Consider the following 57,671-nt stretch of genomic DNA (forward strand, 5'->3'; position numbering starts at 1 on the left):
TTATGGCGGTATGGTGGGCAAGAAAAACGTCATCTCAACCATGCTTAAAAGTTTTATCTGCTTGGGAGTAGTAAGCTTGTTATGGGTAACCGTTGGTTTTAGCTTGTCTTTTGGCAATCCACTGGGTATTACCATCAACCATACCCACTACGGACTCATTGGCAATCCGTTGGACTTTGCTTTTTTTGATCAAGTTGAAATGCAACCCCATAAAACCATGGCGCCAACCATACCATTCGTCCTTTTTGCCCTTTTTCAAATGAAATTTGCTGTAATTACACCTGCAATCATTACCGGAGCCCTAGCCGAACGCATTCGCTTTATCTCCTTCCTTTTATTTATTTGTTTGTTTACGTTATGTATTTACGCGCCTTTGTGCCACATGATATGGCATCCTCACGGCCTGTTGGGTAGCTACTTTGGCGTAAAGGATTTCGCTGGAGGTACAGTAGTGCACATGAGTGCAGGTTTTGCAGCATTAGCCGGAGTTATTGTTTTAGGGAAACGAAAAAACAACGAACACATTCCAACTAACATTCCGTTTGTCTTATTAGGCACTGGTTTGTTATGGTTCGGTTGGTTCGGTTTCAATGCAGGTTCAGCTTTAGCCGCCAACGCAACCGCAGCAATGGCGTTTGCTACAACCACTATCGCATCAGCATCAGCCATGATGACATGGGTGTTTTTTGACCGATTAAATGGTAGAAAAGTGTCGGCTCTTGGTGCGTGTATTGGAGCCGTTGTAGGTTTGGTGGTCATCACACCATCCGCTGGATACATTACCATTCCACAGAGTATCTTTTTTGGTTTTATTGGTGCCATTGTTTCTAACAAAATGGTGTATTGGAAAAAATTAAAACAAATTGACGATACTTTAGATGTATTTGCTTGTCATGGTGTAGGCGGAATTATGGGTATGATTTTAACAGCCATCTTTGCTCAAGGAGAAAATGCAAGTTTACTTCATGGCGGTTGGCATGTGTTTGGCCATCACATGATGGCTTTAGTATTAGTATCTACATTTACATTTGGCGGCGCATTTGTACTATTCAAAGCAACCAACTTCGTCATTCCACTTCGCGTAACCGAAGAATCAGAAGATTTAGGGTTGGACATGTCGCAACATGGAGAGAAGTTCTGATTAAAACCAACAAACTTATCAATTTCAATAACAATCCTATTTTTTTGTATTTTTATAAAAATTTAAGATTATGAAAAAGTGTTTACTCCTACTCTTGTGTTGCATCGCTTCTGGTTTTGCTCAAAATAACGAAACACAAATTAACACCCTTCTCAATAATTGGCACAAAGCTGCAGCTAACGCCAACTATACCGACTATTTTAATGCTTTGAGTGACGACGCCATTTTTATTGGCACTGATGCTACTGAAAATTGGAATAAAAAACAATTTCAAGAGTTTGCCAAACCCTATTTTGACAAAGGCAAAGCATGGAACTTTACCGCCTTAGAAAGGCATATTTATTTCGCTAAAGACGGCAAAACCGCTTGGTTTGATGAATTGTTAAACACCCAAATGAAAATTTGTCGCGGTTCGGGCGTGTTGATTAAAGTTAAAAACAAATGGATGATTCAACATTATGTATTGTCCATGACTATTCCAAACGACACTACCAACGAAGTCGTAAAAACCAAGGCTCCTATAGAAGATGCTTTAATTGAAAAGCTTAAAAAGAACTAATTATACTACAAAAACTGTTAAAAGTCCCATTATTGGGGCTTTTTTTTATGTTCTAAAAAACCAACCACTTCCTTTTCTCGTAACTCCATCCATAAAACAAGAACAAACACAAGAACAAATGAAAATCCATAGAAAAGTAAAAATCGCATTATTCAGCATTTTAGGAACCTTCCTAGTGTTGTTTGTAATTTTGGTGTACCACATTGCTACAGCCAAGCCGAAAGAAAACGCCACCATTCAGGTGAGTCGTATTGACTTTGACAAACCTTTTGATTCCCTAAGCACTATCGACATTAAAGAAAAATTACATTCGATAGCTGGAGTAAAAAGTGAAATCATCGTAAAAAGAAATGTAGTGGTTTATTTTCATGACAATCGAATTGCCGATTCCAAAAAGGTATATAATGAATTAATGACTAAAGGCAACTACAAAGCACAACGTTTCATACTTCCTGCTAATATGATGAACCAACCGGTTTGTCCTGTAATGAAAAAAGACAGTTGGAAATATAAATTTACCAAATTGGTACAAAACACATTTAATTAATCTTTTAAATATTTAAATTATGACTAAGTTTTCAAAAATCGCACTATGTGCATTGGTAATTGGAGCCTCCGTTTTCACCTCTTGTAGTAAAGATAATGAAGACCCAGCTCCAGCAACTCCATCAATCTATGCTAGATTAGGCGGAACAACATTGGTTCAAGATCCAGATGCAGCAGCTGGAGTTATGATCGAAGCAGGACGTTTGAGCTATCGTAAAGTAGTAAACACAACGGTAGGATTAATTGTAGCAGACGTTCAATCGAATGCTCCAGGGAATCTAAGTGCTCATTTTGCACCACTTTTAGGTGAAGTTGGCGCAGGTAATACTACTAATTTAGCTGAATTGGTTGACAATTTAACCGATTTCTTCTCGTACAATACAGGAGGAACAAATGCTGTAAATGTATATTCAGGAATGTCAATGGCTGTGGCTCACAATCCAGCCATGAATCCAAGAATGGGTGTAAAGTCTACTAGTGCAAACTACGATAAATTTGAAGGATATGTTGGGGCTGCAGCCGTACAAAACGGTGTTGCTGCTAATACTCAACTTTATGCTGATGTTGTTGCGGTACTAGAATCATTAAGAGCTCCGATTGTTCAACAATAGAGTTTTTTGTTTAGAGTAGAAAGCGCTACCTTGTTCTTGGGGTAGCGCTTTTGTTTTATATTATTTTTTCTGCTTTTTTAAGTTCTCTAACATGGTGACGGTCATGTTTTCAATATTGAAATCGTTGTGCCAACCCCAATCTTCTCTAGCATTAGTATCATCTATAGAAGCAGGCCAACTGTCCGCAATCTTCTGACGGAAATCGGGATTGTAATCTATGGTAAAGTTGGGATAGTGTTTTTGAATCTCTTCGGCAATCTCTTTTGGTGTAAAACTCATCGCCGATAAATTGTAGGACGAACGAATTTTAATCGCATCAGCATCCGCTTGCATAATACTAATGGTAGCCTTAATAGCATCATCCATATACATCATAGGCAATTCGGTGTTTTCCGAAAGAAACGAAGTAAACGTACCTTGCTCAATGGCTTTATGGTATATATCAACGGCATAATCTGTCGTTCCACCACCTGGTTCGGTCGTCCAACTAATCAATCCTGGGTACCGAATACTACGTACATCAACCCCATATTGATGATGGTAGTATTCACACCAACGTTCTCCTGTTTGTTTAGAAATCCCATACACGGTTGTAGGTTCCATAATAGTGTATTGCGGGGTATTGTGTCTCGGAGTAGTGGGTCCGAAAACCGCTATACTCGATGGCCAAAATATTTTTTTAATCTTTTTAGCTTTCGCCAAATTCAATACGTGAAACAACGAATTCATGTTTAAATCCCAAGCAAACGCCGGATTTTTCTCAGCTGTAGCCGATAATAAGGCCGCCATAAGATACACATCCGTTATTTGATATTGTTCAATCAAATGTTCAATCTGATTGTAGTCAAGAGCATTTACAACTTCAAAAATTCCATTGTTTACGATGTCGTTGTTGAGTTTTCTTATATCGGAAGCAATGACATTGTCGTTGCCATATACCGCTCGAAGTTTGGTAGTTAATTCGGTACCTATTTGTCCACAAGCCCCAATAATTAATATTTTAGTCGTCATAGTTTGTTTAGTTTGTAGTACAAAGATAACGTTTTCGGTATTCTATTTTGGAAGTAACCACAATTTAACACGCTCAACATTTATAAATCCTTTCACAAAATCTCTAAAACAAAACTACTACTTTTGTATTTTTGTAATCTAATCCATAATCTTCTGATGAAGTTGAAATTGATAACCCTGCTCCTGTTTTCTTTAGTGCTTGTTTCGTGTCAAAACGACAACAAACAACTTCTTGTCGAACAACAAAAAGAAGCCAAGAAAAAAGAGGTGGTTTTTAACAACATCAACCGCGGTTGGGTTTTCAATATTTCACCCATCGAACCGGATACACAAGCTATCGTGAACAATTGGATGGAATGGCGCACTTTTTTAACTGAAATCAATCAAAAACCTAAAAGTACGATTGGTGCTTTTCAAAAGAAAGCTTCTGTTTTGTCTAAAAAAGTAGTCGATTTGAATGTGAATATTCCTGGTGAATTCAACAAACCACAAGTTAAAGCTCGAATTGCTGTAATCACGACCAAAATAAAATCGATGGATTTGTTCATTCATTTGAACCAAATTCCCGATGCCAAAGTGGTGAAGCTTATTGGTGAAATCAACACCGAAATAGACTTTTTGCAGTTGCAAATGGAAGAAATTGTAAAGAGAAGTAAAATTCCAAAGGAAGAAGGCGAGTCGGATTTAATCAAAATGAAAGATACCACCCGAGCCATTCCGAATACACCAATTCAAAAATAGTAGTTTGAGTAAAAATAACGTTACTTCGGTTTACCAAAAATCGGCCAAAGTCCAACTTTTAGCCAATGCTTTAGAACAACGCGACACCAAAATAAACACCAAAGGGTTATTGGGTTCGGCGTTGTCATTTGTCATTCAATCGGTTTTTGAAAAATCAGAATTGCCCTTGCTGCTTTTGTTCAATGATAAAGAAGAAGCGGCTTACTACCTAAACGATTTAGAACAACTCATCAACGATCAAGATGTCTTGTTTTACCCGGGTTCGTACCGTCGTCCGTATCAAATTGACGAAACCGACAATGCCAATATTTTGTTGCGTGCTGAAGTATTGAACCGCATCAATTCGCGTAAAAAACCAGCATTGATTGTTTCCTATGCCGAAGCCATCTTTGAAAAGGTAGTCACCAAAAAAGAACTCGAAAAGAACACTTTCAAAATATCCGTAAACGATAAATTAGCCATCGATTTTGTCAACGAAGTGTTGTTCGAATACAATTTTAAACGCGTCGATTTTGTAACCGAACCAGGTGAATTTTCGGTTCGAGGCGGAATCGTAGACGTGTTTTCGTTTTCTAACGACCATCCATATCGTATTGAGTTTTTTGGAAACGAAGTCGATTCCATTCGAAGCTTTGATGTAGAAACGCAATTGTCGATAGAAAAGCTCAAAAAGGTTGCTATTATTCCGAATGTTGAAAATAAATTCTTTGAAGAAAACCGTGAAAGTTTTTTAGATTACATCGATCAAAAAACAGTTTTATTCATTCAAAATACTGATTTGCTTGGGCAACAACTCGACAAACTTTTTGCTAAAGCTACCGAAGCGTTTGCCAAATTGGACGCCACTGTCAAACATGTGGCACCCGAAGAATTGTTTGTAAATCAAAAACAATTTTTGAAGAAAGCATTGAACTTTTCTGTGGTTGAACTAAGCAATGCTCCTACATTTAGCATCGATAAAACCATCGAATTTCACATTCATCCGCAGCCGTCATTCAACAAGCAATTTGATTTGTTATTGAACAATTTGGGTGAAAACCACTTCAACGGCATCAAGAATTATTTGTTCTGTTCCAACGAAAATCAGGCAAATCGTTTTCATGATATTTTTGAAGAAATTGATGAAGAAAACCACGAAAGCATTCGCAAACAATATAAAACGGTTGTCTTTCCATTATTTCAAGGATTTATAGACGAAGAAAACCAAATTGCGTGCTACACCGACCACCAAATCTTTGAACGCTACCATAAATTCAACATCAAAAACGGGTATTCAAAGAAGCAAACCATCACGCTCAAAGAATTAACCTCGCTTAACGTTGGCGATTATGTAACGCACATCGATCACGGAATTGGAAAGTTTGGCGGCTTGCAAAAAATACAAGTCGAAGGCAAAACCCAAGAAGCCATTAAACTCGTTTACGCCGATAATGACATTGTGTATGTAAGCATTCACTCGTTACACAAAATCTCAAAATACAACGGTAAAGACGGTGCGCCACCAAAGATTTACAAACTTGGTTCGGGCGCATGGAAGGCTCTAAAGCAAAAAACAAAAGCGCGCGTCAAACACATTGCGTTCAACTTAATTCAGCTGTATGCCAAACGCCGATTGGAAAAAGGCTTTGCTTGTGCGCCCGACAGTTATTTACAAAAAGAACTCGAAAGTTCCTTTATTTACGAAGATACACCCGATCAAATTACGGCAACACAAGACGTAAAAGCCGATATGGAAACCGATCGCCCGATGGATCGATTGGTGTGTGGTGACGTCGGTTTTGGTAAAACAGAAGTCGCTATTCGTGCGGCTTTCAAAGCTGTGGATAATGGCAAACAAGTCGCAGTTTTGGTACCCACCACTATTTTAGCCTACCAACATTACCGAACATTTTCAGAGCGCTTGAAAGATATGCCAGTAACCGTCAATTACCTCAACCGTTTTAGAACCGCCAAAGAAAAATCGGAAACTATAAAATTATTAGGCGAAGGCCGTGTCGACATTATCATCGGCACCCACCAACTGGTCAACAAAGACGTAAAGTTTAAGGATTTAGGCTTGTTGATTATTGACGAAGAACAAAAGTTTGGCGTGAATGTAAAAGACAAACTCAAAACCATTTCGGCTAATGTTGATACGTTAACACTAACGGCAACACCAATACCAAGAACCTTACAGTTTTCATTAATGGCGGCGCGTGATTTATCGGTTATTACGACACCTCCGCCCAACCGTTATCCTATTGAAACCAATGTTGTTCGTTTTCACGAAGAGTTGATTCGCGATGCCATTTCGTATGAAATTCAACGCAACGGACAAGTATTTTTCATCAACAACCGCATTGAAAACATCAAAGAAGTAGCTGGAATGATTCAACGCTTAGTGCCGGATGCTCGTGTGGGTGTAGGCCACGGTCAAATGGATGGTAAGAAACTAGAAGAATTGATGCTAGCATTTATGAATGGTGAATTTGATGTACTCGTTGCCACCACCATTATCGAAAGTGGTTTGGACGTTCCTAATGCCAATACCATATTTATCAACAACGCCAATAATTTTGGCTTGTCCGATTTGCATCAAATGCGCGGTCGTGTGGGACGAAGCAATAAAAAAGCATTTTGTTATTTCATCACACCGCCTTATTCGGCTATGACTGATGATGCTAGAAAACGTATTCATGCTTTAGAGCAATTTAGCGAGTTAGGAAGCGGCTTTAACATTGCCATGAAAGATTTAGAGATTCGTGGTGCCGGCGATTTATTAGGTGGCGAACAAAGTGGTTTCATCAACGATATTGGTTTTGATACCTATCAAAAAATCATGAACGAAGCCATTGAAGAGTTGAAAGAAAACGAATTCAAAGACTTGTATCCAGTTGAAAACAACATTGAAACCAAAGAATACGTCAAAGACTTACAAATCGACACCGACTTTGAATTACTATTTCCAGACGACTACATTAATAGTGTGACCGAGCGTTTGACGCTTTACAATGAATTAGCGTTGATTAAAGACGAAGAAAACTTACTCAAATACGAACAAAAACTAATCGACCGTTTCGGAGCATTGCCTAAAGAAGCACTCGCCTTACTCAACAGCATTCGCATCAAGTGGAAAGCTACCAGTATTGGTATTGAAAAACTGGTGATGAAACAAGGCAAGATGGTCGGTTACTTTGTGGGCGACCAACAAAGCGATTTCTACCAATCCAATCGTTTTATGAAAATGGTGCAGTTTGTACAACTCAACAGCAACTTGTGCAAAATGAAAGAAAAAGATACCAAAAACGGCCTTCGTTTGTTATTGACTTTTGAAAATGTAAAAAGCATTAACAAAGCCTTAGAGTTGATGAATAGAATATAAACCCCATATACTTTGTCATGTTGACGAAGGAAACATCACACAAGTAGCTCCATAATCCTTTGTATTTAGCATATGTGATTCTTCGTGCCTCAGAATGACAAAAAGAAGCATATTACAACCCTAAACCAAGTTGTTAATCCCTGCACATTTCCCTAAAAAGCAGAAAGTGTTGTACACTAAATGTATTTATTTATATTTGTATCCTATCCTGCCTTAAAAATGTTTTAACTATGAAAAAGTTTTTATTCTTATCATTAGCCTCAATTTTACTATTCAGTTGCAGTAGTAGCGATCCTAATGTTGACATCAACGGAGATGCTGCTACTTTAAAAGTGCAAACCTATAGCGTTTTAAACGTCACTTTTACCTCAGCCAATTGCATTGGTGTTATTACTTCTTACGGAAGTAGTGCCGTTACGGCTGTTGGTGTATGTTGGAGTACTTTTCAAAACCCAACTATTTCAGGAGCACACACTGCGGGTACTCTTGGTGCCGATGCAGGTACGTTTACAGTACCTATGACGCCTTTGTTAGCCAATACAACCTATTATGCAAGAGCCTATGCTACCAATGCAGAAGGCACTGTCTATGGGGCACAAATAGCATTTACCACTTTGGGAATGTTAGCCACCAATGGAAATGGCGTTACCGATATTGATGGCGAAACCTACCCTTCTGTAGTGATTAATGGTAAAGAATGGATGAAGAAAAACTTAGACGTAAGTAAATACAAAAATGGTGACGTAATTCCGCAAGTAACCGATGTAACTCAATGGGACGCCTTAACTACTGGAGCGTGGTGTTATTATGAAAATGATACTGCCAACGGACCAATTTATGGCAAACTATACAACTGGTATGCTATCAACGACCCTAGAGGGTTAGCTCCTACTGGATGGCACATTCCAAGCGATACAGAGTGGACGGCATTAACTACCTTTTTAGGCGGCGAAAATGTAGCTGGTGGAAAACTTAAAGACGATGCGACTACCTACTGGACCGCTTCTGCCAATACCTATACCTCTAACCAATCTGGCTTTACCGCACTTCCGGGTGGTGATGGTTATTTGAATTTCCATTATGTAGCTACCAATACCTATACCTTAGCCGATTTATTCAAAGACAAAACTAAAGTAGCTTATTTTTGGAGCGCGACGGCTAACGTAGATTTAGCTTGGACAAGAAGTATCAATTATCTTAATGATAATGTGGTGCGAAGTGGTGCTTTAAAGAAAAGTGCGCTTTCGGTACGATGTGTTAAAAATTAACAGTTCCCTTCTCTTCGCATCTTTTTTGTGCCGTGCAACGCAACATAAAATGTATCGAGAACCATAATAACCAAAATTATACCCACAAAAAAAACCATCTAGTAGTAGATGGTTTTTTGTTTTATATAACGAACGTATTACTTACGCATCACCTTAAAATTCACTTCTTGATCTCCGTCAAATTTTAACTTAAAGAAGTATGTTCCCACAGCAAAAGACGAAATATCAACTGTTGTATTTAAGTCGTTTATCGTGTTGTTGTACAACAATTGTCCTGTTACATTGTATACCGAAATCTGATCCATTGGTGTTTTAGCGGTTATTTGTACTTTACCATTGGTTGGATTTGGGTAGTAACTAAAATCTACATAACCATTGTAATTATTGACACTTAAATTTGGCGTACACGAAATGTTGGCCACAAATCCCGAATCAACTACTCCTTGATCTGAATAGAATTTAACCGTTAAAGACCCGTCGGCTGCTGTAGAAGTAAAAGGTCCTGGAATTGTAGTTCCAGTAAATCCACCACCACTTAAATCAGGTGCAGCAGTAGTATTTCCATCATACACATATACATAATCATAATCTTGTTCTAATGAAAAAGCAGTGAATGTAAGCACAATAGCATTATTAGGAACATTTGGTATAATGGTTCTAACTACCGTTTCTTGATTGGTATAATCACCTGCAACACCACCAGAATCAGTATATTGAAGGCCATTACAAAAATCACCTGCCGTTACAAAAATCAATTGTCTACCGCCTATTTGTAAACCAGCCGTACAACTCGGACTCACATCAACAACATAGTAGGTGTTTGGTGTTAATCCAGTCACATTATAACTGTTGGTAGTTACAGGTATCCAAGCGCCTGCGGTTCCACCAAAAGGATATACCCTAATGTTCCATGCGGTGAATGTTCCTGGATCTACCCAGGTAATAACTGCAGAGGTTGGAGAAACAGTAGTAATATCAATAGATGAAATCGTATTTATACACGTGTTGACACAATCGGTACTTAAACAAGTTCCTCCGTTAACAGCGGCCAAAACACGAGCAGCTGGTTGAGGTCCAAACCCATTACTAAACTTTATTCCAACATTTGAAACCAAATGGCAATAGCTCATTATGGTTCCTTTCACCGTAGTTGATGGAATGGTTAAAGGAGTTGTTCTACATGAATATCCTTCGGCAGAAGAACCTTGTGCCGAAGAAGCACAATTATCTATAGCGGTATTGTTGCCATTCCATACGCAAGCATGAGTGTGTGGCGAACCTAATAAGTGTCCGAATTCATGGGTAATCACTTGAATTGTCCAAGAATAGGTTGGTATTGCTGGTAAATTACCAGAAATATAGGTAAAATTCACATCCGAATAGCTGAAATTATTTTGAGAGCACAATCCGTTAATTCCAACCGCTACTCCTCCCAATCCTCCAGAATCAATGCCTACAAGCTGTCCAACATCACCATCAAATACGGGCCTAACTTCATTAAATTTATACAAATAAGCTGTCGATGTAGTTCCAACACCTTCGTATGGATCTTGAGTGGTCCATATGTACATTGATTTCAACGAAATGGTTATCCCATCGGCATTGTACAAAGCTTGCACATTATTAAAAACCGAAGTCATCCAGTTAGTAGTAGTTGTTGTATTACTGGAGTTTGATTGAAACAAATTATAATCTACTTCAAAATACATGGTTACGCATCGCGTACTATTGATATCTCTTTGCGTTGGATTTGAACTAGGTGTAGGTTGCGATTCATCGTCTTTTACTGAACATTGAAAATCATTTGCAATTTTGAAATTAGCATCCGAATAGACAATATAATCGGAGTTATTTCCTTCTTTTCCGAGTTTACCTATAATCAAATTGGTCAATTCATCATTAGAAACCAATCCGTTCAATTCGTTATTAAAGAAGTTAAACGAGGCAATAGAATTATAATCGCCTTTTACGATGCCACGGTAATACACTCCTTTTTCATAAGCTATGTTTTTGCTTTTGTCGGTATCCACATGAAATCCTTCGGCAAACAAATTAACTTGATACATGTCAAGAGTTACCATCGAACCGTTGTAGGGAATTGTTAACTCAATAAACGGATATTTATGGGCCACAATATCATTAACTACGGTGTTTTTAATAGTAGCGATTGTAGCGTTTTCAACTACTTTATCAAAATTATACTGTGGCGCAACTGTAACCTGTAAAACCGAAAACGGCTTAAAATTTGTTCTTTGTTTTTCTAATTCTTGCACCTTTTTGCCTACTTCATTTTGAGCAAATAGAAATACAAAACTAAACAATGAGGCTATTGTAAAGATTTTTTTCATACTAATTTTTATAAAAATTGTGGGGTAAAGTTACTAAAAATCAAATACATTTATAAAAAGCAGAGGTATTTATTGTGTTTTATAAACTGGTATTCTTAAAAATAATAAAAGGCTTCTTCGAGGTGTTCCAACTCAAAATCAGTTCCTTTTTTATGAATAGCTATGATATCAAATCGAACCGTAACATCCAATTCGTTGGAAACTACATATTCATTTACGGCCTTCACCAACAGTTGGATTTTTTTTGGTTTTACAAAATCTTGTGGCAAACCCATATCTACCGACGAACGCGTTTTGACTTCCACAACAGCAAGAATAGTATCTTTTTGAGCAATGATGTCAATTTCGGCTTTTTGAAACGTCCAATTGGTTTCCAAAATAGCATAGCCGTTATGTTGCAAAAATGCTACCGCTAATTCCTCTCCGAGTTTTCCTAATTCATTGTGTTCGGCCATTTTTTAGATTGTTGGATTGTTAGACTGTTGGATTGTTAGATTTCTCAAAAAAATCCAAAACATCTAACTAGCTATTCAAAAACTACTTTACTTTCCAAATCGTTGGCTTCTAATGTAACTTGTTTTCCAAAAATCAGCGCGTGATTATCGGCCATGTGACCTGCCGGAAAATTATAGATTATCGGAATGTTGTACTTCTTAGTCACATCATCAATAATCTCTAAGGCGTTTTTACCCCATGGAATCTCATTGTCGTGCATTTTGGTCATGCCGCCCACAATAATGCCTTTCAAACTTTCTAAACAACCGTTGCGTTTTAAGTTCATCATCATACGATCGATGTGGTACAAGTATTCGTCTAAATCTTCTATAAACAGAATTTTATCCTCACAATTCACCGCCGATGGGGACCCCAACAAACTGAATAAAATAGATAAGTTTCCGCCTACCAATTCGCCTTTGGCAGTGCCGTATCGGTTCATTTGATCACACGGAACGGTATATTGCAACGGTTCACCAAACAAGGCTTTGCGTAAACTTTCTTTGGCTTCTTCGGTCGCTTTAGCACTCACGGGCATGATGCCATGAATGGAAGCAAATCCGAGATTGTTCAAATGGCTGTGCAACACCGTAACGTCACTAAAACCTATAATCCATTTGGGGTTTTGTTTAAATTTTGTCCAGTCAAGTAAATCAATCATACGCACGGTTCCGTAGCCGCCTCTTACACACCAAATAGCTTTGATATTGGGATTGTCCATCATAGTTTGAAAATCGGCAGCTCGTTCTTCATCAGTTCCGGCCAATTGGTTATTGTCTAACCCTATGGTTTTACCTATTACTACTTCCAATCCCCAATTTTTCAACCAAGAAATAGCAGGTTTTAAATTATCGTCAATATTTTTACGTGCAGTGGCCACAATCGCAATGGTGTCGCCTTTTTTTAAGTACGGTGGTATAATCATCTTTTTTTGAGCATAAAGTTGGGAAAAGAATAATGAGAATAGAATATAGAAAATAGATTTCTTCATTTATTTTTGGTCTGAATAGCAAATGTATAAAAGTTCTGTTTATTAGAAATATTTTGGGGCACATTTGAGAAATTTAAAACTTTTGGAATGGATTTCTAAGATACTGTATTGATTCCCTAATTTATTTACTTCAAAATTTCATGTTCATCGTTCGAAATTTACTTTTAAAGCTTGAACAACGACTAACGAATTTTCAATGGTGAAGTTTTACCTAGCCCAGATAGTAGTGGAAATCCTTTTATGGAGCCTGTGGAATAAAAGATTGGAACGGATAGCTGGACACGAGCTCCAAAAGAGCGAACTGACAAAGTAAATAGCTACAAATAAAAAACTATTGCTTATTTTTGCAGTATATATACCGAATTACAATGTTAGAAAATCCAAAGAGATATACCATTACGGCAGCATTGCCTTATACCAACGGACCCATTCATATTGGGCATTTGGCAGGAGTTTATGTGCCTTCCGATATTTATGCGCGTTATTTGCGTTTGCAAGGAAAAGATGTGGCGTTCATTTGCGGAAGCGATGAACACGGTGTTGCCATTTCGATGAAAGCCAAAAAAGAAGGCATTACGCCGCAACAAGTGATTGACAAATACGACGGAATTATTCGAAAATCGTTTGTTGATTTCGGAATTTCGTTTGATAATTACTCGCGAACTTCATCGAAAATTCATCACGATACGGCTTCGGAGTTTTTTAGAAAATTATACGACAATGGCGATTTTATTGAAGAAGTAACCGAACAATTGTATGACGCCAAAGCGGATCAGTTTTTAGCCGATCGATTTGTGATGGGAACGTGTCCAAAATGTGGGAATGAAGAAGCGTATGGCGACCAATGTGAAAAATGTGGTTCGACCTTGAATGCTACCGATTTAATCAATCCGAAATCGACTATAACTGGTGAAACTCCGATTTTAAAATCGACAAAACACTGGTTTTTACCTTTAGATCGATACGATGATTTCTTGAAAGAATGGATTTTGGTGGGTCATGCTAAAGATTGGAAAACGAATGTTTTGGGACAAGTAAAATCGTGGTTAGACGACGGATTAAAGCCTCGTGCTGTAACGCGTGATTTGGATTGGGGAATAGACGTTCCAGTAGAAGGTGCCGAAGGAAAGAAATTGTATGTATGGTTTGATGCGCCAATTGGGTATATTTCGTCAACCAAAGAATGGGCGGCTCGTGAGGGAAAAGATTGGGAACCGTATTGGAAAGATGCCGATACGAAATTGGTTCATTTTATCGGAAAAGATAACATTGTGTTCCATTGCATTATTTTCCCGGCGATGTTGAAAGCCGAAGGCACGTATATTTTACCCGATAATGTTCCGGCCAATGAATTCTTGAATTTGGAAGGAAATAAACTTTCAACTTCTAAAAATTGGGCGGTTTGGTTGCACGAATACTTAGAAGATTTTCCAGACAAACAAGATTCGTTGCGCTATGCGTTAACGTCTAATGCACCAGAAACGAAAGACAACGACTTTACTTGGAAGGATTTTCAGGCGAGAAATAATAACGAATTGGCGGCAATTTTCGGCAATTTCATTAATCGTGTAGTGGTGTTGACCAATAAATATTACGAAGGAATTGTTCCGACTCCGAATGAATTTACTGAAGTTGATGAACAAACTTTAGCCGAATTAAAAGCCTATCCGGCGGTGATTTCGAGTTCAATCGAAAGATACCGATTCAGAGAAGCACAAGGCGAATTGATGAATGTGGCTCGTTTAGGAAACAAATATTTAGCAGATGAAGAGCCGTGGAAAATGGTCAAAGAAAATCCAGAACGCGTAAAAACCCAAATGTATGTTGCCTTGCAAATTGCTGCGGCTCTGCGTGTTTTATCGGAGCCCTTTTTGCCGTTTACCGCATGCAAATTGTCGGGTATTTTAAAAACTGACTTGAATTTGGGTTGGAATGATATTGCACAACGAACCGATTTACTTCCTGCAAACCATCAAATTGGTCAAGCCGAAATCTTATTTGCTCAAATAGAAGACGCCGAAATACAAAAACAGATTGATAAACTAGAAGCTACCAAAGTGGCCAATAAAGCTGAAAATAAAGTGATTGAACCACAAAAAGAAACGGCAACATTTGAAGATTTTTCGAAATTAGATTTACGTGTTGGAACGATTTTAGAGGCAGAAAAAATGCCTAAAGCCAACAAACTTTTAGTATTAAAAGTCGATACTGGAATTGATGTTCGTACCATCGTTTCGGGAATTGCCGAGCATTTTTCACCCGAAGAAGTAATAAGCAAACGCGTTACGGTTTTGGTGAATTTAGCACCCAGAGCCTTACGTGGCGTAGAAAGTCAAGGCATGATTTTGATGACGAATAACGCTGAAGGCAAATTGGTTTTCGTAAATCCAGATGCGGATGGTGTTGAGAATGGGGCTTTGATAAGTTAATGAAAAGCTATATTGTCATAGTAGTCTGTTTGATTCTATTCTTGTTTTCGTTGTTGGAAATTTATAATTTTTCAGCATTGTATAAAGACCAAGTAGAATTTAAAGCCATAATGGCTAAAAATGTTTCTGCCGATTACTGTTTTCATTTAATAGACGAAAGTGCTAGGTTAACTTCAATCATTGATTTCTTCAGTTATTGTGCCCTAACTTCATTAGTGTCCTTCGTTTATTTGATGTATAAAAAATTTAAAAAACCATGAAAAACTTCATATCCCAATTACCCAAAGCCGAATTGCATTTACACATTGAAGGTTCGTTTGAGCCCGAATTGATGTTTGCTTTGGCGCAACGCAATCAAATCGAAATTCCGTATAAAACGATAGAAGAAGTTAAGGAAGCCTACAAATTTTCATGTTTGCAGGATTTCTTGAATATTTATTATGCCGGAGCAAGTGTGCTGATTAACGAGCAAGATTTCTACGAATTGACGATGGCGTATTTAACCAAATGCCACGAAGAAAATATCCTTCACACCGAAATCATGTTTGATCCGCAAACGCATACCCATCGCGGTGTTGCCTTTGAAACGGTTATCAACGGAATTCAAAAAGCACGTGATGAAGCGCAACAAAAATGGGGTATTTCGTCATTATTAATCATGAGTTATTTGCGTCATTTATCTGAAGATGACGCTTTTGAAACGTTAAACCAATCGTTACCCTACAAACATTTGATAAAAGCCGTGGGATTGGATTCGTCTGAAAATGGAAATCCACCCTCCAAATTCTACAAAGTTTTTGAAGCCTCAGCCAAAGAAGGTTATGTGTTGTTGGCACATGCTGGCGAAGAAGGTCCGGCCGAATACGTTTGGGAAGCCATAGATGGATTGAAAATCGTTCGCATCGACCATGGAAATAATTGCTTAACTGATGACAAATTAGTTGACGAAATCATCAAAAGAGATATGGCATTAACGGTTTGTCCGTTATCCAACTTAGAATTGAAAGTGGTTACTGATTTGAAAGATCATCCGTTAAAAACCATGTTAAACAAAGGCATTAAAGCAACTGTAAATTCCGATGATCCAGCCTATTTTGGTGGCTATTTGAATCAGAATTTTACAGCCATTCAAGAAGCCTTAGAGTTATCTAAAGACGATTTGGTGACTTTGGCTAAAAACTCCTTTCACTATTCGTTGTTGGATGATAAAAGAAAAAGTGAGTTGATGCAATTGGTTGATGAATATGCATTAAAAAATTAAAAACATGAATCTTAAAGTAATTGCTTTCGACGCAGACGATACACTCTTTGTAAACGAACCTTATTTTCAAGAAACAGAGCATAAATTTTGTGCCTTGATGAGCGATTATTTGTCGCAACAAGGATTATCGCAAGAATTATTTCGAGTAGAAATTCAGAATTTAGACTTGTATGGCTACGGAATTAAAGGCTACATTCTCTCGATGATTGAAGCCGCTATGAAGATTTCCAACAATACTATTTCAATCGAAATTATTGAAAAGATATTGGAATACGGAAAAGAATTGTTGCAAAAACCCATCGAATTACTAGATGGTGTTGAAGAAACATTGGCACAACTTCACGGAAAATACAAACTTATTGTAGCTACTAAAGGCGATTTGAAAGACCAACAACGAAAACTTCACGACTCTGGTTTGGGACATTATTTTCATCATATTGAAGTGATGGCAGACAAACAAGAAGTAAATTATGAAAAATTGCTAAAGCGTCTGGAAATCAATGCTGATGAATTTTTTATGATTGGAAACTCATTAAAATCAGATGTGTTGCCTGTTTTAGAAATCGGAGGTCATGCCGTTCACATTCCGTTTCACACTACTTGGGAACACGAAAAAGTGAGTCATAAAGTGGAACATCCAAACTTTAGAACGTTGGAAAAAATTACCGACGTTTTACCTATTTTATTAAAATAATCTTTTTTCGCGAAATTTAACACTTTGAAATTTGTGCTAATTCGTGCAATTTGTGGCTATAAAAAATGAAACAAAAACTTAACCTCGATACTTGGAATAGAAAAGAACACTTTCTGTTTTTTAAACAAATGGAAGAGCCTTTTTTTGGTATTACAACCACAATTGACTGCACTATTGCTTATGAAAAAGCAAAAGAATTTGGCATTTCTTTTTTTACGTACTACTTACACAAAACATTAAGCGCCGTAAACAAAATTGAACCTTTTAGGTATCGAATAATTAATGACGAAGTGTATGTTTTTGATCAAATTGATGCTTCTCCCACCATACTTCGTGACGATAAGACTTTTGGTTTTTCTTTTATGAATTATGCAGAAAACATTCATGAATTTGCTGAAATTGTAGCCTTAGAAATTGAGCGTATACAAAATACAGAAGGTCTTTTTACACGATTATTTCCTGAGAATATAATTCATTTTTCTGCTTTACCTTGGGTTAACTTTAGTTCGTTTTCACATGCAAGAAGTTTTACTTTTCCAGACAGTTGTCCTAAAATTTCGTTTGGTAAAATGATGGATGAAAATGGTAAAAAAACGATGGCAATGTCGGTTCATGTACACCACGGATTAATGGACGGATACCATGTAGGTGAATTTGTGAACGAACTTCAAAAAGTGATGAACGATTAATTAATATACGTCCAATTTGCGCCATCACTATACACCGTAACCGTTCTCAAATTACCTTCATACATATAAATACTTGCACTTCCAACCGTTGAATTTTTTGGAAATAATAAGCCTGAAGCCGTTGTCAATTGTGCTGTAGTAGTATTGTTAATATTTCTTATTACGTAAGTCCTACCTGGAAAGCTTACCGGATTGGGCAACTGAAATTTATCATCCGTTGCACCTGGATTTATAGAAATGTAAACACCATCTGAAATTAACACGGCTGCACCGCCTGTGCCAGATCCGTTTCCAGATAAATTTACCACTTTAACGGATAAATTTCCATTGATATCGAGAGTACTTAAAGGTGCAGTGGTATTAATTCCAACTTGTGAAAACCCGCTTTGAAAAAAGCAGCCAAACACCATTAGTAAAAGTATTTGTTTGAGGTTATTCATCAGCTAAAAGTTAATTTTTTATGGATTGTTTACTAAAGGTATTAAATAAATTGACAGTTGCTAATTTAGTATCTTCCGAAAACGTTTTCGTGTTAAAAACTTCTTGTTTTCAGTCGAAATAATTCTACTTATAAACAAAAAAGGCAAAACAAAAATGTCTTGCCTTCTCCGCTTTAAATACTAAAATTTATTTACCAATAAGTACTAACTCATTAGCGACTACTTCGGTAACATAGCGTTTAATGCCTTCCTTATCTTCGTAGCTACGGTGTGTTAGTTTTCCTTCAATCGCAATTTCTTTACCTTTGGTAACGTACTTTTCTACTATTTCGGCCGTTTTTCCCCAAGCGATAACCTTATGCCATTCGGTGTTTTCTACTTTATCTCCATTTTCTTTGTAATACACATCATTGGTAGCGATGGTGATGTTGGCTAATTTTTTTCCTCCTTCAAGAGTTTTGATTTCTGGATCTTGTCCTACGTGTCCGATTAATTGCACTTTGTTTCTCATGGCGTTAAAATTTAAATAATTAATAAAATGTTTTTGTTAATGAATATGTCGTTGTTATTTTTCGACGAGGCAAAGTTGTGGCGACCTGCAAACTTTATTCGGTTGATAAGCGTTTAATTTCGGTTGTAATTGTTTGTAAACGTTTGTAAACGGAAAAATTTTAGTATATTTGATTGATTTTAAAAGAATTGTGATATAAATTTAAGATTGAAATTCATAGCAATTTTAAACAAAAGGAAAAGACAAATCCTATCTAGCCCTGATTATCTCACTACTTCAATGATTTTAATTGGAGTTCGATGAATTTCATTAGCAGTGGCATCCCGAAGCTTCGGGATACAACGAAAAGCAGGAATAAGGATTCCCGATAAAGCCCGAGCCATTGGCTTCAAAAATAAAAAGATGAGTAAAAACTGTTTAGAATGTGGTGAAAAAATCGTAGGTCGTGAGGACAAAAAGTTCTGCAGCGATGGTTGTCGCAATGCCTACAATAATAAAATAAACAAAGACAGCAACAATTATATGCGCAATGTAAACAACAAATTGCGTAAAAATTACCGTATTTTGTCGGAGTTAAACTCCGATGGAAAATCGAAGGCTACTAAATCGAAATTATTGAGTAAAGGCTTTGATTTTGGATTTTTTACCAATATATTGAGCACATCCACTGGCAATACCTATCATTTTGTATACGATCAAGGGTATCGTTTGTTGGAAAACGATTTGTATATGTTGGTTAAAAAAGAATACTAGATTAAACGTACGAAATATGAAGTACAAAGTAGATAGATTAAAATAGCATACATGAAAAAAAATTATACTTCTTTATATACTATATTGGTGCTAGTAGCCCTTGTTTTTGGAGTCTTCTTTATAATGATGCCGCAACGTTACGACACTACAGAAGCACCACTTTCTGAATTTTCTACTAAACGTGCGTTAGAAAAAGTAAAAGCAATGACCCTAAAACCGCATTACGTAGGTTCGCAAAATCATGATGTGGTAGCCAATTATTTGGTAAAAGAATTGCGCAATCTGGGTTTAGAAACTTCGCTACAAGAAGGGTTTACGATGACCGAAAAAGGCACTTTAGTGTACTCTAAAAACATCTTGGCACGCATCAAAGGTTCGGCGAACACCAAAGCTTTATTGTTGCTTTCGCATTATGATTCGGCGCCACATTCGTTTTCTTATGGTGCCAGTGATGATGCGAGTGGTGTAGCTACCATTTTGGAAAGTGTGCGTGCTTTTTTGCATACCAAAACGAAACATAAAAACGACATTATCATTCTGTTTTCAGATGCAGAAGAATTGGGATTAAACGGCGCTGCACTTTTTGTAACCCAGCACCAATGGGCAAAAGAAGTTGGTTTGGCGTTAAACTTTGAAGCTCGTGGTTCGTCAGGACCAAGTTATATGTTGATGGAAACCAACGATGGAAATGCCAAAATGGTAGATGCTTTTTCTACAGGAAAGGCACAATATCCGGTATCCAATTCGTTGATGTATAGCATTTACAAAATGTTGCCCAATGATACTGACTTGACGGTTTTTAGAGAAAGTGGCAAAATTCAAGGGTTTAATTTTGCTTTTATTGATAGTCATTTCAACTATCATACGATGCAAGATACCTACAATCATTTGGATCCGACAACTTTGGCACATCAAGGTTCCTATTTATTTCCATTGTTGAAATATTTTTCGAATGCTGATTTAACAAACTTGAATTCAAATGATGACCAAGTGTATTTCAGTATTCCGTTTGCCTTTGTGCATTATCCCTTTTCATGGATTTTACCAATGCTCATTTTAGCATTTATACTGTTGTTTTCATTTGTATTTATTGGTTTAGGAAAGCAATTGCTGCGCATGGATGAAATTATTAGAGGCTTCGGACCACTTTTTGGTGCATTAATCATTTCGGGTGCTGTAACTTATGTTTTGTGGAAATTATTATTAGGATTCTATCCACAATACAACGATATTTTACAAGGATTTACCTATAATGGCCACGATTACATTTATGGATTTGTGTGTCTGACTTTGGCGATTTGTTTCTTCATATATCGAAAAGAATCAAAGCGAAATTCGGAAATGAGCCAAATGATTGCTCCGTTAGTGCTTTGGTTGCTTATTAATGTTGGTGTTTTCTTCCAACTTAAAGGTGCCGGATTTTTAATCATTCCGGTACTATCCAGCACACTGATGTTGGTGTATTATGTGTTTACACAAAAATCGAATGCAGTTTTAAATATCATTTTAGCAGTACCATCTTTATTAATTATTGCACCCTTTATTCAGATGTTTCCTGTTGGTTTAGGATTGAAAATTTTGGTTGGAAGTGCTATTTTAAGTGTGCTAACCTTTACTTTGTTATTGCCCATTTTTGGTTCGTTTACACAAAAAAAACTTTGGGCTACAGCTTTCTTTTTACTAGCCTTTGGATTTTTTGTAAAAGCCCACCAATCGTCGGGTTACATTTATGGCAAAGCCAAACCGAATAGCTTAGTATATATTTTAAATGGCGATACCAACAAAGCGAATTGGGCGACTTACGACACCAATTTGGACGAATGGACAAAAGGATATTTGGGCGAACATCCAAAAGACGGAAAACCGTTAAACACCAATAAATTATACAGTAAATACGGCTCAGAGTTCACATTTATGGCTGAGGCTCCTTTGAAAAAAATAGCCAAACCAACCATTGAATTTGTCAAAGATTCAACCGTGGGCAACCAACGTTTTTTGAAAATTGTGATTACACCCAATCGAAAAGTGAATCGTTATGATGTTTTTTCTGATGCTAAAATACAGCATTTGAAAGCCAATGGCATGCAAGCTATCGAGTTGAAAAGCAATATTATTACTAAAAACAGCAACAAGATTTTGAGTTATTATGTGGTAAATAACATTCCGTTGACGTTAGAATTTTCTATCCATTCTAATCAAAAATTGGATCTAAATTTGGTTGAAAGTTCGTTCGATTTAATGAGCAATCCCTTATTCAGTATGGCCAAACGTCGCGACTGGATGATTCCGACGCCTTTTGTATTGACTGATGCTGTAATTGTAAAAGAAAAAATAAAAGCAAGTCGTAAAATAAATACAGAAAATCCAATCCGATGGAGAAGAAATAGTACAACCAAAGACAGTTTAACTGTTGTTAAAGACACCCTACGATAATGCATCAAATTAGTATATTGGGTTGTGGCTGGTTGGGATTACCTTTAGCAAATTCGTTGTTGGAAAAAGGGTTTTTGGTTAAGGGTTCAACCACTTCGTTAGAGAAGATTTCTATTTTGGAAAAAGAAGGAATTGTTCCTTTTCAGATTACCATGTCTGAAACTAAAATGGAAGGTGAAATCGAACTTTTTCTTGAAAACTCTGAAATAGTAATCGTTGATATACCACCAAAATTACGTGGTAATTCCTCTGAAAACTTTGTTGGGAAAATTCAAACATTAATTCCATATATTGAAAAAGCATCGATTAAAAAAGTACTTTTTGTAAGTTCGACTTCGGTGTATCCTGATAATAACAGCACTATTACAGAAGATTCACTTCCTAAACCTAATACAGAAAGTGGCTACCAATTGTTAGAAGTAGAACATCTTTTACAGAATAATCCCCAATTTAAAACAACTGTTATTCGTTTTGGAGGATTAATTGGTAATGACCGACATCCGATACGATTTTTAGCTGGTAAAAATAATGTTGAAAATCCTTACGCACCCATCAACATGATTCATCAAGACGATTGCATTGGCATTATTGAAAAAGTCATCGAACTCGATTGTTGGGGTGAAATTTTCAATGCAGTTGCGCCTTCACATCCTACCCGAAAAGAGTACTATACTAAAAAAGCTTTAGAATTTGGATTACCTTTACCCGAATTTGAAGAAAATAACCCTTCTGTTGGTAAACTAATTTTGAGTAACAAAGTAGCAACACTTTTAGAATATACTTTCAAAAATACCTTATAATGAATTTTAATGATTTAATAGGAACGATTGGCGTTGGTCTCATCCTTCTTGCCTATTTTTTAAATATGTTTTCCTTCATAAAAAAAGATGGAACCGTATATTTTACCATCAATATTGTTGGGGCTGGAATTGCGTGTTTTGCTTCAATATTGATTCACTTTGTGCCTTTTATTATTTTGGAAGGCGCTTGGGTTATAGTGAGTTGTATTGGGTTGTTAAAAAGCATAAAAAAATCCCAAGCATAACTTGGGATTTTTTAATCTATATTTTCTGATTACCAGATTTTTACTCGCTTATCTGGAGCCACATACATTCCGTCTCCTTCTTTAATATCAAATGCTTTCACAAAAGTATCTAAGTTGATTAACGGTACATACGCACGGTATTGTGCTGGTGAATGTGGATCGGTCTTCACTTGATTTTTCAAAGCTTCATCACGAATTTTTCCTCTCCAAATAGTAGCCCAAGAAATGAACAAACGTTGTTCTGGTGTATAACCATCAATCAATCCTGGGTTGCCATTTTCTTTCAAATACAATTGTAATCCGTCGTAAGCCGCATTGATTCCGCCTAAATCTCCAATGTTTTCACCTAAAGTAAATTTACCGTCAACGTGAATTCCTGGTAGCGGTTCTAAAGCCGAATACTGATCAGCCAAAGCACCACCAAGTGCTGTAAATTTAGCCAAATCGTCAGCCGTCCACCAATCAATTAAGTTTCCATCTGCATTATAACTGGCGCCTTGATCATCAAATCCGTGAGAGATTTCGTGGCCAATAACGGCTCCAATTCCACCATAATTTACGGCTTCATCCGCTCTATAATCGTAGAATGGCGGTTGTAAAATAGCTGCTGGAAATACAATTTCGTTATACGATGGATTGTAGTAGGCGTTAACCGTTTGTGGCGACATTCCCCATTCGGTTTTGTCAACTGGTTTACTCAATTTGTCTAGATCTTTTTTCCATTGCCATTTCGATACATTTTTCAAATTATCAAAATAGCTTCCACCTTCTGCTGGGCTTTTAATTGTTAATGCAGAATAATCTTCCCATTTGTCTGGATATCCAATTTTGATGGTCAATTTATTTAATTTTTCAATCGCTTTCAACTTCGTTTCAGCCGACATCCAAGTTAAATTATTGATTCTAGTTTCATAAGCACGAATGATGTTTTTAATCATGTTGAATGCTTTGGTTTTCGCTTCTGCTGGAAACATTTTCTCAACATATAATTTTCCTAAAGCTTCACCAACAGTACCATTCACTACTTGAAGTGCTTTTTCGTGACGTGGTCTTTGTTTTAACGCACCTGTTAATGTTTTTCCATAAAACTCCCAATTTGCCGTTTCAATATCGGTAGATAATTGACCTGAAGCACCTCTTAACAACATCCAACGCATGTAGGCTTTCCAGTCGTCAACTTTATTTTCTGTAAAAACAGTTTGCAAAGCTGCCATGTATCGTGGTTGCGATACAATAACGGTATCAACTTTTGCAATGCCAATTCCTTTTAAATAGGTATTCCAATCGATAATGGGCACCATTTTTTTCAAATCGGAAACTGCTGTTGGGTTGTATTGTTTTTTACTATCTCTACGTTCTACACGATCCAATCTTGGTCTCGACATCTGAATTTCTAAAGCTAAAATTTTATCTGCATCTGCTTTAGCTTGTTCTGGTTTTTCACCCAAGAACTGAAGCATTTTAGCTACGTGAAGTACATATTTTTCGCGTTTTTCTTTAGAATCTTTATCGTCAGAAACGTAATAATCTCTATCTGGCAATCCTAAAGAACCTGGTCCTAAACTCACTACATTACGGTTACTGTTTTTTTCGTCAGCTCCAATACCGAAACCAAAGAAACCAACACCACCACCAACAGCTTCCTCATTCATCATTAATTTTTGCAAATCGTTAATGTTTTTCACGGCATTAATTTTGGCCAAATACGGTTTTAAAGGTGCAATTCCTTGTTTGTTGCGAGCCACAGTATCCATAGCGGCTTTGTACATATTGATGGCTTTTCCTTGGTCGGTAGCCGACTTGTACTTAGGGTCTTTAGCGGCTTCTTTTAGAATTGCCAAAGCATCTTTATCGGTATTCTGACGCAATTCGTCAAAACTTCCCCAACGTGTTTTATCGGCAGGAATAGGTGTGTTTTTTAACCATGTACCGTTAACAAATTTGAAAAAATCATCGTTTGGTCTCACCGATTTATCCATTAAATCTAAGTTCAACCCGGTTTTTTGTTGTGCATTACCTTGGTTTAAAGCAAAAAGACTTGCTGCCAAGAAACCCAACTTAATTGTAGTTTGAAGTTTCATATTATTTCTTGATTGTTTCCACAAATCTATTAATTTTTGTGTTACAAAATGTTAAAAAAGCCATAATGCGTTTTTGATTGGTGTTTTGAGATTACGGATTCCGAAAGTTGTTTTGTAACTTTGCAAAAAAAAGATGGTTTCCAAACTAAAACAATACAAGATTTTCATTAGTTTTTTTGTGATTTTTTCGATTGTTACTGTTACTGCTTTTTATACTGTTTTAAAACCCAAAAAAACCTTACCCATATACAATCCGAGTGATGTTAATCCAGAATTGGTTGATTCTACCGTGCAATATATTGCAGCAGATCATACCATAGCCGATTTTGCTTTTACCAACCAAAACGGAAAAAAAATTACCCAAAAAGACTATGCAGGAAAAATTTATGTAGCCGATTTTTTCTTCACTACCTGCCAATCTATTTGTCCGAAAATGACTAACAATATGACTTGGTTGCAAAATCAAATTAAGAATAATCCGAAAGTAATGTTGTTGTCTCATTCGGTAACACCCGATATTGACAGTGTTCCAGTTTTAAAAAAATATGCATTGGAAAAAGGTGTGATTGATAGCAAATGGAACTTGGTTACTGGCAATAAAAAAGACATTTATTACATCGCCAGAAAATCCTATTTGGCGGTAAAAACAGGAAATCCTTCGGAACTGTATGATATGGTTCATACTGAGAATTTTGTATTGGTAGATTCTAAAAGACGTGTTCGCGGATTTTATGACGGCACCAATCTTGATGGTCCGACCGAAGCTGGGATTAAAAATGTAAAACAACTTTTAGAAGACATTAATTTTCTTTGTGAAGAAGAAAAATAACAACGCCTTCTCATCAAAAAACAATTGTAAACAAGTTTAAATATTATCTTAAACTTGACAATTATCATGAATTTTACGCAACAAATGTGTACTTTTGTATTTTAATTCAATCTAAATAAAGCCGTGCAAACTACAATTGCTGATCTTAAAATTGGCCAAAAAGGAACGATTTCCGATTTCAATATCGAAGAAATTCCGTTAAAACTACTCGAAATGGGTTGTTTGCCAGGCAATACTATTGAATTAATTCAAATTGCTCCTTTAGGTTGTCCTTTATATTATAATGTAAATGATTCGCATGTTGCCATTCGTTTAGAAACCGCAAAGGAAATAATTGTTGTCATTGAAAATCAAAATTAATGGCAAAAGAACTCATCAAAGTAGCCTTAATTGGCAATCCGAACACAGGAAAAACTTCGGTTTTTAATCATCTTACGGGATTACACCAACAAGTTGGAAATTATCCTGGAATTACTGTTGAAAAGAAAATCGGAACCTGCAAATTATCTGAAGACACCAAAGCAACCATCATTGACTTACCCGGAACCTATAGCTTAAATGCCAGTTCTATTGACGAAAATGTGGTGATTGAATTGTTGATGAACAAGAAAGACGAAAACTTTCCTGATGTAGTGGTCGTGGTGTCTGAAGTGGAAAATTTGAAACGAAATTTACTGCTTTTCACCCAAATTAAAGACTTAGAAATTCCAACCATTTTGGTCATCAACATGAGCGACCGAATGCAATTGAAAGGCATCGAACTGGACATTCCTTTTTTAGAAAATCAACTGAAAACCAAAATTGCTTTGGTTAGTTCTAGAAAAAATATCGGAATTGAGAAAATAAAAGAATTGATTCTGCATTATGAATCGCTTTCTACCGAACCTTGTTTGAATGCTTCATCTATTGATCCCGAATATTTCGATAAACTTCGCAAAGCGTTTCCAAATCAATTGGTTTACAAACTTTGGTTAGTCATCACGCAAGATGTGAATTTCTTGAATTTGGAACGAAATGAAATGAAAAGTTCGTTTACCAAATCGCATGCCGATTTAAAACGATTGCAGCAAAAAGAAACCATCAAACGTTATCAATTTATTAATGATACTTTAAAAATCGGTCAAAAAATTGATCAATCCAAAGCTTCAGATGTTCGAGCAAAATTGGATCGAGTACTGACACATAAAATCTTTGGCTACCTTATTTTCTTTGTGGTTTTATTTGCCATATTTCAGTCTATTTTTGATTGGAGCAGCATTCCAATGGACTTTATCGACAGCACATTTGCCAATTTGGCAACGTATGTAAAAACCCATTTGCCAGCAGGCGAATTTACCAATTTAATCAGTGAAGGAATTATTCCCGGTATTGGTGGTATATTGATTTTCATTCCGCAAATTGCGTTTTTATTTCTATTTATCTCTGTTTTAGAAGAAAGCGGCTATATGAGTCGTGTGGTTTTTTTGATGGACAAAATTATGAGACGGTTCGGACTTTCAGGCAAAAGTATTGTGCCATTAATTTCGGGAACAGCTTGTGCCATTCCGGCCATTATGGGTGCTCGAAATATTGAAAATTGGAAAGAACGATTGATTACGATTTTGGTCACACCTTTCATCACGTGTTCGGCCCGATTGCCCGTTTATGCTATTTTAATTGCCTTAATCATACCCGAAAAAAGAGTTTTAGGATTCATTAGTTTGCAAGGAATGACCTTGATGGTGTTGTACCTTTTAGGTTTTGGAATGGCTATTTTTTCTGCTTTTGTTTTAAATAAAATTTTAAAGATTAGCTCCAAATCCTATTTTGTAGTGGAAATGCCGAGTTATAAAATTCCGCTTTTCAAAAATGTAGCCATTAACATCTTAGAAAAAACCAAATCGTTTGTGTTTGGTGCTGGTAAAATCATTTTAGCGATATCCATTATCTTATGGTTTTTGGGTTCACACGGACCAGGAAAAGATTTTAAAAATGCACAAACAATCATTGAACATGAAGTATATTCTAGTGCTATAGCAATAAATCCATCGGTGATTCCAAATCGTGTTGCCGAATATAAATTGGAACATTCGTATATCGGAATTATCGGAAAATCCATTGAACCTGCCATCCGACCTTTGGGCTACGATTGGAAAATTGGGATTGCTGTTGTGAGTTCGTTTGCCGCTAGAGAAGTATTTGTGGGAACACTTGCTACAATTTATAGTGTTGGCAACAACAGCGACGAAGAAAGCACCATCAAAGAACAAATGAAATACGAAATTCGTGAAGACGGCAAACCAGTTTTCAACCTAGCAACTGGAATTTCGTTACTGCTTTTTTATGCTTTTGCGATGCAATGCGTAAGTACTTTAGCCATAGTGAAGAAAGAAACCAATTCGTGGAAATGGCCAGTCATTCAACTGGTATTTATGAGTGGATTTGCCTATCTCACAGCACTTTTAGCGTATCAATTTCTAAAATAATTTGGTTCAGTTTTTGATAACTACATCGAAATTCATTTTATGAGAAAAAAAGCACTACTTCTTTTTATATTTTTTAGTTTCATCACTTTTGGGCAAAACAAATTAGACAAATCTAAAAATGAACTCAATTCGGGTTCTGCTAAAAAAAATCAAACTAGTTCGTCTAGTTCTAGCACTTCGGGTTCTTCAAAATCAAGATCTTCTTCTGGAGATAATATTTTAGGTAGAGCCATTGCCGATGTTTTTATCTATGCTACGTTTGGTATTTTTAAATACGGCGTGATTGGCGATTATCGAAACGAAGATCATTTATACAGCTATCTAACACCCTATCCTTTTTATAATGGCAAGTCTGGGAATTTTGAAAATGCTGATACCCTTCTTGTTTCCAAAAACAAAGCCCGATTGGACATAGAAAATAGCTTCGTATACAAAGACAACACCTTGTTTGGAAACCATTTTAAAGCCAAAATTCGTCCGTTTCAATATTTTTATATACAAACCGATTTTCATCAATTGTATGAATTTAATAGAATTGACAATACTAATAATCGTCTTTCTTTGTTTCAATTTAACTTAAATTATGATCGAATTCGATTGGAAAAATTTAACTTTGGTTGGAATTTGGGTGCCACCTATGTGGGAAATGAAGTCAGAAAAGCTGGATTTGCCTACGGTTTAAACGCTGAATATTTTATGGGAAATCGCATTAGTTTTATGGGTTCTGCCAAATGGAGTCGCATCAATGGATTTCCGGTGAATGCTTATGAATTACAATGTAAATTTCATAGAAAAAATTACTTTTTTGCCCTTGGGTTAGAGCATTTAAAAATTGCAACACCAACTTATAATTTTGTCGCTTTAGGTGGCGGCATTTATTTTTAATACAAACATTATGCAACAAATACTCGTTTTTTTTGCTTTAGGAATCGCATTATCCTATTTATACAATAAATTTTTTGGAAAGAAAAAACCAAAAAAAAATTGTGGTGACGACGATTGTGGGTGCCATTAATCTTCAAAAACAATAGTGATGTATTGCTTTTTAGGCTTGACAACCTGACCTTCTTTTGGATATGGAAAAACACCTATACTTTTGATTTTCTTCTGAAAATAGTGTTCCAACCATTTGAAATTTTCTTCTTTGTTTTTGGCATTAAACACCAGTGCCTTTTCTTCCACAAATTGCTTGTTGTTATACACCTCAATAGTTGCCGAAACTTCTCCAGCCCATATGCAAGTAACGCCTTCGGGGCATCGTGAATCGTCAAAAACTGTTTTTAAACGCAAGTGAAATCCTTTTTTGGGAAGGCATTTTTTAGTTGTGATTTTAGTTTCATTTTGTCCGTAAAAAATCAAACTGAATAAGAGCGTGCATATTAAAAATATTTTTTTCATAATTTATGTTTTTGATGTTGAGGCGTCACCAATGATGTATAACATACTAAAATTAAAAGAACAGAAAAAAGAATGAATGACGATCCAATAGTTCCAAAATCTAAACCTCCTTTTTCATGTGTTTTTGTTAGTAAATCTCCAAAAGTTGCTCCAAAAGGACGTGTTAATACAAAGGCAATCCAAAATAAAAAAATTCTAGAAATTTTAGTAAAATAATATGCTAAAACAATAATAGTCAAAAGACTCCCAATTAAAATTGCTCCACCTGCAAAACCTAATCCAGAATTATCAGCCAAATAATCTCCGAGTGCCGTTCCTAATGTATTAGAAACTAAAATTGCAGTCCAGTAAAACAGTTCGCCTCGTTTGGTTTTGATATCAGTAACCGACAGCGATTTTTCAAATTTATACCATACTCCTAAAGTCAAGCACAACAAAAAAACTAAAATAATGCTTCCTAAAGCATACCCTAATCCTAAAGTTCTATCCATAAAATCGGACATCGTTGTGCCGGCCGTACTTGTGGAAAGAATCACCAACCAGTAAATAAACGGAACATATTTTTTTGATAACAGTTGTGCAAAAAGCGTCACTAAAAATCCAAACATTAATATTAGAGTACTTACAGCATAGCCAACGTTTAAGGTCATCGAAAGTAAATCTCCAGCTGTTTCACCAAGAGTTGTGGCGCAAATTTTCATTATCCAAAAAAGCAAAGCAACTTCTGGTATTTTTTTCATTTCAAACTTTTTACAATGAATAAAGGTATCGAAATTTTGTGACGTAACTTATCTACTGTAGTACCAAAAATAATATCTTTAAATCCGGTGTGCCCGTGAGTTCCCATCACCAAAATATCAAAACCTCCTTTGTTAATTATAGCTGGAATGGCATTGTACGGCTTTCCAAAACCCAATTGAACATGAACACTATAACCTTTTGCTTTTAAAATAGCTTCATATTTCAACAACAATTTTTCATCAACAGTTGTTTCATGATCGTGTGTATTGCCACCATAAAACATTGCTCCAACGGTTTCAACAACATGAATTAAAGTATAATTTGCATTAGTTCCACCTAATTCCAAAGCATTGTTTATCGCTTTTTCATCGGCTGTAGAAAAATCGACTGCTATGGCAATATGTTTCTTACTAAACGATTCCGTTTTTGAAAAATTCAATTCTTGATTGTGTGGCAAATGATTCTCAATATGATGCTTCATTTTGGTTACAATAGGTTTGATGATGATGTACAATAACAAAATCAAAAAAACAAATGCTAAAGGAACTACTGTAAACCACAAAACCGTAGGATTATCGGAGGTTTCAAGCCATCCACTAATTTCATCAAAAACCAATTTCCCATTTAATGAAACAATAATTAAAGCAATTATCCATGAGGCAACTTGCGTTGTTTTTGAAATTTGAAACCCGTTCATTTTGGTTCGATCACTCACAAAATGAATCAAAGGAATAATGGCAAAACCCAACTGCAAACTCAAAATTACCTGACTTAAAATCAATAATTTCCCAGTTACAGCATCCCCAAAAACAAGAATGGCGATTACGGCAGGAACAATGGCTATTAATCGGGTTATAATTCTTCGAACCCACGGCTGAATGCGCAATTTAAGGTAGCCTTCCATGATAATTTGTCCGGCTAAAGTTCCCGTAATTGTAGAACTTTGTCCAGCTGCAATTAAAGCAACTGCAAATAAAACAGGTGCCCACTTATTTCCTAAAATTGGCGCTAATAATTGATGCGCATCTTGAATTTCGGCAACTTTAAAATAACCGTTTCTATGAAATGCTGCTGCTGCCAAAATTAGAATAGCTGCATTTACAAAAAATGCCAAGTTTAGTGCAATGGTTGAATCAATAAAATTGTATTTCAAAGCTTGCTTGATTCCGGCCTTACTTCTATCAAATTTTCTAGTTTGAACCAAAGACGAATGCAGGTACAAATTGTGTGGCATTACCGTAGCACCAATAATTCCGATGGCAATATACAAGGCCGCTTTGTTGGGTAAGGTAGGGATTAATCCCGTGAGTACTTTTCCCATTTCAGGTTCAGCAAAAATCATTTCAAAAATGAAAGAAAACCCAATAATAGCAATCAATGCAATGATAAAAGCTTCCATCTTTCGAATGCCTTTATTGATTAGAAAAAGCAATAAAAAAGTATCCAAAACCGTGAATAAAACACCATACATTAATGGCAGGCCTGTAAGCAAATTAATACCGATTGCCATACCCAGAACCTCGGCTAAATCACAAGCGGCAATAGCAATTTCGGCCAAAAAATATAAAATATAATTGATGAAAGGCGAATAGGTTTCGCGTGAGGCTTGTGCTAGATCGCGTTGGGTTACAATTCCGAGTCGCGCGCTCAAACTTTGCAGTAGCAATGCCATGATATTACTCATCAATAATACCCAAATTAAAGCATAACCAAACTGGCTTCCACCGGCAATATCAGTTGCCCAATTGCCTGGATCCATATACCCCACACTGATTAAATAGGCTGGTCCGAAAAAAGCCAAGATTTTTCTAAAAGTAGAAGCTTTGCCTTGTGTGGCAACTGATTCGTTAACTTCTTCAAGTGATTTACTCATAATTTATTGAATTTTGATGAATAAATTTTCTGCAATTTTATTGGATATTGAAATGGTTTTGGAATTCAACATTATCGTTAACGACGAGTCAAATTCTTCTTTAGAAACGACTTGTATAGCCGATCCTAATGAAATTTTTTGCTTGTCTAAATACTGCAAAAACTCAGCTGATGAATTTTTTACACCCACACACACGTATTCTTTGTTCAATTCGGCTTCTGATAAAAGTAATTTATCAATTTTAACAATTTCGCCTTTATGATTCGGGATGGGATCGCCGTGCGGATCAAAAGCAGGAAAGCCAAGAAACTCATCCAAGCTATTAATCAGTTTTTCCGATTTAATGTGTTCCAATTCTTCGGCTATTTCATGTACTTCATCCCAAGAAAAATTCAATTTATTGACTAAAAAAACTTCCCACAAACGGTGTTTTCTCACAATCATTTTTGCCGTAATGAATCCTTTTTCGGTAAGTGTAACCCCTTGGTATTTTTGATAGGAAACCAATTCTTTCTCGGATAGTTTTTTCAACATATCGGTTACTGAAGACGCTTTGGTTTCTAACATTCCTGCAATTGCATTGGTATTCACTCCTTTAGGAGACACCAAAGATAAATGGTAAATAACTTTGATGTAATTTTCTTCTGAAATGGTCATTTTTTGAATCATTTTCACAAATATATAAAAATAATTGTCTCTTGTATAAAATATTTTTTAGTTTTGTCTAAAAATTATTTTTATGCGCATCAAAATTTATTTGTTTTTAGTGGTTTCTATTTCATGTTATTCACAAAAAGAACCTTTGGAAGCTGACCGACCCGACCAAACAGAGACGCCTTCTATAGTTCCAAAAGGAATGTTTCAAGTCGAATCGGGATTTACATTTCAGAAAAACACATCTAAAAGCACCACTTTTTCAATGCCATCAACATTGTGGAAATATGGCATTTCTACTACCATTGAACTTCGTCTAATCACAGAATTCATTTTTGAAAAAGATGAAACTCAAAAACAAAATGGACTTTTACCAATTGCTGTTGGTTTTAAAATAAATCTTATGCAAGAAAAAGGTTGGTTACCCAAAACCTCTTTAATATCTCATGTTTCTCTGAAAAATTGGAGTTCTTCAAAGTACAAATACGATTATTATGTGCCCGATTTTCGATTCACAATGCAACACAAATTAGGGAACAACTTCTGTTTAGGCTACAATCTGGGAGCAGAATGGGATGGTTTTACAAAACAATCAACAGCGTTGTATACGCTAACCACAGGTTATTCCATTAATAAAAAATTAGGCTCCTACCTTGAATTATTCGGATTTGCACCACAAAATGAAATTGCATACCACAATTTTGACGGCGGATTTACCTATTTGATTAACAATAATTTTATGGTAGATTTGTCTTCGGGTTTCGGAATAACCCGATCGGCTCCAAAGTATTATTTTGCCTTAGGCGTGTCATTTAGAATCTAACATGAAGCACTATCATTACATTTTTACAGGTTCGGGTTTATCGGCTTTAATGACCGTTTACGAAATGATTCTGTCTGGAAAATTTGATGATAAATCGATTTTACTTTTAGACGAAAATCCAAAAAAAACAAATGATAGAACCTGGTGTTTTTGGGATACTACTTCGTTGTTTGATACAATAGTTTCCAAAAAATGGGATGTTGCGCTTTTTGCTGAGGCAACTTTTCAAAGAAATTTAGATTTGAATCCGTATCAATATAAAATGGTTCGCGGATTGGATTTTTACAACCTTGTTTTCGAAGTGATTTCCAAACAAAATAATATTCATTTCGAGCAACAAAAAGTCATTGATTTTCAAGAATTAGGAAATCATTGTGTGGTAAAAACCAATGTTGAATCCTATACTTGTAATAAAATATTCAACTCCATTTATAATCCTGAGCTTGTAAAAAGTCAAACGAAATACCCATTATTACAGCAACATTTTATAGGTTGGTTTATCAAATCGAAAGAAGAAGTGTTTGATAAAAATACAGCAACTTTTATGGATTTTTCGGTGGAGCAAAAAGGCAATACGCGGTTTATGTATGTTTTACCAACTTCTTCAACCGAAGCATTATTAGAATACACTTTGTTTTCAAAAGACTTGCTTTCAAAAGACGAATATGAAAACGAAATTCAGAATTACATTCAAAAATTAGGCATTTCAGACTACGAAATTGTTGAAAAAGAACAAGGAAACATTCCGATGACGAGTTATCAATTTTGGAAACACAACACCAAAAACATTGTAAATATTGGTTCTATAGGCGGTTGGACCAAAGCCAGCACGGGTTATACTTTTAAAAACACCACCAAAAAATCGAAAGCATTAGTTCAGTTTTTATCTAAAGAATCTGACTTCCGAAAATTCCATAAAACAGATAAATTCTGGTACTATGATTTATTGTTTTTAGATGTTTTATTCCGACGAAATGACTTGGGTTCCACCGTGTTTTCGGCCTTATTTAAAAAAGGAAATCCAACGTTAATATTCCAATTTCTTGATGAGGAAACTTCGTTGTGGGAAGATGTACAAGTCATTTGGAAATGTCCAAAAGGTTTGTTTATTACTGCTTTACTTCGAAGAATAACTAGATTGCGTTAGGGATTGCAGCAATTGTTTGAGTTCTTTTGCAAAATGCAATGGAGCAAAAAACGAGTGCGGAAAGCCCGACCTTGTTGCTAAGATGAATTTTCAATTTAGAATATTATTGTGCAACAGGGTAACGCCCAAATTATCTATAGAACGATAACAAATCTTTATGATTGGAATCATTCTAAAAACGAGATTTCTCTTTATCTTTGCACTGATTTTATAATCGAAATTCAAAAATCCTTAATCTTAAATCATAACTAATTATGTATCCAGAAGAAATGGTAAGACCAATGAGAGCAGAACTTTCTGACGCTGGTTTTCAAGATTTATATAATGCAGAAGACGTAAAAAACGCCATTAAAGCAGAAGGAACAACACTTGTAGTTGTAAATTCGGTTTGTGGTTGTGCAGCACGTAATGCACGTCCAGGTGCCAAAATGAGTTTAGACGGAGCTAAAAAACCTGATCATTTAATCACGGTTTTTGCTGGTGTGGATAAAGAAGCGGTTGATGCTGCAAGAGCGGAAATGTTTCCTTTTCCTCCATCATCACCAAGTATGGCGTTATTCAAAAACGGCGAATTGGTTCACATGTTAGAACGTCACCACATTGAAGGTCGTCCAGCGGAAATGATTGCAGACAACTTGAAAGACGCTTACGCAGAATTCTGTTAATTTTTCCTATTTTAAAAAATCTAACCCTTCCAGAGTTTAAAACTCTGGAAGGGTTTTTTAATTATTTTCTTTACATTTGCACCCGAATTCTTCCATTTAGAGTTCGAAAAAACATATTTCTCACTTAAACGTTTATAGCATGCAACTGTATAACACCTTAAGCGCAGAAGAAAGAGCTCAATTAATTGATGAAGCCGGACAACAACGCCTTACATTATCTTTCTATGCGTATGCCAAAATTGAAGATCCCAAAAAATTTCGCGACGATTTATTTATCCAATGGAACAAACTCGATGCTCTTGGTCGAACTTATGTAGCCAAGGAAGGAATTAATGCTCAAATGAGTGTTCCAGCAGAAAACTTTGAAGCTTTTAGAGAAACATTAGAAGCTTATGAATTCATGCGAGGTATTCGTTTGAATGTTGCCGTAGAACACGACGATCATTCGTTTTTGAAATTAACCGTAAAAGTTCGAGATAAAATTGTAGCCGATGGTTTGAACGACGAAACGTTTGATGTAACCAACATCGGTGTGCATTTAAAAGCCAAAGAATTCAATCAAATATTAGAAGATCCAAACACCATTGTAGTCGATTTTAGAAATCACTACGAAAGTGAAATCGGTCATTTTAAAGGTGCCATAACTCCCGATGTAGAGACTTTTAGAGAAAGTTTGCCTATTATCAACGAACAATTAAAAGATTTTAAAGAAGATAAAAATTTGGTGATGTATTGCACTGGAGGAATTCGTTGTGAAAAAGCATCAGCCTATTTTAAGCATCAAGGTTTTAAAAATGTATTTCAGTTAGAAGGCGGCATTATCAATTATGCCAAACAAATCAAAGAAGAAAACTTAGAAAGCAAATTCATCGGAAAGAATTTCGTTTTTGATCATCGCCTAGGCGAACGCATTACCGACGATATTGTTTCACAATGTCACCAATGCGGAAAACCGTGTGATAATCATACCAATTGCTTGAATGATGGATGTCATTTATTGTTTATTCAATGCGACGATTGTAAAGCGGCAATGGAAAATTGTTGTTCGTCAGAATGTTTAGAAATTACACATTTGCCATTAGCTGAACAAGTGAAATTACGTCGCGGAAAACAAGTAGGTAACAAAGTGTTCCGAAAAGGGAAATCGGAGAATTTGAAATTCAAACATTCGGGTGAACTTTCCGACAAACCTTTAGCTGTTGCCAATAAATCCAATGACATTCGTCAGAAAATAAAAATCAAAAAAGTACTTCTTGGGAACGTTCAACATTACTATGTAAAAGCGCAAGTAGGACTTTTCATCATTGAAAATAACGAATTAAACATTGGCGATAAAATCTTAATTTCGGGACCAACAACTGGAAATAAAGAATTGGTTTTAGAAAAAATGTTGGTTAATGGAAATGAAAATGCTGTTGCTAAAATTGGTGATAAAGTTACCTTCGAAGTGCCTTTTAGAGTAAGATTGTCAGATAAATTGTTTAAAATTATCAGCTAATGACAGCTTCAGGAAAGATAGAATTAATGGCTCCAGCCGGGAATTTCGAATCTATGCAAGCAGCTTTAGACAATGGTTGTGATTCGATTTATTTTGGCGTTGAACAACTAAATATGCGTGCAAGAGCCACCGTAAATTTCGTTTTAGATGATTTACCTGAAATTGCTCGCCGATGCAAAGAAAAAAATGTTAGAACTTATCTAACTCTTAATACAATTATTTACGATCACGATTTATCCATCGTAAAAACACTTTTGACCAAAGCTAAAGAAGCTGGAATTACTGCTGTAATAGCATCTGACCAAGCGGTAATTATGACGGCAAGAACTATTGGAATTGAAGTGCATATTTCTACGCAACTGAATGTTACTAATATTGAAACGGTTAAGTTTTATGCAATGTTTGCCGATACCATTGTACTTTCAAGAGAATTGAGTTTGCGTCAAGTGAAAAAAATCACTGATGACATCGAAAAAGAACAAGTAAAAGGTCCAAGTGGGAATTTAGTTGAGATTGAGATTTTTGGTCACGGAGCTTTATGTATGGCGGTTTCAGGTAAATGTTATTTGAGTTTGCATTCGCATAATTCTTCAGCAAATCGTGGTGCTTGCAAGCAAAATTGTAGAAAAAAATACACTGTAATTGATCAAGAAAGCGGAAACGAATTAGAAATTGACAACGAATACATCATGTCGCCAAAAGATTTATGTACGTTAGATTTTCTAGACCAAGTAATCGATTCTGGAATAAAAGTTCTAAAAATTGAAGGTCGAGGAAGAGCTGCTGATTATGTGGCAACGGTTATAAAAACATATCGTGATGCTATCGATTCGTATTACGAAGGAACTTTCACCAAAGAAAAAGTCATTACTTGGATGGAATCGTTATCAACGGTTTACAATCGTGGTTTTTGGAGTGGCTATTATTTAGGACAAAAAATGGGCGAATGGTCGGATAATCCTGGTTCGAGTGCGACTCAAAAGAAAGTTTACGTTGGAAAAGGAATGCATTTTTTTGTAAAATCAAGCATAGCCGAATTCAAAATCGAAGCTTATGACATCAAAAAAGGTGATAAAATTCTAATTACAGGGCCAACCACTGGTGCACAAGAATTGGTTATTGAAGATATGTTTGTAAACGATGTCAATTCAGATAAAGCAACCAAAGGTGACAGTTGCACAATGAAATTACCTTTCCGAATTCGTTTGTCTGACAAAATGTATAAAATTGTAGAAAACTAATGGTCATTGTTACGCTTCAAAGAGACAAATGCATTGGTTGCAATTATTGTGTAGAAATGGCTCCAGCACAATTTCAAATGTCTAAAAAAGATGGAAAATCTGTGCTACTAAAATCTGTAAACACCAAAGGTTTTTTTACCCTAAAATCGGCAGATCACACCATTGTAGAAAATTGTCAATTGGCACAAAAAGCTTGTCCAGTTCATATTATTACGATAAAAGAAACTTAAAATCAAGAGGTTGTAAACAACTTAAAAATCCAAATTTCAAGGCTGAAATATCCCTTGGAATTTGGATTTTTTTATTGGAATTTATTTTATAAAAATACTATCTTTACCAATTAATCGTTTTATGAACTGAAATTGCTTTTTAGCAATACTACCTATATAATTATGGCATGTACAAGTTGTTCAACTTCTGATGGTGGCGCACCAAAGGGTTGTAAAAATAATGGGACTTGCGGCACCGATAGCTGCAACAAATTAACGGTTTTCGATTGGTTGGGAAATATGAATTTGCCTAACGGCGAAGCGCCTTTTGATTGTGTCGAAATCCGTTTCAAAAATGGACGAAAAGAGTTTTACCGCAATACTGAAAAACTAACGTTAAGCATTGGCGATGTGGTGGCTACCGAAGCTTCACCAGGCCATGATGTCGGAATTGTAACCCTTACAGGTGAATTGGTTAAAATTCAAATGAAGAAAAAAGGAGTGGCGCTTACCAGTCCTGATATACTGAAAATTTACCGAAAAGCATCCCAAAAAGACATTGATATTTGGAGTGAAGCACGCGACAAAGAAGAACCAATGAAGGTAAAAGCACGTGAAATTGCTATTGCTTTAAAACTGCAAATGAAAATTTCTGACATTGAATTTCAAGGTGATGGATCGAAAGCCATTTTTTATTATACAGCAGATGATCGTGTAGATTTTCGTCAATTAATTAAAGAATTTGCACAATCTTTCAAAACCAGAATCGAGATGAAACAAGTAGGTCTTCGTCAAGAAGCGGCGCGTTTAGGTGGAATTGGCTCGTGCGGTAGAGAATTGTGTTGTTCTACGTGGTTGACCGATTTTAGAAGTGTAAATACCGCGGCGGCTCGATACCAACAATTGTCGTTAAACCCACAAAAATTAGCCGGACAATGTGGTAAATTAAAATGTTGTTTGAACTATGAGTTGGACACGTATCTTGACGCATTGAAAGATTTTCCCGATTTTGACACCAAATTACACACCGAAAAAGGTGATGCCATTTGTCAAAAACAAGATATTTTCAAAGGCTTAATGTGGTTTGCTTACACCGATAATTTTGCCAATTGGCATGTATTGAAAATTGAGCAAGTAAAAGAAATAATAGCTCAAAATAAAGAGAAAAAACGCGTTTCTTCGTTAGAAGATTTTGCTATCGAGGTTACAACTGAACCAGAAGCAAATTTCAATAATGCTATGGGGCAAGAAAGTTTAACGCGTTTTGATCAACCAAAAAAGAGCAAAAGCAAAAATAAAAACAGAAATAAAAACAGGGTACAAAATTCAACCCAAAAACAGGGTGAAAAACCTGCTGTAAATCCGAATCAAAATAAAGGACAAAACCCAAACAAAGGGCAAAATCCGAATCAAAAACCTCAAAACAAAAGACCAATAATCATTAAAAAGAATGAAGATAAAAAATAGTTTACTGTTTCTTTTAGTAGCGCTTTTGATTATCTCTTGTGATAAAAAAAGAGTTTTTGACGAGTACAAATCGGTTGGAAATTCATGGCATAAAGACAGTGTTATTACGTTCAAATTACCAAAATTAGAAAATGGAAAGAACTACAATTTATTTGTAAACGTGCGTGACAACAACGACTATCCATTTGATAATTTATTTTTAATTGTTTCCCTAGAACAACCCAATAAAAAAACACTGGTCGATACTTTAGAATACAAAATGGCAAATCCCGATGGTAGTTTGATGGGCGATGGATTTACCGATATCAAAGAAAGTAAATTGTTTTACAAAAAAACAGCCTTTAAACTAAAAGGGGATTATAAAATTCACATCCAACAAGCCGTTAGACAAACCGGTAAAGTGACTGGTGTGGATAACTTAAAAGGAATCACAGAAGTAGGTTTTAGAGTTGAATCTATAGACTAAAAATTATGGCACAAAAAACGAATACGCAATCAAAAGCAGCGCCTGTAAAAGACATCAAATACTACCAAAAGAAATTTTGGAAAGTGTTTTTCTACAGTCTTGGCGGTGTGTTCTTATTTTTTCTATTCGCTTCATGGGGACTTTTTGGAAAAATGCCGTCCTTTGAAGATTTAGAAAACCCAAATTCCAATTTAGCTACTGAAATTATCTCTTCAGATGGTGTGACCTTGGGTAAATTTTACAACGAAAACAGAACGGCAATCAAATACAAAGATTTACCAAAATCATTAGTTGATGCCCTAGTTTCAACCGAAGACGAACGTTTTTACGAACATTCCGGAATTGATGCTCGTAGAACTTTTGGCGCCGCTTTAAAACTAGGATCCAATGGTGGTGCAAGTACCATAACACAACAATTGGCTAAAAACTTATTCCATGGTGAAGGTTCTAAATTTCTTCCTTTTCGTATCATCCAAAAAGCAAAAGAATGGATTATTGCAGTACGTTTAGAAAGACAATATACCAAAAACGAAATCATTGCTTTATATTTCAATCAAATTGATTTCGTAAACGGAGCGGTCGGAATTCGTTCTGCTGCCAAAGTATATTTTAACAAAGAACCTCGTGACTTAAACGTCGAAGAAAGTGCCTTGTTAGTAGGAATGCTAACCAATCCTTCTCATTTTAACCCGAACCGTTTTCCAGAAAGAGCCTTAAAAAGAAGAAATATCGTTCTTGGTCAGTTGGTTCGAAACCATCATTTAGAAGAAGCCGCTAAAAAAATCCTAGAGAAAAAACCAATCGCCCTAAACTTTCATCCCGAAAGTCATCTTGATGGAACAGCAACTTACTTTAGAGAATACCTTCGCGATTACATGAAAAATTGGGTGAAAGAAAATAAAAAACCCGATGGTGAAGAATATAATATTTATGGTGACGGATTAAAAATCTATACCACTATTGATTCTAAAATTCAAGAACATGCCGAGGAAGCGGTACTCGCTCACATGAAAAATCTGCAAGAAGAATTCTGGATCCAACAAAAGCAAAACAAAAATGCTCCATTCGTAAATATTACTGATGTAGAAACCGATAAAATCATCAAGCAAGCCATGAAGAACTCCGAACGTTGGAGAATCTTGAAAGCGGATGATAAAACCGATGAAGAAATTATTGCTTCGTTCAGTAAAAAAACGAAAATGACCGTATTTACCTGGAAAGGCGAACGCGATACCATCATGACACCACTCGATTCCATACGCTATTACAAACATTTCCTACAAGCCGGATTAATGTCAATGGAACCACAAACTGGACAAGTAAAAGCATGGGTTGGTGGAATCAATTACAAATATTTCCAATACGATCACGTAGGTCAAGGTGCCCGTCAAGTGGGATCTACCTTCAAACCTTTTGTTTATGCAACCGCAATAGAACAACTCGGAATGTCGCCTTGCGATACCTTGTTAGATGCGCCTTTCATGATTCACAAAGGCCGCCATCACGTTACCGAAGATTGGGAACCTAGAAATTCCGACCAAAAATACCGCGGTATGATGACACTAAAAAGAGCCTTGGCCAATTCGGTAAACATCATTTCAGCTAAATTAATTGATAAAACCGGACCCGAAGCGGTAGTTGCCCTAACACACAAATTAGGAGTTACGTCTGAAATTCCAGTTCAACCCTCCATCGCACTTGGTGCCGTAGACATTACCGTGCAAGATATGGTGGCTGCCTACAGTACATTTGCGAATCAAGGAGTATACATCAAACCGCAATTCATCTCTAGAATAGAAGATAAAAATGGTGCGGTGGTATACGAACCTGTTCCCGAATCACATGATGTTCTTAATAAAGATGTGGCTTTTGCCGTAATCAAATTATTAGAAGGCGTTACCGAAGGTGGTTCTGGTGAACGTCTTAGAACCGAAAGTGGTGGCGCCGGAGACAACCGTTGGACCGGCTATCCGTATGTGTTTAAAAATCCAATTGCGGGTAAAACCGGTACGTCGCAAAATCAATCAGACGGTTGGTTTATCGGAATGGTGCCTAATTTAGTAACCGGAATTTGGGTAGGATGTGAAGATCGTTCGGCGCACTTTAAAAGCATTACGTATGGTCAAGGAGCAACTGCTGCCCTACCAATATGGGGTTATTTTATGGAAAAATGCTACGAAGATCCCGATTTGCAAATATCCAAAGATGAATTTCAAAGACCCGATAATTTTAACATCAAAGTTGATTGCTGGTCGCCTCCTAAAAAAGTAGCCAACGATTCGACCGATATTGAAGAACAAAATCTAGATCAATTCGGAATTTAAATGAGAAGCTAATCCTGCTATCCGTTGCAATCTTTCTTGTTTTAAAGAAAAACAAGAAAGGATTTCCACTACTATCAGGGCTAAACTCACTAAAAGTTCCGAACCAATTTAAAGGTATAGAAAACCGTAAAATGCACCGCTTACAATGATTAATAAAAAAGTAAATTCCGTTCAAGAAGCACTTCAAGGCATTGAAGACAACATGACCATTATGTTGGGTGGCTTCGGACTTTGTGGAATTCCCGAAAATTCTATTGCTGAATTAGTAAAAAAACAAACCAAAAACCTAACCTGCATTTCTAACAATGCTGGTGTAGACGATTTTGGTCTTGGTTTGTTATTGCAACAAAAGCAAATCAAAAAAATGATTTCTTCTTATGTGGGTGAAAACGCCGAATTTGAGCGCCAAATGCTTTCGGGCGAATTGGACGTAGAGTTGATTCCACAAGGAACTTTAGCCGAACGTTGTCGTGCAGCGCAAGCCGGAATTCCAGCATTTTTCACGCCAGCAGGTTACGGAACTGAAGTTGCTGAAGGAAAAGAAGTACGCGAATTCAATGGAAAAATGCACGTGATGGAACATGCTTTCAAAGCCGATTTTTCTATCGTAAAAGCATGGAAAGGCGATGAAGCCGGTAACTTGATTTTTAAAGGAACTGCTCGTAATTTCAATCCGTGTATGTGTGGCGCTGGAAAAATAACCATCGCCGAAGTAGAAGAATTACTTCCAGTTGGAAGCTTAAATCCGAACGAAATTCACATTCCTGGAATTTTAATCCAACGTATTTTTCAAGGTGAGAAATTTGAGAAAAGAATTGAGCAACGAACTGTTAGACAAAAATAATTTGAGGATTTATTTCTTATTTTCAAATCATCAAATTTTCAAATCATCAAATTAAAATGGCATTAGACAAAAACGATATCGCAAAAAGAATAGCTAAAGAAGTAAAAGACGGCTATTATGTAAACTTAGGAATTGGGATTCCAACCTTAGTTGCGAATTATGTTCGCACGGATATTTCTGTAGAATTTCAAAGTGAAAACGGTGTACTCGGAATGGGACCATTTCCGTTTGAAGGTGAAGAAGATGCCGATTTAATCAATGCTGGTAAGCAAACCATCACCACCTTACCTGGAGCAAGTTTTTTCGATTCTGCTTTCAGTTTCGGAATGATTCGTGGACAGCATGTAGATTTAACCATTCTTGGTGCCATGGAAGTTTCTGAAAACGGCGACATCGCCAACTGGAAAATCCCAGGAAAAATGGTAAAAGGTATGGGCGGCGCTATGGATTTAGTGGCCTCTGCCGAAAACATCATCGTAGCCATGATGCACGTTAATAAAGCTGGAGAAAGCAAAATTCTAAAAAAATGCAGCTTACCCTTAACTGGCGTGGGTTGCGTAAAAAAAGTAGTAACCGAATTGGCCGTTTTAGAAATTACTCCCAACGGTTTCAAATTACTAGAACGCGCACCTGGCGTTTCTGTAGAACACATTATTGCGTCAACAGAAGCTGATTTAATCATTGAAGGAAACATTCCTGAAATGCAAATTGATTAAAATAATTTCCATGAAAAAAAGCTGTATTCTATTGGTATTTATGTTGCTAAGCATCGGAATATATGCTCAAGAACATGTTGATTTTGGCAAAAAGAAAGAAGTTATTTCACCTGAAATCAATGCTGATAAAAGTGTCACCTTCCGATTGGAAGCTAAAGATGCTAAAATCGTAACCATTCAAGGAGATTGTGTTCCTGAAGGAGGCACTTTAACCAAAAATGAAGACGGCGTTTGGACGTTTACTACTAAACCCTTAGCACCCGAATTATACAGTTACAGTTTTAACGTTGATGGTGTCAAAGCCCTTGACCCAAACAATGCATTTGTTACCAGAGACGTTGCTACCATCGTCAACATCTTTTTAGTTGATGGCGGAATAGCCAATTTGTATAAAGTAACCGATGTACCACACGGAACTGTTGCCAAACGTTGGTATGAATCGCCTACATTACAAAAAACAAAACGTTTAACGGTTTATACACCTCCAAGTTACGAAAAAAGTAAGGATAAATATCCGGTTTTGTATTTAATGCACGGTGCTGGTGGTGACGAAGAAGCATGGATGGAACTGGGAAGAACCGCACAAATTTTAGACAATTTAATAGCACAAGGCAAAGCCAAACCCATGTTGGTTGTAATGACAAACGGAAACGCTGGACAAACGGCAGCGCCTGGCGAATCTAGCGAAGGTTTTGTAAAACCCATTTTTATTCGTCCCGAAATGTTTTCAGGAATGACTGAAAAAGCATTTGGCGATGTCATTTCTTTTGTAGAATCGGAATATCGAGTTAAAAAGGAAAAAGCATCGAGAGCCATCGCTGGATTGTCCATGGGTGGCATGCACACCATCGTTATTTCTGCTAATTTTCCGAATACTTTTGATTACATCGGTGTATTTTCTTCAGCCATGTTGCAAGACAAAAACAGCACCGTTGATTTTTATCAAAACATGAATCAGAAACTTAAAGTTCAAAAAGACAATGGCTTTAAATTGTATTGGATTGGCATCGGAAAAGACGATTTCTTGTATAAAAAATGTGTCGAGTTTCGAAGTGATTTAGACACTGTAAATCTTAAATATACCTATAAAGAAACCAATGGCGGACATACGTGGTCCAATTGGCGTGTATATTTAGCCGAATTTGTCCCTATGTTATTTAAATAAAATATAACTCTACAAACATCAAATAAAAAATGCCTCACTTAATTAGCGAGGCATTTTTATTTCTATAAAAGTTAAACTATTTTTTAGATTCTAAATAGTCAATAATCACTGGTGATGCGTGGGTGAAACTTGGAAATTGCTCTATCATACTCACCGCTCGTTTTTTATTTAATTTATACGTTAAATCAAATTCGGTAGTAAACAAAATTGCTGACAAAAATGGATTGTTAATGAATGTTAACAATCGTTCAAAAGCTACATCTATGGTGTGAATTTCAATAATTTCTTCCTTTTGAAACTTAAATTTCAATTCCAAATGCAACGCATTTTCATCAAAAATTGGACGCACGTAAATGTTCATCAATTCTGTATTTCCAATAGTTTTTGCAAGCGTTAACTTGGCAAAAGTTCCATCTTCTAAACTGGTCTTAACTTTGGCATAAAATTCTGAAAATGATTCTTTAAAAAGCATCGTTACCATTATAAATTAGCAAAAAAATCGTTGCCTTTATCATCGGTAATAATGAACGCCGGAAAATCTTTAACGGTTATTTTACGTACCGCTTCCATTCCGAGCTCTTCAAAATCAACCACTTCCACTTTTAGAATATTGTCTTGTGCTAAAATGGCTGCGGGTCCACCAATCGAACCCAAATAGAAACCGCCATACGTTTTACAAGCTTCCATTACTTCTTTGGTTCGGTTTCCTTTAGCCAACATAATCATACTTCCGCCAGCTTTTTGGAATTCTTCAACATACACGTCCATTCGCCCAGCAGTAGTGGGTCCGAAACTTCCTGATGGCATTCCATCTGGCGTTTTTGCCGGTCCAGCATAATATACTGGATGATTTTTAAAATACTCTGGCATTGGTTTTCCTGCATCCAATAATTCTTTGATTTTAGCATGAGCAATATCTCGAGCTACAATCAATGTCCCGTTTAATTTCAATCGTGTTTTAATTGGATATTTAGATAATTCTGCTAAAATGTCTTTCATCGGACGGTTCAAATCTACTTCTACTGCAGCTTCTAAATGCGGTGGAACGGCTGGTAAAAATTGTTGTGGATTGACCTCCAACTGCTCTAAAAAAATACCATCTTTAGTAATTTTCCCTTTGATATTTCTATCGGCTGAACAGGAAACTCCCAATCCAACTGGACAAGAAGCAGCGTGACGTGGCAAACGAATTACACGAACATCATGGGCAAAATATTTACCGCCAAACTGAGCACCGATAGCACTTTCTTGACAATATTGCAATACTTTTTGTTCCCATTCCAAATCACGAAAAGCTTGACCCGCCATATTTCCAGAAGTGGGTAGATGGTCAAAATAGCCTGCCGATGCTTTTTTAACGGCTGCTAAATTGGCTTCAGCAGAAGTTCCTCCAATTACCAAGGCTAAATGGTAAGGTGGACAAGCAGAAGTTCCTAAATCTTTTATTTTTTCGCGAACAAATTCTTCCATTGATTTTTCGTTCAACAACGATTTTGTTTTTTGATACAAGAACGTTTTATTGGCAGAACCGCCACCTTTTGTTAGAAACAAAAACTCGTAAGAAGCGCCTTTTTTAGCATAAATATCAATTTGAGCCGGAAGATTGGAACCTGAATTTTTCTCTTCAAACATCGAAATCGGTACAATTTGCGAATAGCGAAGATTCTTATTTTGAAATGTATTGAAAATTCCTTTGGATAACCATTCGGCATCATCAACACCAGTATAAACACTTTCTCCTTTTTTAGCCATCACAATTGCGGTTCCTGTATCTTGACACGATGGCAACTGACCTTCAACGGCTACAGAAGCATTCTGTAATAAATTGTATGCTACAAATCGATCGTTGTCGGTTGCTTCTGGGTCGTTTAAAATGTTTTGTAGTTTTTGTAAATGAGCGGTTCGCAACATAAAAGAGACATCATTCATGGCTTCTTGAGCCAACAATTCTAAGCCTTTCGGGTCAACATTTAGTATTTCTCTGTCTCCAAACTGTTCTACTTTTACGTAATCGGAAGATAATTTTTTGTATTGTGTATCGTCTTTTAATATCGGATACGGGTCTTGATATATAAAGTCCATTATAAATATTTTTGAAATGTAAAGTTACGGAAAGTTGGTGGAATGAAGAAAATTATGTCTTAGAATAAAATACTAAAACAACAATAATAAGAAAGATTAAACCTATCACTGAATTATCCTTTTTTGCTATTTCATCTATTGATTTAGCACCTAAATTTATCATCCACATTAGTGTGTTTCCAATAAAATGGCATAGTAGTTTTGTGTATAGCATTGCTTTCTATTTTAGAAAAACCAACTTGCCACAAATATCGCTGTAATCACACAAATCAAATCAACCAAAAGCATGGTTCCTAAAGCGTAACGGGTATTTTTTATATTAACCGATCCAAAGTACACTGCAATGACATAAAAAGTGCTTTCAGCGCTACATTGAAAAATACTACTCAATCTACCAGTCATAGAATCGGCACCAAACGTATTCATGGAATCAATCAAAAATCCTCGCGAACCTGCCGAACTAAAAGGTCTGAGCATTGCTACAGGAAGGGCATCCGTAATTTCTTTACTCACTCCCATATTGGAAAAACCAAAAGCAATCCAGTTACTAAGAATTTCAAACAAACCACTGTTTCGGAATAAAGAAATCGCCACTAACATTCCCAAAACATAAGGAAAAATGGTAACTCCAGTTTTGACACCATTATTGGCGCCCGACACAAAAGCTTCAAAAACCGTAGTTTTAGCATCGGTAAATTTCTTTTCTTTTAAAAAAGAGAACAACAAAGTAAAAACAATGATTCCCACCAATATCAGTCCGGAAAGATTGGATGTGAAATAGTTTTTCCCTATTAAATCCAGATGATTGACATACATCAACAAACCCACAATGGCAGCAATTAACGTAATTAAAACCACCACCAAAGAAGCACTTTTAAAATTAATTTTCTGTTTAATTCCGACAATAAGAAAAGCAGCAATAGTACCAATAAAAGAGGTAATAATACACGGTAACATTACGTCGGCAGGATTACTAGCGTTGGCGGCAGCACGGTAACCAATAATAGACGTTGCTATTAAAGTGAGACCCGAAGCGTGCAAACACAAAAACATAATTTGAGCATCACTCGCCTTTTCTTTTTCGGGGTTTAATTCTTGCAAACTTTCCATGGCTTTTAAACCAAAGGGTGTTGCAGCCGAATCCAATCCCAAGAAATTGGCTGCGAAATTCAACGTCATGTAGGAAATGGATGGATGATTTTTTGGAACACTCGGAAACACTTTTACAAATACCGGACTCAAGAGTTTAGCCAATTTTGCTGAAGCTCCTGAGATAATTAAAAGTTCCATCAATCCACAGAAAAAAGCTAAATAAGCTATTAACGGAAGTATTAAATCGACCAAAGTGTTTTTGCAAGTTGCCAATAAACCATCACTTTTTTGCTTACCACTATAAATTTTTATGGTTTTGTTTGAAAAAACATATGTGGAATCGATATTTGTAGTGTCACGGTTGACAATCATGGTTTTATCTGGCGCTTTTTCAATACTGTCTTTGATAAAAACCGGTACATCTTGAAGGTATTTTTCGGATACTAAAATTGGATCGTCTTTTTTTCCGTTCAATATAAAATCGATGGTGTAGCTGTTTCCGGTAAACAAACTAACCACAACAAATACAATTGATGCAATAAAAATAGTGAGCCAAAATCTACTTAATACCATGATTTGTTTTTTTGTAAATGTACTTATTCAAAAATCAATTTCAAAAAGCAACTTCAACTTCAAAATTTAAAATTAAGAATTACTTTTATTAATTATCATTTTTGAAGCTATAGCTATTAATTCTTCAACTTCAATTAGAAGAAGAGTTCTAATATCTTGGCTACCTTCATTTATATAATTTAATATTTTTAAGGAATTTCTAGATTCTTTTAGCTCTTTAACAACTAATGTGAATTTGAATATCAAATCTTTATCACTAGTTGTTCCTTGAGATTCGCCAAAATTTAAAGAAGAACCTCCTGATGAACGGATAAGTTGATTTTTATAATATTCGTTTTCGTAGCTTTTGTCTAATTTTCGTGTAAAGAAAATACATTCTCCAGCAAAACGAATTAACCTTTCATCAAAATTAAAAATTTTCTCTTCAAATGGATTTTGTGAATTCATAGTTTTTAGTTTCAAGTCAACTTTTGAAATTGACTTTTGAAATTGAAGTTGATTTTTGAAGTTGATTTTTGAAATTGATTTTTTTACACATGAATAATTTCATCGTCAATCAATAAATCTTCTTTTCTAAAACGAAGAAATACTTGTGCTACTGCAATAACATCTTTTTCGCAATAGGTTACAATTCTATCAATATCTTTTTCAACATAAAAAACGTGACCCACTTGACTGCCATCGATATCGCCTTTGGGAGAAGGAATGTTAAGGATTTTAGTCAGTAATTTTAATGAGGTGAAATGTTTGTAATCGCCAAATTTCCATAATTCTAAAGTGTCTAAATGCGCAATTTCCCACGGCTTTTTACCAAATAAATTGAGTTTGCCTGGAATCGAAACTTGATTGATAATCATGCGTCGCGCGATGAATGGAAAATCGAATTCTTTGGCGTTATGACCACACAAAATATGTTGCGCTCCATTAAAATGATTGTTCAACAAATTATTAAAATCGAGCAAAATTTTCTTTTCTTCTCCAAAAAAAGACGTTACTCTAAAATTGCGAATGTCGCCTTTGATGACAAAATAACCTACAGAAATGCAAACAATTTTTCCGAATTCGGCCCAAATTCCAGCACGGTCGTAAAAATCTTCAGGAGTGTATTCGTCTTTGCGTTGGTATTGGGTTTTGAGTTCCCAAAGTTGTTTCATTTCTTCGTCAAGCGAATGGAAATGTTCTTCTTGAGGTACGGTTTCAATGTCAAGAAATAAGATGTTGTCTAATTTAATTTTTTCTATCATGGCGTTTATATTAAAAATAAGTCTTCTACGAAATTAAATAAATATTGCTTTCGTTGAATTGAAAAAAGTATTTATTTTAAAACAGACTTTGTTGATGGGTTGGATTTTCGTGTTCTAAAAGCCATTTTTTACGCCACAATCCTCCTGCATAACCCGTTAAAGAACCGTCGGTTCCGATAATACGATGGCACGGAACTACAATCCAAAGTGGATTTTTACCATTGGCAGATGCGACAGCACGAATGGCTTTTACATCGCCTAATTTTTTAGATAAATCTAAGTAAGACATGGTTTTGCCAAAAGGAATATTGCCTAACTCTTGCCAAACTTTTTGTTGGAATTCAGTCCCTTTTGGACTTATTTTAAAATCGAAATGGGTTCTTGTTCCGGCAAAATACTCGTTGAGTTGGGTAACTGCCGCTTTCAATTCGTTTGGAATTGTAGCTGAAATTACTCCTTCCTCTAGAATTGAAATTTGAGAAATACCGTTTTCATCACCAACAATTTTTGTGGTTCCTAGTGGTGAATTGATGAAAACTATTAGTGCCATGGCTGATTTATTTCGGAACTAAAAGTAGTAATTTTTACCTAGAAAAAAACCTGCAAGGAATAAAATCTTGCAGGTTCGGGCATTCTAGTCTTGTTTGTAATTGATTATTTATTTTGGCTTAAAATATAATGTTCTAATGATAGTCTTTCTTCGTCTGTGAATGTTTTGGTTAGAACAAAATTAGCTTTCATAACCTCAAATTGAGTAGAATCGACAATGGGTTTTTCTTCGCCTTTCAGAAAGGTAGCAATACTCGCTTTATGTTCTTTGTAAATTTTAGCTATATCATGAAGGCTTGGCCCTACTAATTTGATATCTATTTTATGACAGGTAATACACGTTCCTTTTCCATTAAAGATTTGCTCTCCTTTTTCGGCTAATGGAAATGCTTTATTCTCTAATTTAGTGTCTTCTGAGGGTTCAATTTTATCAAAAGCTCCGTCTTCTTTCTTACCGCCGCAACTACTAGTAAAGACTAAAAAGGCAACTAATAAAAAAGCTTTTACAATTATTTTCATTTTTGGTTGTCATTAAACTTACCCAAAGGTAGGTTCCTTTTTGAAACCAAAATATGATTTTTATCAGGAACAAAAAAGCAAGAACTTTACTGTTTAGCCCCGATTGAAACGGCACCTTGTAGAGTGGAAAGCGGGAAAATGGTTTACTGATACTGCCCGAACCTTTCGCTTCTAACGATTCAAAATAATAGCCGCTTCTTTGGCAAAATAGGTCGAAATTAAACTCGCACCAGCTCTTTTAATGCACATCAATTGTTCCATCATAATCTTGTCGTGGTCGAGCCAACCTCTTTCGGAAGCCGCTTTAATCATGGCATATTCGCCCGAAACATGGAAAACTGTCACTGGTACATTCACCGCATTTTTGACTTCGCGAACAATATCTAAATAAGCAATTCCGGGTTTTACCATCACCATATCAGCACCTTCTTCGACATCCATAAGCGCTTCTTTGATGGCTTCAATGCGGTTGGCGTAATCCATTTGATAGGTTTTTTTGTCTTTTGGAACGGCAACATCGGCTTCTTTTGGCGCTGAATCTAAAGCGTCACGGAATGGTCCGTAAAAAGCTGATGCATATTTTGCTGAATAGCTCATAATGCCCACATTTGAAAATCCTGCTGCATCTAAACCTTGACGCAAACGCAACACACGTCCGTCCATCATGTCGCTTGGTGCCACAAAATCGGCTCCGGCTTGGGCATGAGAAACGGCCATTTTTACTAGAGCATCGTTGGTAGCATCATTGGCAATATCACCGTTTTCGATGATACCGTCGTGTCCGTAAATAGAATACGGATCTAAGGCTACATCGGGCATCACAATCATTTCGGGACAAGCGGCTTTGATGGCTTTGATGGCGCGTTGCATCAATCCGTTGGGATTCCAAGCTTCTTTTCCAGTGTTGTCTTTTAAACTTTCGTCCACTTTTACGTAGATGTTTACGGCGCGGATTCCGAGTGCGAAAAGTTCCTTAACTTCTTCTACGGTTAAATCGATGGATCGGCGGTAAATACCAACCATGGATGGAATTTCTACCTTATAATTTTCGCCTTCTGCGATGAACATCGGAAACATAAAATCACTTGGACTTAATGTGGTTTCGCGTACTAAAGAACGAATGGATTCGTTAACGCGTAATCTTCTGCCTCTTTGTAATGGGAACATACTTATTTTAGATTTTAGATTTTAGATTTTAGATTTTTTGAAATCTAGATCCACTCTCTTGGTTTTTCTAATACTTGAATTAGTCTTTCTTCTTCGCTTCCAGCAACTGGATGATGGTCGTAATGCCATTGCACGTGTGGTGGCAACGACATTAAAATGGATTCAATTCGGCCGTTGGTTTTGAGTCCGAATAACGTGCCTTTGTCGTGTACTAAATTGAATTCTACATAACGACCACGACGAATTTCTTGCCACGTTCGTTGTGCATCGGTATATGGTAATCCTTTTCTTTTTTCTACAATTGGAACGTAGGCTTCTAAAAATGAATTTCCTACTTCGGTTACAAAACTGAACCAATCTTCCATTTCCATTTCGTTTGTCTCCTTGCAATAATCAAAGAATAATCCGCCAAGACCACGAGCTTCATTTCTGTGTGCGTTCCAAAAATAAGCATCGCATTGTTTTTTAAATTTCGGATAAAACTCTGGATTGTGCTTATCACATGCGGTTTTACAGGTTTGATGAAAATGAATGGCATCTTCTTCAAACAAATAGTAAGGCGTTACATCCTGTCCGCCACCGAACCAGGAATTGATTACGTTTCCTTTATCGTCGTACATTTCGAAATAACGCCAATTGGCATGAACCGTTGGCACCATCGGACTTTTAGGATGAATGACCAAACTCAATCCGCAGGCGAAAAAATCGGCTTCACCCACGTTGAACAACTTTTGCATCGAATCGGGTAATTTTCCGTGCACGGCTGAAATGTTTACACCACCTTTTTCAATAACAGCTCCGTTTTCGATAACGCGTGTTCTTCCGCCTCCACCTTCTGGTCGATCCCAAAGGTCTTCGCGAAATTTGGCAACGCCATCCACTTCTTCTAATTTAGAAGTAATTTGGTTTTGAAGTCCTAATATATATTGATAAAATTTGTCTTTCATTACTGATTGTATTCCTTAACCGCTTCAATAAAAGCTTTGGCATGATCCACTGGAATGTTGGGTAAAATTCCGTGACCCAAGTTTACGATATAATTGTCTTTTCCGAATTCGTTGATCATTTCGTGTACCATTTTTTTGATGGTTGGAATTGGAGAAAGTAAACGACTTGGATCAAAATTTCCTTGTAATGTGATTTTTCCACCGGTTAAATAACGAGCATTTCGGGCAGAACACGTCCAATCTACACCCAATGCTGATGCTTTAGATTGTGCCATTTCATTCAGAGCAAACCAACATCCTTTTCCGAAAACTATTACTTTCGTGTCTTCAGCTAAAGCTTCAACGATTTGGTTGATGTATTTCCATGAAAATTCTTGATAGTCTACTGGCGATAACATACCGCCCCAAGAATCAAAAATTTGAACCGCATTTACACCTGCTTTTACTTTTTCTTTCAAATATAGAATGGTTGTATCGGTAATTTTTTGTAATAATGTATGCGCTGCCACTGGATTAGAGAAACAAAATCCTTTGGCTGTATCGAAACTCTTCGACCCTTTTCCTTCTACTGCGTAACAAAAGATGGTCCATGGTGAACCTGCAAAACCAATAAGTGGCACCTCATCGTTTAACATTTCTTTAGTTAATTTTACAGCATCCATCACATAACCCAAAGTTTCTTGAATGTTTGGAACAAAAACTTGATTTACTTGTTCCATGGTTCGAATTGGATTGGGTATTATGGGTCCCAAATTGTCTTTCAATTCAACGTGAATTCCCATAGCGCGTGGCACCACCAAAATATCTGAAAATAAAATAGCAGCATCGGGTTTTACAATTCTGATAGGTTGAACCGTGATTTCTGCTGCTAATTCAGGAGTTTCGCAACGTGTGAAGAAATCGTATTTGTCACGCAAAGCTCTAAATTCTGGTAAATATCTTCCGGCTTGACGCATCATCCAAACTGGTGGACGTTCTACAGTTTCATTGTTTAAGGCTCTTAAAAATAGGTCGTTTTTAATCATTATTTTTGCTTTAGGCTTTAAGCTTTAGGCTTTAAGCGAATTGTGTTTACATTTTTTTTGCTTATGGCCTAAAGCCTATAGCTTATGGCGCTTTCAATCACATTTTCAACCGATGGTTTGTCTGCAATGATGATGTTTTTAATTTTCTTGTTTTCTAATACTTCTGCGGTGGTTTCGCCAATACAAAAGCAGATTTCTTCTTTTATCGAATTCAATTTCAAATAACTTTCTACGGCTGACGGACTAAAAAAAAGTATTCCATCTAGTTTATTTGTGATTTTTTTCGAGGTTATGTTGGTTTCATACACTTCAATTTCGTTGAAAATGATTCCGTTTTCATTGAGCGTATTGGGTAATACATCACGACGTAAATTTCCGCTGAAAAAAGTGTAACTTTCTTTTCCGTAAATTAACGAAATAATTTCTGCCAAATCAGCGGCATAACCTGTGTATGCAATAACATTAAATCCGTTTTCGGTTAATAAATCTTTAGTTTTCATGCCGACAGAAAACACATTTTTACTTTTTAACTCATCACATTTTGGATGTTGTAACACACTTTGAACGGCGTTTTGACTGGTAAAAATTAGATTATCATTTACTTTAGAAAGTTCAAAATCTTTTGTTTTAGTTTGGATGAAATCATCTTCAATAACTGAAAAATTGGCGTTTAACAATTCTTGCTTTTGATTTGGCAAGAGTTTTTTGGTGGACAATATGTTAGTTTGTTTTGTCATTTTTTAGCTTTAACCCTGTCAGAGTTTTGAACTCTGACAGGGTTAGTGGAAAATTATTTCTTTAACTGTTTCTTTATTTCTGCCATCAATTCGGTTCCTCCATTATTGAGAATTTCTTGTGCAGCATTGAAACCTAGTTTTTTCCATTGAGCAATATCAACTACTTTCTCGATTTCTAATTTTTGTTTTCCATCGATGGATAATAAAGCGCCTTTAAAGTGTAGTGTATCTTCTTTCTCATTATAGGATGCAATGGCTCCGATTGGTGCTGTACAACCGCCTTCTAATGTTTTTAAAAATTGCCTTTCGATATACGTACAAATCTCGGTTTCAATATGATTTAATTGCGATAAAGCATCCAACGTATAATCATCATTTTCCATAGCAACGACTACCATCGCACCTTGAGCTGGTGCTGGAATCATCCAATCTAAATCGATAAAATTTTCGGGTTTTAAGTTGATGCGTTCTAATCCTGCCGCGGCAAAAACAGCGCCACTCCAATCGTTTTCACTTAGTTTTTGCATTCTTGTATTTACATTTCCGCGTAAATCAACTACTTTATGATGAGGATATTTGTTCCACCATTGTGCTTGACGACGCAAACTTCCAGTGGCTATTGTAGCTTCCGTTTCAAGAAAATCGGTGTTGCCTTTATGAACTAAAATATCTAAAATATTTGCTCTTTCTAGAACAGCAGCTTGCACAATTCCAACAGGTAAAGCGGTAGGCACATCTTTCATCGAATGTACGGCAATATCAACTTGTCCGTTAATCATTGCAATGTCTAATGTTTTGGTAAAAATTCCAGTGATTCCGAGTTCGTAAAGTGGTTTGTCAAGAATGATATCGCCTTGAGATTTTACAGCTACAATTTCGGTTTTATACCCTAGATCATTTAATTGTTTTTGTACGGTGTGTGCCTGCCAAAGTGCGAGTTCACTATCACGAGTTCCTATACGTATTGTTTTTTCCATTGTTTTTGTTTAGAAGAAAACAGCGTTTAACTAAAAAAAGATTTCTCTTGTTCTAACTGGAACACTTTTTCAATCCATTCAATACCTTCATCCATAGATTCTCCATCTTTAAGATGGTTTACAAAATGATTGGTTATTTTTTGAATGATACGGTTACTGATTAATTCGGCTTGTTCTTCGTCAAAATTGGATAATTTTTTACGTTGAAAGTTCAATTCGCCATCTTTAATCGAGTTTAATTTCTCTTTTAGCGCATGAATCGTTGGGGCAAATTTTCTGTTTTTGGTCCAAGCAATGAATTCTTCTTTTATTTCTTCAATAATAGCTTCTGCTTGAGGAATATATTGTTTTCTATTCTCTAAAGTTTCATCGGTCATTTGCGACAAATGATCAATATGAATTAAAGTAACGCCATCCAAATCTTGTACATTTTCGTGAACATTTTTTGGAATTGATAAATCTAAAATCAACAACGGTTTCTTTAAATTTAAAATTGCCTTGTCAATGGTTGGGTTTTGAGCACCAGTAGCCACGACTACAACGTCTGCTTTCTGTAATTCTAATTGTAAATCGGAGTAATCTTTAACCACAACATTCAATTTTTGAGCTAATTTTTCAGCTTTATCTTTGGTTCTGTTGATTAAAGTAATTTGATCGTGTTTGGTATGTTTAACTAGGTTCTCGCAAGTATTTCTTCCGATTTTCCCAGTGCCAAAAAGAAGAATATTTTTATTGGCAATATCGGCTACATTTTTAAAAATATACTGAACAGAGGCAAACGAAACTGAAGTAGCGCCCGAAGAAATTTCTGTTTCTGTTTTAATTT

55 protein-coding genes (2 of these 55 cut by a window edge) are annotated in these 57,671 nt (G+C 36.1%); 31 read left to right on the plus strand and 24 right to left on the minus strand.

What is annotated here, in order from left to right; translation table 11 throughout:
- The 4 genes from ACODSI_RS07410 to ACODSI_RS07425 all read left to right on the plus strand — a co-directional run.
- Nucleotides 1-1,141, plus strand: partial view of an ammonium transporter gene (locus tag ACODSI_RS07410; protein WP_488916201.1) — the 3' portion only. 191 nt of this gene lie to the left of the window's left edge; the window shows 1,141 of its 1,332 coding nt (coding positions 192-1,332); its start codon lies off the left edge, out of view; it ends in the stop codon at nt 1,139-1,141.
- 70 nt (nt 1,142-1,211) lie between these two features.
- Nucleotides 1,212-1,700 carry a nuclear transport factor 2 family protein gene (locus ACODSI_RS07415; protein WP_488916202.1) on the plus strand — a complete coding sequence of 163 codons (489 nt, stop codon included), beginning with the start codon at nt 1,212-1,214 and terminating at the stop codon, nt 1,698-1,700.
- Nucleotides 1,701-1,818: 118 nt separating this feature from the next.
- Entirely contained in the window at nt 1,819-2,247 is a 429-nt protein-coding gene (locus tag ACODSI_RS07420) for a hypothetical protein (protein ID WP_488916203.1), read from the plus strand.
- Nucleotides 2,248-2,266: 19 nt separating this feature from the next.
- Nucleotides 2,267-2,857, plus strand: coding sequence for a globin family protein (locus ACODSI_RS07425; RefSeq protein WP_488916204.1), 591 nt, complete (start codon nt 2,267-2,269; stop codon nt 2,855-2,857).
- A gap of 60 nt (nt 2,858-2,917) precedes the next feature.
- Here the strand turns inward: ACODSI_RS07425 and ACODSI_RS07430 are convergent, their stop codons facing one another.
- On the minus strand, nt 2,918-3,868 hold the full coding sequence (locus ACODSI_RS07430; RefSeq protein WP_488916205.1) for an NAD-dependent epimerase/dehydratase family protein: 951 nt from the start codon (nt 3,866-3,868) through the stop codon (nt 2,918-2,920).
- 156 nt (nt 3,869-4,024) lie between these two features.
- Between ACODSI_RS07430 and ACODSI_RS07435 the strand changes: the two genes are divergently transcribed.
- The 3 genes from ACODSI_RS07435 (at nt 4,025) to ACODSI_RS07445 (ending at nt 9,238) form a co-directional block, all read left to right on the plus strand.
- The gene (locus ACODSI_RS07435; RefSeq protein WP_488916206.1) at nt 4,025-4,609 is read left to right on the plus strand and encodes a hypothetical protein; all 585 of its coding nucleotides are present in this window, start codon (nt 4,025-4,027) and stop codon (nt 4,607-4,609) included.
- A gap of 4 nt (nt 4,610-4,613) precedes the next feature.
- Nucleotides 4,614-7,970: a transcription-repair coupling factor gene (gene mfd / locus ACODSI_RS07440; RefSeq protein WP_488916207.1), complete on the plus strand. Its 3,357-nt coding sequence runs from the start codon at nt 4,614-4,616 to the stop codon at nt 7,968-7,970.
- Between the two features lie 230 nt (nt 7,971-8,200).
- Nucleotides 8,201-9,238 (plus strand): FISUMP domain-containing protein, encoded by a 1,038-nt coding sequence (locus ACODSI_RS07445; RefSeq protein ID WP_488916208.1) that lies wholly within the window; start codon nt 8,201-8,203, stop codon nt 9,236-9,238.
- Nucleotides 9,239-9,375: 137 nt separating this feature from the next.
- On the opposite strand, the gene ACODSI_RS07450 is transcribed toward ACODSI_RS07445, so the two are convergent.
- From ACODSI_RS07450 to ACODSI_RS07460, 3 genes are all read right to left on the minus strand, one after another.
- Entirely contained in the window at nt 9,376-11,586 is a 2,211-nt protein-coding gene (locus ACODSI_RS07450; RefSeq protein WP_488916209.1) for a M12 family metallo-peptidase, read from the minus strand.
- A 95-nt stretch (nt 11,587-11,681) separates the two neighbouring features.
- The gene (locus ACODSI_RS07455; RefSeq protein WP_488916210.1) at nt 11,682-12,041 is read right to left on the minus strand and encodes a YraN family protein; all 360 of its coding nucleotides are present in this window, start codon (nt 12,039-12,041) and stop codon (nt 11,682-11,684) included.
- Nucleotides 12,042-12,112: 71 nt separating this feature from the next.
- A complete protein-coding gene (locus ACODSI_RS07460; protein WP_488916331.1) occupies nt 12,113-13,006 on the minus strand; it encodes a S66 peptidase family protein in 894 nt (297 codons plus the stop codon).
- Between the two features lie 434 nt (nt 13,007-13,440).
- Here ACODSI_RS07460 and metG point away from each other — a divergent pair, with 434 nt between their 5' ends.
- From metG to ACODSI_RS07480, 4 genes are all read left to right on the plus strand, one after another.
- Nucleotides 13,441-15,501 (plus strand): methionine--tRNA ligase, encoded by a 2,061-nt coding sequence (gene metG, locus ACODSI_RS07465; protein ID WP_488916211.1) that lies wholly within the window; start codon nt 13,441-13,443, stop codon nt 15,499-15,501.
- Nucleotides 15,502-15,757: 256 nt separating this feature from the next.
- Nucleotides 15,758-16,762: an adenosine deaminase gene (locus ACODSI_RS07470; protein WP_488916212.1), complete on the plus strand. Its 1,005-nt coding sequence runs from the start codon at nt 15,758-15,760 to the stop codon at nt 16,760-16,762.
- Between the two features lie 4 nt (nt 16,763-16,766).
- Complete coding sequence (locus ACODSI_RS07475) at nt 16,767-17,456, plus strand: HAD family hydrolase (protein ID WP_488916213.1); 690 nt, start codon at nt 16,767-16,769, stop codon at nt 17,454-17,456.
- A gap of 65 nt (nt 17,457-17,521) precedes the next feature.
- Complete coding sequence (locus ACODSI_RS07480; protein ID WP_488916214.1) at nt 17,522-18,145, plus strand: CatA-like O-acetyltransferase; 624 nt, start codon at nt 17,522-17,524, stop codon at nt 18,143-18,145.
- Here ACODSI_RS07480 and ACODSI_RS07485 read toward each other — a convergent pair.
- Together ACODSI_RS07485 and ACODSI_RS07490 are read right to left on the minus strand one after the other, a co-directional pair.
- A complete protein-coding gene (locus ACODSI_RS07485) occupies nt 18,142-18,585 on the minus strand; it encodes a hypothetical protein (RefSeq protein ID WP_488916215.1) in 444 nt (147 codons plus the stop codon). The two genes, ACODSI_RS07480 and ACODSI_RS07485, sit on opposite strands and share 4 nt — an antisense overlap.
- A 187-nt stretch (nt 18,586-18,772) precedes the next feature.
- The gene (locus ACODSI_RS07490) at nt 18,773-19,096 is read right to left on the minus strand and encodes a single-stranded DNA-binding protein (protein WP_488916216.1); all 324 of its coding nucleotides are present in this window, start codon (nt 19,094-19,096) and stop codon (nt 18,773-18,775) included.
- Between the two features lie 402 nt (nt 19,097-19,498).
- On the opposite strand from ACODSI_RS07490, the gene ACODSI_RS07495 reads away from it, so the two are divergent.
- From ACODSI_RS07495 to ACODSI_RS07510, 4 genes are read left to right on the plus strand one after another with little or no spacing between them, the layout of a single operon-like run.
- Nucleotides 19,499-19,849: a hypothetical protein gene (locus tag ACODSI_RS07495; protein WP_488916217.1), complete on the plus strand. Its 351-nt coding sequence runs from the start codon at nt 19,499-19,501 to the stop codon at nt 19,847-19,849.
- A 51-nt stretch (nt 19,850-19,900) separates the two neighbouring features.
- Nucleotides 19,901-22,282, plus strand: coding sequence for a M28 family peptidase (locus ACODSI_RS07500; protein WP_488916218.1), 2,382 nt, complete (start codon nt 19,901-19,903; stop codon nt 22,280-22,282).
- A complete protein-coding gene (locus ACODSI_RS07505; RefSeq protein ID WP_488916219.1) occupies nt 22,282-23,082 on the plus strand; it encodes an SDR family oxidoreductase in 801 nt (266 codons plus the stop codon). Before ACODSI_RS07500 ends, ACODSI_RS07505 begins: the two co-directional genes overlap by 1 nt.
- Nucleotides 23,082-23,327 (plus strand): CBU_0592 family membrane protein, encoded by a 246-nt coding sequence (locus ACODSI_RS07510; protein WP_488916220.1) that lies wholly within the window; start codon nt 23,082-23,084, stop codon nt 23,325-23,327. The genes ACODSI_RS07505 and ACODSI_RS07510 overlap by 1 nt, the downstream gene beginning before the upstream one ends.
- 29 nt (nt 23,328-23,356) lie before the next feature.
- Here ACODSI_RS07510 and ACODSI_RS07515 read toward each other — a convergent pair whose 3' ends face one another.
- A complete protein-coding gene (locus ACODSI_RS07515; protein WP_488916221.1) occupies nt 23,357-25,408 on the minus strand; it encodes a M13 family metallopeptidase in 2,052 nt (683 codons plus the stop codon).
- 133 nt (nt 25,409-25,541) lie between these two features.
- Between ACODSI_RS07515 and ACODSI_RS07520 the strand changes: the two genes are divergently transcribed.
- The 4 genes from ACODSI_RS07520 to ACODSI_RS07535 all read left to right on the plus strand — a co-directional run bounded on the left by ACODSI_RS07520 (nt 25,542) and on the right by ACODSI_RS07535 (nt 29,587).
- Nucleotides 25,542-26,237: an SCO family protein gene (locus ACODSI_RS07520; RefSeq protein WP_488916222.1), complete on the plus strand. Its 696-nt coding sequence runs from the start codon at nt 25,542-25,544 to the stop codon at nt 26,235-26,237.
- 123 nt (nt 26,238-26,360) lie between these two features.
- Nucleotides 26,361-26,597, plus strand: coding sequence for a FeoA family protein (locus ACODSI_RS07525; RefSeq protein ID WP_488916223.1), 237 nt, complete (start codon nt 26,361-26,363; stop codon nt 26,595-26,597).
- Nucleotides 26,597-28,702 carry a ferrous iron transport protein B gene (gene feoB / locus ACODSI_RS07530; RefSeq protein ID WP_488916224.1) on the plus strand — a complete coding sequence of 702 codons (2,106 nt, stop codon included), beginning with the start codon at nt 26,597-26,599 and terminating at the stop codon, nt 28,700-28,702. The genes ACODSI_RS07525 and feoB overlap by 1 nt, the downstream gene beginning before the upstream one ends.
- A gap of 39 nt (nt 28,703-28,741) precedes the next feature.
- Complete coding sequence (locus ACODSI_RS07535) at nt 28,742-29,587, plus strand: hypothetical protein (protein ID WP_488916225.1); 846 nt, start codon at nt 28,742-28,744, stop codon at nt 29,585-29,587.
- A 126-nt stretch (nt 29,588-29,713) separates the two neighbouring features.
- On the opposite strand, the gene ACODSI_RS07540 is transcribed toward ACODSI_RS07535, so the two are convergent.
- The 4 genes from ACODSI_RS07540 to ACODSI_RS07555 are packed head-to-tail and all read right to left on the minus strand — an operon-like array spanning nt 29,714 to nt 33,371.
- Nucleotides 29,714-30,100 carry a hypothetical protein gene (locus tag ACODSI_RS07540; RefSeq protein ID WP_488916226.1) on the minus strand — a complete coding sequence of 129 codons (387 nt, stop codon included), beginning with the start codon at nt 30,098-30,100 and terminating at the stop codon, nt 29,714-29,716.
- Nucleotides 30,097-30,840: a COG4705 family protein gene (locus ACODSI_RS07545; protein ID WP_488916227.1), complete on the minus strand. Its 744-nt coding sequence runs from the start codon at nt 30,838-30,840 to the stop codon at nt 30,097-30,099. The genes ACODSI_RS07540 and ACODSI_RS07545 overlap by 4 nt, the downstream gene beginning before the upstream one ends.
- Nucleotides 30,837-32,714, minus strand: coding sequence for an Nramp family divalent metal transporter (locus ACODSI_RS07550; protein WP_488916228.1), 1,878 nt, complete (start codon nt 32,712-32,714; stop codon nt 30,837-30,839). Before ACODSI_RS07550 ends, ACODSI_RS07545 begins: the two co-directional genes overlap by 4 nt.
- A 3-nt stretch (nt 32,715-32,717) precedes the next feature.
- Nucleotides 32,718-33,371 carry a metal-dependent transcriptional regulator gene (locus ACODSI_RS07555; RefSeq protein ID WP_488916229.1) on the minus strand — a complete coding sequence of 218 codons (654 nt, stop codon included), beginning with the start codon at nt 33,369-33,371 and terminating at the stop codon, nt 32,718-32,720.
- Between the two features lie 82 nt (nt 33,372-33,453).
- Between ACODSI_RS07555 and ACODSI_RS07560 the strand changes: the two genes are divergently transcribed.
- The 12 genes from ACODSI_RS07560 to ACODSI_RS07615 all read left to right on the plus strand — a co-directional run bounded on the left by ACODSI_RS07560 (nt 33,454) and on the right by ACODSI_RS07615 (nt 45,933).
- Nucleotides 33,454-34,191 carry a transporter gene (locus ACODSI_RS07560; protein ID WP_488916230.1) on the plus strand — a complete coding sequence of 246 codons (738 nt, stop codon included), beginning with the start codon at nt 33,454-33,456 and terminating at the stop codon, nt 34,189-34,191.
- Nucleotide 34,192: 1 nt separating this feature from the next.
- A complete protein-coding gene (locus tag ACODSI_RS07565) occupies nt 34,193-35,338 on the plus strand; it encodes a lycopene cyclase family protein (protein WP_488916231.1) in 1,146 nt (381 codons plus the stop codon).
- Between the two features lie 254 nt (nt 35,339-35,592).
- Entirely contained in the window at nt 35,593-36,003 is a 411-nt protein-coding gene (locus ACODSI_RS07570) for a BrxA/BrxB family bacilliredoxin (RefSeq protein WP_488916232.1), read from the plus strand.
- 139 nt (nt 36,004-36,142) lie between these two features.
- Nucleotides 36,143-37,501, plus strand: a complete 1,359-nt coding sequence (trhO, locus tag ACODSI_RS07575) for an oxygen-dependent tRNA uridine(34) hydroxylase TrhO (protein ID WP_488916233.1) — start codon at nt 36,143-36,145, stop codon at nt 37,499-37,501.
- Entirely contained in the window at nt 37,501-38,742 is a 1,242-nt protein-coding gene (locus ACODSI_RS07580) for a peptidase U32 family protein (RefSeq protein WP_488916234.1), read from the plus strand. The genes trhO and ACODSI_RS07580 overlap by 1 nt, the downstream gene beginning before the upstream one ends.
- Complete coding sequence (locus ACODSI_RS07585; protein WP_488916235.1) at nt 38,742-38,972, plus strand: ferredoxin; 231 nt, start codon at nt 38,742-38,744, stop codon at nt 38,970-38,972. The genes ACODSI_RS07580 and ACODSI_RS07585 overlap by 1 nt, the downstream gene beginning before the upstream one ends.
- Nucleotides 38,973-39,134: 162 nt before the next feature.
- Nucleotides 39,135-40,418, plus strand: coding sequence for a PSP1 domain-containing protein (locus ACODSI_RS07590; RefSeq protein WP_488916236.1), 1,284 nt, complete (start codon nt 39,135-39,137; stop codon nt 40,416-40,418).
- Nucleotides 40,402-40,884 (plus strand): gliding motility lipoprotein GldH, encoded by a 483-nt coding sequence (locus tag ACODSI_RS07595; RefSeq protein WP_488916237.1) that lies wholly within the window; start codon nt 40,402-40,404, stop codon nt 40,882-40,884. Before ACODSI_RS07590 ends, ACODSI_RS07595 begins: the two co-directional genes overlap by 17 nt.
- A 5-nt stretch (nt 40,885-40,889) precedes the next feature.
- Complete coding sequence (locus ACODSI_RS07600; RefSeq protein ID WP_488916238.1) at nt 40,890-43,208, plus strand: penicillin-binding protein 1A; 2,319 nt, start codon at nt 40,890-40,892, stop codon at nt 43,206-43,208.
- 145 nt (nt 43,209-43,353) lie between these two features.
- On the plus strand, nt 43,354-44,052 hold the full coding sequence (locus ACODSI_RS07605) for a CoA transferase subunit A (RefSeq protein WP_488916239.1): 699 nt from the start codon (nt 43,354-43,356) through the stop codon (nt 44,050-44,052).
- 56 nt (nt 44,053-44,108) lie between these two features.
- A complete protein-coding gene (locus ACODSI_RS07610; protein WP_488916240.1) occupies nt 44,109-44,768 on the plus strand; it encodes a CoA transferase subunit B in 660 nt (219 codons plus the stop codon).
- A gap of 10 nt (nt 44,769-44,778) precedes the next feature.
- On the plus strand, nt 44,779-45,933 hold the full coding sequence (locus ACODSI_RS07615) for an alpha/beta hydrolase-fold protein (protein WP_488916241.1): 1,155 nt from the start codon (nt 44,779-44,781) through the stop codon (nt 45,931-45,933).
- A 76-nt stretch (nt 45,934-46,009) separates the two neighbouring features.
- Here the strand turns inward: ACODSI_RS07615 and ACODSI_RS07620 are convergent, their stop codons facing one another.
- The 13 genes from ACODSI_RS07620 to hemA all read right to left on the minus strand — a co-directional run.
- Entirely contained in the window at nt 46,010-46,405 is a 396-nt protein-coding gene (locus ACODSI_RS07620) for a hypothetical protein (RefSeq protein WP_488916242.1), read from the minus strand.
- An 8-nt stretch (nt 46,406-46,413) separates the two neighbouring features.
- On the minus strand, nt 46,414-48,015 hold the full coding sequence (locus ACODSI_RS07625; protein ID WP_488916243.1) for a fumarate hydratase: 1,602 nt from the start codon (nt 48,013-48,015) through the stop codon (nt 46,414-46,416).
- Between the two features lie 225 nt (nt 48,016-48,240).
- Entirely contained in the window at nt 48,241-49,680 is a 1,440-nt protein-coding gene (locus tag ACODSI_RS07630; RefSeq protein ID WP_488916244.1) for a nucleoside recognition domain-containing protein, read from the minus strand.
- 72 nt (nt 49,681-49,752) lie between these two features.
- Complete coding sequence (locus tag ACODSI_RS07635) at nt 49,753-50,127, minus strand: four helix bundle protein (protein WP_488916245.1); 375 nt, start codon at nt 50,125-50,127, stop codon at nt 49,753-49,755.
- Between the two features lie 83 nt (nt 50,128-50,210).
- On the minus strand, nt 50,211-50,924 hold the full coding sequence (locus ACODSI_RS07640; RefSeq protein ID WP_488916246.1) for a 3'-5' exonuclease: 714 nt from the start codon (nt 50,922-50,924) through the stop codon (nt 50,211-50,213).
- A 76-nt stretch (nt 50,925-51,000) separates the two neighbouring features.
- Nucleotides 51,001-51,474 carry a methylated-DNA--[protein]-cysteine S-methyltransferase gene (locus tag ACODSI_RS07645; RefSeq protein ID WP_488916247.1) on the minus strand — a complete coding sequence of 158 codons (474 nt, stop codon included), beginning with the start codon at nt 51,472-51,474 and terminating at the stop codon, nt 51,001-51,003.
- A gap of 104 nt (nt 51,475-51,578) precedes the next feature.
- Nucleotides 51,579-51,992, minus strand: coding sequence for a c-type cytochrome (locus tag ACODSI_RS07650; protein WP_488916248.1), 414 nt, complete (start codon nt 51,990-51,992; stop codon nt 51,579-51,581).
- A gap of 171 nt (nt 51,993-52,163) precedes the next feature.
- On the minus strand, nt 52,164-53,159 hold the full coding sequence (hemB, locus tag ACODSI_RS07655) for a porphobilinogen synthase (protein WP_488916249.1): 996 nt from the start codon (nt 53,157-53,159) through the stop codon (nt 52,164-52,166).
- Nucleotides 53,160-53,203: 44 nt separating this feature from the next.
- On the minus strand, nt 53,204-54,106 hold the full coding sequence (hemF, locus tag ACODSI_RS07660) for an oxygen-dependent coproporphyrinogen oxidase (RefSeq protein WP_488916250.1): 903 nt from the start codon (nt 54,104-54,106) through the stop codon (nt 53,204-53,206).
- Nucleotides 54,106-55,131, minus strand: a complete 1,026-nt coding sequence (hemE, locus tag ACODSI_RS07665; RefSeq protein WP_488916251.1) for a uroporphyrinogen decarboxylase — start codon at nt 55,129-55,131, stop codon at nt 54,106-54,108. The genes hemF and hemE overlap by 1 nt, the downstream gene beginning before the upstream one ends.
- 68 nt (nt 55,132-55,199) lie before the next feature.
- Nucleotides 55,200-55,868 carry a uroporphyrinogen-III synthase gene (locus ACODSI_RS07670; RefSeq protein WP_488916252.1) on the minus strand — a complete coding sequence of 223 codons (669 nt, stop codon included), beginning with the start codon at nt 55,866-55,868 and terminating at the stop codon, nt 55,200-55,202.
- Nucleotides 55,869-55,921: 53 nt separating this feature from the next.
- On the minus strand, nt 55,922-56,845 hold the full coding sequence (hemC, locus tag ACODSI_RS07675; protein WP_488916253.1) for a hydroxymethylbilane synthase: 924 nt from the start codon (nt 56,843-56,845) through the stop codon (nt 55,922-55,924).
- Between the two features lie 26 nt (nt 56,846-56,871).
- Nucleotides 56,872-57,671: the 3' portion of a glutamyl-tRNA reductase gene (gene hemA / locus ACODSI_RS07680; protein ID WP_488916254.1), read on the minus strand. 463 nt of this gene lie beyond the right edge of the window; the window shows 800 of its 1,263 coding nt (coding positions 464-1,263); its start codon lies off the right edge, out of view; the stop codon is at nt 56,872-56,874.

It is taken from the genome of Flavobacterium sp. FG139 (genome assembly GCF_057809695.1).

Bases quoted from the DNA above. Each gene is read 5' to 3' on its own strand.
- ACODSI_RS07415 (WP_488916202.1), top strand. From the start codon at position 1,212: ATGAAAAAGTGTTTACTCCTACTCTTGTGTTGCATCGCTTCTGGTTTT.
- ACODSI_RS07420 (WP_488916203.1), top strand. From the start codon at position 1,819: ATGAAAATCCATAGAAAAGTAAAAATCGCATTATTCAGCATTTTAGGA.
- ACODSI_RS07425 (WP_488916204.1), top strand. From the start codon at position 2,267: ATGACTAAGTTTTCAAAAATCGCACTATGTGCATTGGTAATTGGAGCC.
- ACODSI_RS07430 (WP_488916205.1), bottom strand. From the start codon at position 3,868: ATGACGACTAAAATATTAATTATTGGGGCTTGTGGACAAATAGGTACC.
- ACODSI_RS07435 (WP_488916206.1), top strand. From the start codon at position 4,025: ATGAAGTTGAAATTGATAACCCTGCTCCTGTTTTCTTTAGTGCTTGTT.
- ACODSI_RS07445 (WP_488916208.1), top strand. From the start codon at position 8,201: ATGAAAAAGTTTTTATTCTTATCATTAGCCTCAATTTTACTATTCAGT.
- ACODSI_RS07450 (WP_488916209.1), bottom strand. From the start codon at position 11,586: ATGAAAAAAATCTTTACAATAGCCTCATTGTTTAGTTTTGTATTTCTA.
- ACODSI_RS07455 (WP_488916210.1), bottom strand. From the start codon at position 12,041: ATGGCCGAACACAATGAATTAGGAAAACTCGGAGAGGAATTAGCGGTA.
- ACODSI_RS07460 (WP_488916331.1), bottom strand. From the start codon at position 13,006: ATGATTATACCACCGTACTTAAAAAAAGGCGACACCATTGCGATTGTG.
- metG (WP_488916211.1), top strand. From the start codon at position 13,441: ATGTTAGAAAATCCAAAGAGATATACCATTACGGCAGCATTGCCTTAT.
- ACODSI_RS07470 (WP_488916212.1), top strand. From the start codon at position 15,758: ATGAAAAACTTCATATCCCAATTACCCAAAGCCGAATTGCATTTACAC.
- ACODSI_RS07475 (WP_488916213.1), top strand. From the start codon at position 16,767: ATGAATCTTAAAGTAATTGCTTTCGACGCAGACGATACACTCTTTGTA.
- ACODSI_RS07480 (WP_488916214.1), top strand. From the start codon at position 17,522: ATGAAACAAAAACTTAACCTCGATACTTGGAATAGAAAAGAACACTTT.
- ACODSI_RS07485 (WP_488916215.1), bottom strand. From the start codon at position 18,585: ATGAATAACCTCAAACAAATACTTTTACTAATGGTGTTTGGCTGCTTT.
- ACODSI_RS07490 (WP_488916216.1), bottom strand. From the start codon at position 19,096: ATGAGAAACAAAGTGCAATTAATCGGACACGTAGGACAAGATCCAGAA.
- ACODSI_RS07495 (WP_488916217.1), top strand. From the start codon at position 19,499: ATGAGTAAAAACTGTTTAGAATGTGGTGAAAAAATCGTAGGTCGTGAG.
- ACODSI_RS07500 (WP_488916218.1), top strand. From the start codon at position 19,901: ATGAAAAAAAATTATACTTCTTTATATACTATATTGGTGCTAGTAGCC.
- ACODSI_RS07505 (WP_488916219.1), top strand. From the start codon at position 22,282: ATGCATCAAATTAGTATATTGGGTTGTGGCTGGTTGGGATTACCTTTA.
- ACODSI_RS07510 (WP_488916220.1), top strand. From the start codon at position 23,082: ATGAATTTTAATGATTTAATAGGAACGATTGGCGTTGGTCTCATCCTT.
- ACODSI_RS07515 (WP_488916221.1), bottom strand. From the start codon at position 25,408: ATGAAACTTCAAACTACAATTAAGTTGGGTTTCTTGGCAGCAAGTCTT.
- ACODSI_RS07520 (WP_488916222.1), top strand. From the start codon at position 25,542: ATGGTTTCCAAACTAAAACAATACAAGATTTTCATTAGTTTTTTTGTG.
- feoB (WP_488916224.1), top strand. From the start codon at position 26,597: ATGGCAAAAGAACTCATCAAAGTAGCCTTAATTGGCAATCCGAACACA.
- ACODSI_RS07535 (WP_488916225.1), top strand. From the start codon at position 28,742: ATGAGAAAAAAAGCACTACTTCTTTTTATATTTTTTAGTTTCATCACT.
- ACODSI_RS07540 (WP_488916226.1), bottom strand. From the start codon at position 30,100: ATGAAAAAAATATTTTTAATATGCACGCTCTTATTCAGTTTGATTTTT.
- ACODSI_RS07545 (WP_488916227.1), bottom strand. From the start codon at position 30,840: ATGAAAAAAATACCAGAAGTTGCTTTGCTTTTTTGGATAATGAAAATT.
- ACODSI_RS07550 (WP_488916228.1), bottom strand. From the start codon at position 32,714: ATGAGTAAATCACTTGAAGAAGTTAACGAATCAGTTGCCACACAAGGC.
- ACODSI_RS07555 (WP_488916229.1), bottom strand. From the start codon at position 33,371: ATGACCATTTCAGAAGAAAATTACATCAAAGTTATTTACCATTTATCT.
- ACODSI_RS07560 (WP_488916230.1), top strand. From the start codon at position 33,454: ATGCGCATCAAAATTTATTTGTTTTTAGTGGTTTCTATTTCATGTTAT.
- ACODSI_RS07565 (WP_488916231.1), top strand. From the start codon at position 34,193: ATGAAGCACTATCATTACATTTTTACAGGTTCGGGTTTATCGGCTTTA.
- ACODSI_RS07570 (WP_488916232.1), top strand. From the start codon at position 35,593: ATGTATCCAGAAGAAATGGTAAGACCAATGAGAGCAGAACTTTCTGAC.
- trhO (WP_488916233.1), top strand. From the start codon at position 36,143: ATGCAACTGTATAACACCTTAAGCGCAGAAGAAAGAGCTCAATTAATT.
- ACODSI_RS07580 (WP_488916234.1), top strand. From the start codon at position 37,501: ATGACAGCTTCAGGAAAGATAGAATTAATGGCTCCAGCCGGGAATTTC.
- ACODSI_RS07585 (WP_488916235.1), top strand. From the start codon at position 38,742: ATGGTCATTGTTACGCTTCAAAGAGACAAATGCATTGGTTGCAATTAT.
- ACODSI_RS07590 (WP_488916236.1), top strand. From the start codon at position 39,135: ATGGCATGTACAAGTTGTTCAACTTCTGATGGTGGCGCACCAAAGGGT.
- ACODSI_RS07595 (WP_488916237.1), top strand. From the start codon at position 40,402: ATGAAGATAAAAAATAGTTTACTGTTTCTTTTAGTAGCGCTTTTGATT.
- ACODSI_RS07600 (WP_488916238.1), top strand. From the start codon at position 40,890: ATGGCACAAAAAACGAATACGCAATCAAAAGCAGCGCCTGTAAAAGAC.
- ACODSI_RS07605 (WP_488916239.1), top strand. From the start codon at position 43,354: ATGATTAATAAAAAAGTAAATTCCGTTCAAGAAGCACTTCAAGGCATT.
- ACODSI_RS07610 (WP_488916240.1), top strand. From the start codon at position 44,109: ATGGCATTAGACAAAAACGATATCGCAAAAAGAATAGCTAAAGAAGTA.
- ACODSI_RS07615 (WP_488916241.1), top strand. From the start codon at position 44,779: ATGAAAAAAAGCTGTATTCTATTGGTATTTATGTTGCTAAGCATCGGA.
- ACODSI_RS07620 (WP_488916242.1), bottom strand. From the start codon at position 46,405: ATGCTTTTTAAAGAATCATTTTCAGAATTTTATGCCAAAGTTAAGACC.
- ACODSI_RS07625 (WP_488916243.1), bottom strand. From the start codon at position 48,015: ATGGACTTTATATATCAAGACCCGTATCCGATATTAAAAGACGATACA.
- ACODSI_RS07630 (WP_488916244.1), bottom strand. From the start codon at position 49,680: ATGGTATTAAGTAGATTTTGGCTCACTATTTTTATTGCATCAATTGTA.
- ACODSI_RS07635 (WP_488916245.1), bottom strand. From the start codon at position 50,127: ATGAATTCACAAAATCCATTTGAAGAGAAAATTTTTAATTTTGATGAA.
- ACODSI_RS07640 (WP_488916246.1), bottom strand. From the start codon at position 50,924: ATGATAGAAAAAATTAAATTAGACAACATCTTATTTCTTGACATTGAA.
- ACODSI_RS07645 (WP_488916247.1), bottom strand. From the start codon at position 51,474: ATGGCACTAATAGTTTTCATCAATTCACCACTAGGAACCACAAAAATT.
- ACODSI_RS07650 (WP_488916248.1), bottom strand. From the start codon at position 51,992: ATGAAAATAATTGTAAAAGCTTTTTTATTAGTTGCCTTTTTAGTCTTT.
- hemB (WP_488916249.1), bottom strand. From the start codon at position 53,159: ATGTTCCCATTACAAAGAGGCAGAAGATTACGCGTTAACGAATCCATT.
- hemF (WP_488916250.1), bottom strand. From the start codon at position 54,106: ATGAAAGACAAATTTTATCAATATATATTAGGACTTCAAAACCAAATT.
- hemE (WP_488916251.1), bottom strand. From the start codon at position 55,131: ATGATTAAAAACGACCTATTTTTAAGAGCCTTAAACAATGAAACTGTA.
- ACODSI_RS07670 (WP_488916252.1), bottom strand. From the start codon at position 55,868: ATGACAAAACAAACTAACATATTGTCCACCAAAAAACTCTTGCCAAAT.
- hemC (WP_488916253.1), bottom strand. From the start codon at position 56,845: ATGGAAAAAACAATACGTATAGGAACTCGTGATAGTGAACTCGCACTT.